Origin of the sequence: Brevundimonas sp. TWP3-1-2b1 (assembly GCF_049896165.1) — a bacterium.
GTDB classification, from domain to species: Bacteria; Pseudomonadota; Alphaproteobacteria; order Caulobacterales; family Caulobacteraceae; genus Brevundimonas; species Brevundimonas subvibrioides_B.
This window is the reverse complement of the sequence record NZ_JAFCTT010000007.1, coordinates 109,092-163,939: the sequence shown is the minus strand read 5'-3', so window position 1 is coordinate 163,939 and position 54,848 is coordinate 109,092. Positions and strand designations below refer to the sequence as shown.

Below are 54,848 nucleotides of genomic sequence, written 5' to 3'. Positions count from 1 at the left end.
CGCGGACCATCAGATAGGCGTCGAAATCGTCGGAGCGCATGACCACCGACAGCGGCTGACCCGCCCGGCCCTGAACCTCGTAGACATCGACGAACTCGCCGGAATCGAGCTGGTCGTCGCCGCGCGACAGGTCGCCCTGGACCGATCCGCCCGGCTGTAGTCGCTGTTGGGCGATCGCCGGTCCCGTCAGCAGCGGGGCGGCCGCCAGCGACAGCGAAAGAGCGGTGGAAAACAGGACGTTGCGCATGACGATTCTAACCCCCGAAAGACCGGCGGACATTGCCCCCTGTCGGCCCCGGTGTCACTGGCTCGCGGAACGAGGGTCAGATTCCGACACGATCTCGCCGCATCACCCTCATTCGGCCTTGATCGGGGACCAAAGGCCCTGCCCCGCGAAATCTCGCCCCTGCTTGATTTCTCGCTGCCTACGAACGCCCCGCGCCGCTCGCCAATTCAGGCCCGGCGCCCTACGGAACCGCCATGCCCTTCCCCGCCAGTCATCCTGCGCTCGACCGCGCCCTGTCCGAACGCGGCTATGCCGAGCCGACCCCGGTGCAATCCGCCGTGCTGGAGGCGTCCCAGGCCGAAGACGGAACCGGACGCGATCTGCTGGTCTCGGCCCAGACCGGCTCGGGCAAGACCGTGGCCTTCGGCCTGGCCCTGGCCCCGACCCTGCTCGGCGACGCCGAGAAGTTCACCGACTTCGGCAATCCGCTGGCCCTCGTCATCGCCCCGACCCGCGAACTGGCCCAGCAGGTCTCCAACGAGCTGCAGTGGCTGTATGCCCAGACCGGGGCGCGCATCGTCTCCTGCGTCGGCGGCATGGATCCCAAGGTCGAGCGTCGGGCGCTGGAGCGCGGCGCTCACATCGTCGTCGGCACGCCCGGCCGTTTGCGCGACCACCTGGAACGCGGCGCCCTCGACCTGTCGGAAGCCCGCGCCGTCGTGCTGGATGAAGCCGACGAGATGCTGGACATGGGCTTCCAGGAAGACCTGACCTTCATTCTCGACGCCGCGCCGCCCGAGCGCCGGACGCTGCTGTTCTCGGCCACCCTCGCCCGCGACATCGTCCAGCTGGCCAAGACCTATCAGCGTGACGCCGTGCGCATCGACACGGTCGCCGGCAACAAGTCGCACGCCGACATCGAGTACAAGGCCATCCGCGTCGCCCCGAACGAGATTGAACTCGGCGTCGTCAATGTGCTGCGCTATTTCGAGGCCCCCGGCGCCCTGGTGTTCGCCAACACCCGCGAGCGGGTGAAGCATCTGACCTCTTCATTGCGCGAACGCGGCTTCTCCGTCGTCGGCCTGTCGGGCGAACTGACCCAGAGCCAGCGCTCCGAAGCCCTGCAGGCCCTGCGTGACGGCCACGCCCGCGTCTGCGTCGCCACCGACGTCGCCGCGCGCGGTCTGGACCTGCCCGACCTGGGCCTGGTCATCCACGCCGAGATCCCGGTCAACAAGGCCGGCCTGCTGCACCGTTCGGGCCGGACAGGCCGCGCGGGCAAGAAGGGCGTTTCCGTCCTGCTGGTCTCCTATACGCGCCGCCGCAAGGTGGAGCTGATGCTGCAATCGGCCTCAATCGTCGCCGAGTGGTCGGGCCCGCCGTCGGCCGAGATGATCCTGGAGAAGGACCGCGAACGCCTGCTGGCTGATCCCGCCCTGACCGCGCCGGTCGAGGACGAGGAAGCCCTGGAGCTGGGTCGTCTGCTGCTCGAGCGCACCACGCCCGAACAGGTCGCCGCCTCCCTGATCCGTCTCTATCGCCAGAAGCTGCCGGCCCCGGAAGAGGTCTATGACGACGAGCGCATGAAGCGCGCCCAGGTCAGCGGCGTGAACGATCGCGGCCAGGCCGACGGCCCGCTTCGCGACTTCGCCCGAGGCGGCGACATGGTCTGGTTCCGCATCAACATCGGTCGCGACAAGAACGCCGATCCGAAATGGCTGTTGCCGACCCTGTGCCGCCTTGGCCACGTGACCAAGGGCGACATCGGCTCGATCAAGATCTTCGACCGCGAGACCAAGTTCGAGATCACCACGGCGGCCGAAGCCAAGTTCCGCGCCGCCATCGCGGCCGGGACCGAGGACGGCGTGACCGTCAACGACGCCGTGGCTCCGGGTCCGAAGGAACGTCCCGCCAGCCGCTGGGACAAGAAGCCCGCCGGCGATGAGGGTGATCGTCCGGAGCGGAAGCCCTGGGCCAACAAGACCGAGGGCGGCGATCGCGCCCCGCGTGCGGACAAGCCGGCGTGGAAGCCCCGCGAGGATGGCGACAAGCCCGCCTGGAAGCCGCGCGAGGACAAGCCGGCCGGCGAGAAGAAGCCCTGGGTCAAGCGCGAGACGGCTCCGGCCGCCGCCGCCGACGGTGAACGGCCCAAATGGGTCAAGCGCACATCGGATGCACCGACGCCCGAGGGCAAGAAGCCGTGGGTGAAGAAGCCCCATGCCGATCGTCCCAAGACCGCCTGGGCGCCCGCCTCCGACGCCGCTCCGGCCGCGCCCGGGGACAAGCCGTGGAAGGGCAAGCCCAAGGGCGGCGACCGTCCCTGGGCCGCCAGGGACGCGCACGGCAAGCCGGCCGGCGAGAAGAAGCCCTTCAAGGGCAAGAAGAAGCCGAACGGGTAAAGGATCTCCCTCCCCCCTCGGGGGAGGGTCGTCGCGCAGCGACGGGGTGGGGGCGGCTCGGCGACGAGCCGCCTTTTCTATGCGGGGTGTGTGGATCGCCCGGCCCGCCCCACCCGGTCTTCGCTACGCTCCGACCACCCTCCCCCGAGTGGGAGGGAGAAAGACGAAAGTGATTGGGCGCCTCGGCGTAACCGCTTACAGTCCTGGCAAGAGACGACCCCGGGGACAGGAAACGCGCATGGCCGACGTCGCACTAAGCGGCATTCGCAAGAGCTTCGGCGCGACGGAGGTTCTGAAGGGTGTCGACCTGACCATCGCCGACGGCGAGTTCGTGGTCTTCGTGGGTCCGTCCGGCTGCGGAAAGTCGACCCTGCTGCGCGTCATCGCCGGTCTGGAAGAGGCCGACGCGGGCGAGGTCTCGATCGGCGGGCGGGGGGTCAACGCCCTGTCGCCGTCCGACCGGGGCATCGCCATGGTGTTCCAGTCCTACGCCCTCTATCCGCACATGAGCGTGCGCCAGAACATGGCCTTCGGTCTCAGCCTGGCGAAGACGGACAAGGCCGAGATCGAGCGCCGGGTCATGGCCGCGGCCGAAACCCTGAACATCGTCGACCTGCTGGACCGCAAGCCCAGGGCCCTGTCCGGCGGCCAGCGCCAGCGCGTCGCCATCGGCCGCGCCATCGTGCGCGAGCCCCAGGTCTTCCTGTTCGACGAGCCGCTGTCCAACCTCGACGCCGCGTTACGCGTGCGCATGCGCTACGAGTTCGCCTCCCTGCACGAGCGGCTCAGGACGACCATGATCTATGTCACCCACGACCAGGTCGAGGCCATGACCCTGGCCGACCGGATCGTGGTCCTGAACGGCGGGGTGATCGAACAGGTCGGCGCGCCGATGGAGCTCTACGAACACCCCCGCACCCGCTTCGTCGCCGAGTTCATCGGCAGCCCGAAGATGAACCTGATCCCGGCCGAGGTGGTCGACGCGTCGGCGGCAGGCGCCGTCGTGCGCACCGTCGCAGGCGAGACCATTCGCGTGAGCGTCGACGGTGCTTCGGCCAGGGCGGGTCAGTCGGTCATGCTGGGCGTGCGACCGGAGCATCTGACGCTGTCAGGCCCCGGCGACGCGATCCGGGTCAAGGCCGCCTTCGTCGAGACCCTGGGCAACGCCACCTATGCCTATGTCTCTCAGGCCGGTGCGCCCGAGACCCTGACGGTGCAACTGTCCGGCGACATCCGTCCTGCGGTCGGCGAGGCATTGACGCTGCACATCGACCCGGCGCGCGCGCACCTGTTCGACGCGAACGGAGCGGCGTTCAGGCGGCTGTGATTCCCTTCTCCCCTTGCGGAAGAAGGAAACCCGCTACTCCTTCAGCCGCCAGGTCGCACCGGTCGGACCGTCCATCACCACGACGTTCAGCGCCGTCAGCCGGTCGCGGATGCGGTCCGCCTCGGGCCAGTTCTTTTCGGCGCGTGCGGTGACCCGTTCGGCCAGCAGCCCCTCGACCTCGGCCTTCAGCGACTCGTCCGCCCCGCCTTCGAACCACTGGTCCGGGCTGGACAGGAGCACGCCCATGATCCGGCCGCAGGCGACCAGTTCGGCCTTGGCGATCCCCACCGCGTGGTGATCCCCCGCCGTCATGGCCCGCTCGATCTCGCTGGACAGGGCGAACATCGTCGCCATGGCGCCGGGCGTGTTGAGGTCGTCGCAGATGGCTTCGAGGAACTCCGGCGACGGCATGTCGCCCAGCGGCGCGATCGCCCCGGCGCGACGCAGGGCCCCGTACAGCCGGTCCAGGTTCTTGCGCGACTGATCCAGCAGCGACTGGTTCCAGTCCAGCGGCTGACGATAGTGGGCCGACAGAAGCGCCCAGCGCACCACCTCGCCCGGGATCGCCTGCACCAGGTCGTGCAGCAACAGGACGTTGCCGACCGATTTGGACATCTTCTCGGCATCGACGGTCAGGAAGCCGTTGTGCATCCAGTAACGGCTGTACTCCTCGTGCGAGGCCTCGCCATGCGCGTGACCGTGGGCGCAGACGCCCTGGGCGATCTCGTTCTCATGGTGGGGGAAGACCAGGTCGATGCCGCCGCCGTGGATGTCGATCGGCAGGCCAAGGGTCTTCTCGATCATGGCCGAGCATTCGATGTGCCAGCCTGGACGCCCCTCGCCCCACGGGCTCGGCCACGAGGGCTCATCGGCCTTGGCTGGCTTCCACAGCACGAAGTCGTGCGGGTTCTTCTTGTAAGGCGCGACCTCGACCCGGGCGCCGGCGATCATGTCGTCCAGGTTCCGCCCCGACAGCGCGCCGTAGGCCGGATAGGAGGACACGTCGAACAGCACATGGCCCTCGGCCGCATAGCCGCAGCCTGCGTCCACGATCTCGCCGATCTGTTTGATGATCGCGTCCATATGGTCGGTAACGTGGGGCGCGATGTCCGGCGGCGACACGTTGAGCAGGGCCATATCGGCCAGATAGGCGGCCTCGTAGCGGGCCGTGACCTCGCCGATCGGCACGCCCTCTTTGGCGGCCTTCTGGTTGATATTGTCGTCCACGTCGGTGACGTTGCGAGCGTAGATTACGCTCTCGGCCCCGTATTCGCGCCGCAGCAGCCGGACGAGGACGTCGAACACCACGGGCGGGCGGGCGTTGCCGATGTGGGCGTAGTCGTAAACCGTCGGACCGCAGACATAGAGAGTCACCCGTTCCGGGTCGCGCGGGACAAAAACCCGCTTCTCGCGTTTGAGGGTATCGTGAAGGAAAAGCGTCATTTTGAAGCGTTGCAGTTCGTTTTCTTGCGGGACGGTGCGCGCGTCCCATATAGCCGACTGGTCCCGGCGAACAGCCGTGGTTACGAATAGGGAGAGCGACGCGCGTCAATCCGGAACCTTCGTTCCGGCGCTACTGGTCGCTTAGAAAACACTTCATGGACGCCAACGCCTCCAGGCCGACCCTCGTCGGCAACGATCATCTGTCCCGCCCGACCCGCGAGGAGGCCCTGGCCGCCGTGCGCACCCTGATCGCATGGTCGGGTGACAATCCGGATCGGGAAGGCCTGCTGGACACGCCCAAACGGGTGGTGGACGCCTATGGCGAATGGTTCGAGGGCTATGCGGCCGATCCGGCCAAGGAGCTGAGCCGCACGTTCGAGGACGTGCAGGGCTATGACGACATGGTGCTGCTGCGCGAGATCGAGGTCGAGAGCCACTGCGAGCACCACATGGCCCCCTTCCTCGGCAAGGCCTATGTCGCCTATCTGCCGACCGAGAAGGTCGTGGGCATCTCAAAGATCGCCCGCGTGGTCGAGATCTTCTCCAAGCGTCTGCAGACGCAGGAGACCCTGACCCAGGAGATCGCCAAGGCGCTTGAGGACAACCTCAATCCCGCCGGCGTCGCTGTCCTGATCGACGCCGAGCACCAGTGCATGACGACCCGCGGCGTGCATCACCGCCATGTCTCGACCATCACAACCCGCTTCACGGGGGCCTTCAAGTCGGACCCGGCCTTGATCGAACGCTTCCTGAAGCTGGCCAAGGGCTGATCGATAAATCCTCCTTCGCCCACGGCGGAGGAGGATTTCTCCCCGTTCGGGCGAAAACCGCGCCCAAGGAACCGACTTCCTTCCGAGACCGCTTTACAAGCCTCGCGGCAGACGCCAAGAAACCGTCCGAACCGTAACGCGTCGCTCGCGCCCCGCTGGCCGAGCCTCCATGGAGAAACAACGCATGGGCTCCAAGCTCGCAGGTCCCGCCGGACAAGGTGGCAAGACCATCTCCCAGAACGCGGACATCAACGTCACGCCGTTCGTCGACATCATGCTGGTGCTGCTGATCATCTTCATGGTCGCCGCACCTCTCGCCACCGTCTCCATCCGCCTCGACCTGCCGCCGGCGACGCCGCCGACCGGCGAAGAGCCCAAGGAACCGGTCTACATTACGATCCAGGACACGGGCTCGATCTTCATCGCCGAGCAGCAGACCACGATCGAAACCCTGGCCGTGGACGTCTGCGCCGCCCTGGGCGGCGGCTCGCCGGCCTGCCAGGAGGAGCGCGTGTTCGTCCGCGCCGAGCCGGAAGTCCGCTACAACGCCTTCATGGAAGTCATGAATGACCTGCAGAAGAACGGCTTCTACAAGGTCGGCCTGCTGAACGAAGACATCGAATAGGCCTAACGCCTTTTCAAACCGATCAGGGCCGCGTCTCGCAAGGGACGCGGCCTTTTTCATCTGCGCCATCTGCGGCTGGGGTCGGAGGACGACAGCGAGGACCATCCCGACATGCTGATGGACGCCGAGCCCGCGACCTTCCACATCACCGACCACGATCGCGGCTATCCCATCGTCCTTGCCCGGCTGACGTCGGTGGATCCGGTCTGGCTCCGCAAGACGCTCGAGGCGCGCCGGCTGAAGATCGTGCCGAAGACCTACGCACACGTCGCTTGACCTGACGCGACGTCACCATGCCAGGTTCGTTTCCAAACAGGACGGACCGGCCGTGGACACCCCCGAATTAGTCACCCGCGATCTGACGGCCGAGGCGGCGGACGGCTATCGGCTGGCGCTCAGGCTGGTCGCGCCGGCGAATCCCTCCCATGCGGTGCTCGTCACCTCGGGCACCGGTTTTCCGATGGGGTTCTACGAACGGTTCGCCCGCCATCTGGCTGGGAGCGGCGCCGCGGTCCTGATCTACGACATGCGGGGGATCGGCGCGTCGCGTCCGGACGATCTCGCGGCCATGCAGATGACCTATGAGGACTGGGGTCGTCTCGACATGCCGGCCGCCCTGGACACGCTGGTCACCGCCTTTCCTGACCTGGCGGTCGCCCATGTCGGCCATAGTGTCGGCGGGCATTTCGCCGGCTTCATGCCGAACCACGCAAAGATCGAGCGCCACGCCTTCGTCGCCGTCGGCTCGGGGTACTGGGTCGACCATTTCCGCAGCTACAATCCGATCGAGATCTTCTTCTGGTGGATCTATGGCCCGTGGAGCCTGGCGCGCCACGGCTACATCAAGGGCGGCAAGCTGTGGCGCGGCGCCGACCTGCCGCGCGGAGTCTTCCTGCCCTGGCGGCGCTGGTGCCATGACCCGCTCTATTTCGCGGATCGGCTCGGCAAGGCGTTGCAGCCCAACCATTTCGCCGAGGTCACGGTGCCGATCCGGTCCTGGATCTTCACCGACGACCCCATCGCCAATCGCAAGACAGCGCCGCGACTGCTGGAGGTCTATCCGAACGCGCCCGGCGAGCTCATCGTTCGCGAACCGGCCGACTATGGCGTTGCCCGCATCGCCCACGAGGGCGCGTTCAGGCGGGGGATGGAGCCGCTTTGGGACGAGATTTCCGACTGGCTGGCCTGCCGATAGCTGGCGCTGGAGCGTCGCCCACCCATATCCAGCCTCCCGCGAACCCTGGCCGGAGCCGCCCGATGTCCGAACAATTGTCCCTGACCGTCGACGGCCACGCCATCCCCCAGCTCGGATTCGGCACCTGGCAGCTCGAGCCCGCCGACGCGCGGCGGATGGTCGCCGAGGCTCTGCGCATCGGCTATCGCCACATCGACACGGCCTGGATCTACAAGAACGAGGCCGCCGTGGGCGACGGCATCCGGGACGCGATCGAAACAGGCGTGGTCGCTCGCGAAGACATCTGGCTGACCACCAAGATCTGGGTCGAGCACTTCGAGCACGACGCCCTGCTGCGCCAGGCCGAAGAATCGGCGAACAGCTTGGGCTTTGCCCCCGACCTGCTGCTGCTCCACTGGCCCAGGACGACGCCGACCTTCGCCGAGACCCTGGGTGCCCTGAACGAGGCCAAGGCGAATGGCCTGACCCGTTCGATCGGTCTGTCGAACTTCCCCTCCGCCGAGTTCCGCCGGGCGCAAGACCTGTCGCAGGCCCGCCTGGTCACCAACCAGGTCGAGTACCATCCCTATCTGTCGCTGAAGACCCTGCGCGCCACGGCCAGCGAGCTCGGCTCCTCCATCACCGCCTGGTCGCCCCTGGCCCAGGGCAAGATCGCCGGTGATCCTGTCATCGGCGAGATCGCGCGCGCCCACGGCAAAACCAACGGCCAGGTCACTCTGCGCTGGCTGATCCAGCAGGGCGTCATCGCCATCCCGCGCACGCTGAAGCCCGAGCGCGCCGCCGAGAATTTCGACATTTGGGATTTCGAGCTCGCCGACGAGGAGATGGCCCGCATCCACGCCCTCGCCCGCCCCGACGGCCGCCTCGGCGACTGGCTCGACAAGGACTTCAAATGGGACAAGGATTGAGCCCGGACACGCCGGCATAGGCGCGCGAGGAGGCGACCCATGGGCTCTGTTCTCGGTTTCCCCGGCATCGATCCGGGTGACGCAGCAATCGGGGCCCGCCTGAAACGCTGGCGCGAACAGCGCGGCGTAGATGTCGATGCCGTCGCCGAGGCCCTGAAGATCACCCCCCAGGAAGAGCGCCGCGCCGAGGCCGGCCGCGCCCATCTGACCTCGCTCCAGATTGCCGCCGCCACCAACCGCCTGCGCTTGCCGATGTGGGCCCTGGTCTCCGACACCCCGGCCTACTGATGCTCCAGGGGATGCACGGCGCGGCGCGTGGCTGGCGCATCCTGTTCGCCCTCGTCGGCTGGGTCGGGCTCCTCGCCCAGTACGCGCTGTCGCTGGACGCGGGGACGCGGTCCGTCTTCGGCTCGACGGTCGTCTTCTTCAGCTATTTCACGGTGCTGACCAATGTGCTGGTCGCCCTGGCCCTGACCGCCCCGGCCCTGTTCCCCGACAGCCGCATCGGCCGCTGGACGGCCAGCGAAGGGGTTCGCGCCGCCGTGGCCATGTATATCGCCGTCGTCGGCCTGATCTATCACACGCTGCTGGACGCAACCTGGAACCCTCAGGGTCTGCTGGTCTACGTCAATCAGGTGCTGCACACCGTCATGCCGATCGCCTTCGTGCTCGACTGGCTGCTGTTCGTGCCCAAGGGGCGGCTCCGCTGGATCGACCCGGTGAAGTGGCTCGCCTACCCCCTGCTCTACGGCCTCTGGACGGTGATCCACGGCCAGTTGGTCGGCTGGTATCCCTACTGGTTCATCGATATCGGCGCGCTCGGCTGGGCTCGGGCGGGCGTGAACTTCACCGCCTTGCTGGCCTTCTTCCTGGTTCTCGGCCTGATCGTCGCGGCGATGGACCGCGGACTGAGCGCGCTTGGCAAGGGTGACAGTTCCGTCACGCCGTCCTAGGCAGGCGCCCTGACCGCCCAGCCGAAAGCGACCGATGGCCTACAAATCCCTGCGCGACTTCATGGCCCAGCTGGAGGCCTGCGGCGAACTGGTCCGCGTGTCCGAGCCGGTCTCGACCGTGCTGGAGATGACCGAGATCCAGACCCGGCTGCTGAGGAACGGCGGCCCGGCCGTCCTGTTCGAAAAGCCGGTCATGCCCGACGGCTCGATCAGCCCCATCCCGGCCCTGGCCAATCTGTTCGGCACGGTGAAACGCGTGGCCATGGGGGTCACGCTGGACAAGAAATCCCGGACCACCGCCGCCGAACTGCGCGAGGTCGGCGAACTGCTGGCCTTCCTCAAGAACCCCACCCCGCCGCGGGGCCTGTCCGACGCCATGGACATGCTGCCGCTGGCCCAGTCGGTGCTCGCCATGCGGCCGAAGGTGGTCAAGTCCGCGCCCGTCCAGGACATCGTCCTCAAGGGCGACCAGATCGACCTCGGCAAGCTGCCGATCCAGACCTGCTGGCCCGGTGAGCCGGCCCCCCTGATCACCTGGGGTCTGGTGGTCACCAAGGGGCCCTCGGACGACCGCGAGGACGACTTCAACCTCGGCATCTACCGCATGCAGGTATTGGGCAAGGACCGCGCCATCATGCGCTGGTTGGCCCACCGCGGCGGGGCGCAGCACTACGCCCGCCACAAAAAGGCCCGCCCGACCGAGCCCCTGCCCTGCGCCGTCGTGCTGGGGGCCGACCCCGGCACCATCCTGGCCGCCGTCACCCCCGTGCCCGACACCCTGTCGGAATACCAGTTCGCCGGCCTGATGCGCGGGGCCAAGGCCGAGCTGGTCGCCTGCAAGACCGTGCCCCTGATGGTCCCGGCCCAGGCCGAGATCGTCCTGGAGGGCCATGTGCTGCTGAACGAGCACGCCCCCGAGGGCCCCTATGGCGACCACACCGGCTACTACAACTCGGTCGAGACCTTCCCGGTGTTCCAGGTCAGCGCCATCACCATGCGCCGCGACCCCATCTATCTGACCACCTTCACCGGCCGCCCGCCGGACGAGCCCAGCGTGCTGGGCGAGGCGCTCAACGAGGTCTTCATTCCCCTGCTGCGGGCCCAGTTCCCGGAGATCACCGACTTCTGGCTGCCGCCCGAGGGCTGCTCCTACCGCATCGCCGTGGTGTCGATGAAGAAGGCCTACCCCGGCCATGCCAAACGGGTGATGCTGGGCGTCTGGAGCTATCTGCGACAGTTCATGTACACAAAATGGGTCATCGTCGTGGACGACGACATCGATGCCCGCGACTGGAAACAGGTCATGTGGGCCATGGCCACCAAGATGGACCCGGCCCGCGACATCACCCTGATCGAGAACACCCCGATCGACTATCTGGACTTCGCCAGCCCGGAGAGCGGCCTGGGCTCCAAGATCGGGCTGGATGCCACCGACAAGTGGCCGCCGGAAACGAAGCGGGAATGGGGCGAGGAAATCCGCATGGACGCCGAGGTCGTGGAGCGGGTCTCGGATATGTGGGACCGGCTCGGATTGCCGGGTGACGGAACGCCGATCTGGAAATAGCCGGGTCCCCGTCGTCGCAGGCGCCGCAATCGCTCAGCCGTTAGCCGTCAGCCGGGCCAAGCCGCCGCCTTTCAGGACCAGGCCGGGCGCCTCCAGCGTCCGGTCCACGGGGGCCTTTCCGTGCTCAAAGCGGACCGGGATCGTCGGACCTGTGATCACCGGTCTGTTCCGCTGACCGTGGCGTCGCTGCGTCACACAGGCTGCGGCTCACCCGAAATGTGTCTGCATTGCGTTTTTCGCATGACAGCGCCGCAATGCTGTGGATAGCGTCGCAGCTTCTCTTCCGGAGCGCCCCATGAAGTTCGCCGCCGTCGCACTCGCCATCGCCTTTGCTGCACCGATCGCCGTCTCCATCCCCGCGACCGCCGAGGCCCAGGTTCTGGCCGGCCGCGGCGGCGACACCCGCCGTCTTCGCGAGGCCCCCCGCCCCGCCCTCACCGCGCGCGAGGAGGACCGGCTGTTCGAGGCCGAGGAAGCCGTCTTCGCGTTGCAGTCGCAGATCGAGACGCTGGAAGCCTTGGCCGCGCCGACCCCGGAACAGATCTCCAGCATGGAAGACCTACGCGAGCGGCTCGAGGACGAACAGGGGACCATCGACCGCCTCACCCGCAAGCGCGACCGTCGCGGCTGATCGTCGAACGGGGGTGACCGCCCCCGTCGCCTTCGCTAGCGTCCCTCCTGCAAAGGTCGGGGGACTCGGTGAGCGCGTTTGAATTCTTCTTCAGCTTCTACGGCCTGCTGCTCGGCCTGTCGGTGGCCGAACTGGTCGGCGGATTCTCGCGCGTGCTGCACGAGCGTCAGCGGGTGCGCTTCGGCTGGCTGACGCCGCTGCTGGCCCTGTTCGTGGCCATGGACGTGGCGACCTTCTGGAGCCAGGCCTGGACCATCTTTCGCGGCGCGCCCTTCAACCTGGCCCTGCTGTTCGTCGGCCTCGTCGTGGCCGCCACCTTCTACGTCGCCGCCAGCGTGACCTTCCCGCGCGTGACGGCCGAAGGGGTCGAGGAGCGGATCGATCTGGACACCCATTTCTGGGCGCATCGGCGCCTGATCTTCACCTGCATCCTCGCGGCCAATCTGATCGTCGTGACCATCTTCATCTGCCTCATGCTGGCGGATGCGGGCTTCGCCTCCCTGTCCTCGCCGCGGTTATGGATCGGCTTCGCTGTCTTCAGCCTGGGGACAGCGACGGCGGCCTTCGCACCCTGGCGTCGCGTCGCCGTCGGCGCCCTGATCGTCCTGGTCGCCTACAGCATGTTCAATGTGGCGCGGTCAGGCGTGGCCCTGATCGCGGCCGGCGGATGGTCGCTGCCGACCGGATGACGGCTTGCCAGAAACGACCTCGGAGCAGATGAAACGACCCATGCGCACCGTCCTCATCCTGACCGCCCTCGCGGTCCTCGCGTCGAGTCCCGCCATGTCCCAGTCACGACCCAATACCGCCCCCTGGGACCAGCCCTTCCTGCCGCCCGCCCTGGCGTGGGACGGCGCCAGCCGGGCGCTGATCGCCGAGGCCTCCAACCCCTGGATCACCGATTTCGAGCGCGATCCGGCGCACAACTTGAGCCCCGGCTACGCAGCCACCCGCGCCTGGTTCGACCGGCTGGACGCGGCGTCCGACCTGATTCGCATCGAACAGTTCGGCGTCTCGCCGGAGGGCCGGCCGATCTACGCCGTGATCGCCTCCAGAGACGGCGCGACCCTCGATCCGTCGAAGCCCGTCCTGCTGGCCCAGGCCGGCATCCATCCCGGAGAGATCGACGGCAAGGACGCGGGCATGATGCTGCTGCGCGACATCGCCTTCGGGGCAAAGGGCGACCTGCTCGACCGCGCCAACCTGGTCCTGATCCCCATCCTGTCGGTCGACGGCCACGAGCGCGCCTCACCCTACAGCCGCCCGAACCAGCGCGGGCCCCGCATCCAGGGCTGGCGCAACACGGGCACCAACCAGAACCTCAACCGCGACTTCCTGAAGCTGGACCAGCCGGAGATGCGGGCCCTGCGGACCTTCATCAACGCGGTGAGACCCGACCTCTATCTCGACATCCACGTCACCGACGGGATGGATTACCAGTACGACGTCACCTACGGGTTCAACGGCGAGTTCGACGCCTTCAGTCGCTCGCCCTCCAGCGCCCGCTGGCTCGACACCGTGTTCAAGCCCGCCATGAACGCCGCGCTCGAGGACCAGGGCCATATCCCCGGCCCGCTGGTCTTCGGCATCGACGACCAGAACCCGCGCGCCGGCCTGAACGACGGCGGTCTGGGCGAACGGTTTTCGAACGGCTGGGGCGACGCGGCCCACGTCCCGACCATCCTGATCGAGAACCACAGTCTGAAGCCTTACGAGCAGCGTGTCCTGGGGACCTACGTCTTCCTCGAGGCCAGCCTGCGCCTGCTCGCCGACAACGTCACGCCCCTGCGGACCGCCATCGCCGCCGACCGCGCGCTGCGTCCCGCCGAGGTCCTGGCGAACTTCGAATCCGACCCGGTTCCGCACCAGACCCGCGCGTTCAAGGGCGTGCTCTACGAAACCTGGGACAGCCCGGCCTCCGGTCGCCAGGAGGTTCGCTGGCTGGGCCGCCCGGACCCCGAGTTGTGGCAGCTGCCCTACTACGGCTCACGCCCCGGCATCCGCCTGCATCGCCCGACGGCCTACTGGGTCCCTGCCTATCGCACCGACCTGATCGAGCGGCTGCGTATCCACGGCCTGACCATGGAGACGCTCAACGCGCCTCGCACCGTATCGGTCGAGATGCTGCACCTCGACAACCCGATCCTCGCGCCCCGACCCAACGAAGGCCATGTCCAGGCGACCGTCACCGAGGTCACGCCCGAGCGTCGCGACTGGACCTTCGCCCCCGGCTCGGTCCGGGTGCCGACGGACCAGCCGCTGGGCGACATCGCCGTCCTGCTGCTGGAGCCCCAGTCGAGCGAGAGCTTCTTCGCCTGGGGCCTCTTCCCGGAAATCCTCAGTCGCGTCGAATATATCGAGGGCTACGCCATCGCGCCCCTGGCCGAGGCCATGATCGCCGCCGATCCGGCGCTGAAGGCAGAGTTCGAGGCCAAGGTCGCCGCCGAGCCCGCCTTCGCCGCCAATGGCGACGCCAGATTGGCGTGGTTCTACGAGCGAACCCCGTTCTATGATGACCGCTACCGACTCTATCCGGTCGGACGGGAGGACTAGAAGCCATGCCTGATATGACCGCCGCACAAGCCGCCGCTCTCTGGAGCGGCCTGATGATCCTGTTGCTCGTGATCCTGTCAGTTCAGGTGATCATGGCGCGTCAGAAGCATCGGGTGGTTCTTGGCGACGGCGGCAATCCGGCTGTAGCCCTCGCCTGCCGGGTCTTCGGCAACGCAGCCGAATACATTCCGGTCGGGATCGGAGCGCTCGCCCTCCTGACACTGCTCGGCCTGCCGGCCTACGCCGTCCACGCCGTTGGCGGAGCCCTGTTCCTGGGCCGACTGCTGCACGCCACGGGCCTTGCCGCCGACAAACCTACACCCGGCCGTCTCGCGGGCATGGTGCTTACCTTCCTGTCCCTGATCACGGCGGCCGGAATGCTGATCGTCCACGCCTTCATTCACGGCCAGCCCTTCTAGGCCCGTTGCGGGGGCGGTCCGGGTTCGCCATATCGGGCCATGCCTGACAGCCTTTCCGCTACCGACCTCCTCCGAGACGTCGTCGCCGCCGCCCTTCGGGCCGGGGCCGACGCCGCCGAGGCCGCCACCGCCGAACGCGCCTCCCTCTCCGTCGGCGTCCGCAACGGCGCCCTCGAGGATGTGGAGCGCGAGGAGAGCCGCGACCTGGGCCTGCGGGTCTTCATCGGCCGGCGTCAGGCGACCGTCTCTGCCTCGGACCTCAGCGCCGCGACTCGCGCCCGCCTGATAGAGCGCGCCGTCGCCATGGCCCGGCTGGCCCCGGAAGACCCCTGGGCCGCCCTTGTCCCCGTCGCCGGACTGGCCCGAGGCCCCTTCCCGGACCTGCAGCTGTCGGATCCGTCAGAGCGCACCGCCGCCGAACTGGAACAGGTCGCCCGTGAAGCCGAGGCCGTCGCCCTCGCCGTCCCCGGCGTCTCCAGGTCCGAAGGCGGCCACGCCAGCACGGCTTCCAGCCGCTGGCGCCTGGTCACCTCCGAAGGTTTCGACGGCGCCTATGCCGCGACCGGTTTCTCGCTCGGCGTCGGTGTCATCGCCGAGAAGGACGGAGCCATGGAGCGCGGCGGCGAGAGCCGTTCCACCCGCTGGCTCGCCGACCTGCCCGGCCCCGACGGCATCGGCGCCGAGGCCGGCCGCCGTGCGGTCGAGAAGATCGGCCCGCGCAAGATCGCCTCGACCACCGCACCGGTGATCTTCGAGCGCCGCGTCGCCGCCCAGGTGTTGTCGCCCCTGCTGGGCGCCATCTCCGGCCCCTCGATCGCGCGCGGCCAGTCCTTCCTGAAGGACCGGATGGGCGAACAGGTTCTGCCCAGGGGCCTCAGCCTGATCGACGACCCGTTCCGCATCCGGGGCATGGCCTCCACCCCGTTCGACGACGAAGGCTCGCCGGTCGAGCGCCGCAACCTGGTCGACGACGGCGTCCTGACCACCTGGCTGCTGAACTCATCGGCAGCCGCCCAACTGGGCCTGAAGACCACCGGTCACGCCTCAAGAGGCCTCGTCGGCCCGGCGGGCGTGCAGACCCACAACCTGCACCTCAGCCCTGGCGACGTCGACCTGCAGGGTCTGATGGGCCAGGCGGGGGCCGGTCTGGTCGTCACCAGCATGTTCGGCCCGTCGCTGAACGCGAATACCGGCGACTGGTCCGCCGGGGTGTCCGGCTACTGGTTCGAGAACGGCGAGCGGGCCTATCCGGTCAGCGAGATCACCGTCGCGGGCAACCTCGCCGACCTCTGGATGCGCCTTGTGCCCGGATCGGACCTGGAGTTCCGCGGCGGATTCAACAGTCCGTCGCTGCTCATCGACGGCGTCGCCATCGCCGGCAAATGATCGATCTCGCCGCCGATCTCGCCCTGATCCTCGACGCCGCGCGCGCCGCCGGCGCCCTTGCCGAGGCCGAGCGCGATCGCGGCCTGAAGATCACCCACAAGGACGGCGGCTCCCCGGTCACCAACGCCGACCTCGCCGTCGATGACATGCTGAAGGCGACCCTTCGGGCCGCCCGCCCTGACTACGGCTGGCTGTCGGAAGAGACCGTCGACACGGCCGACCGCCTGTCGCGCCGCCGCCTGTTCGTCGTCGACCCCATCGACGGTACCGTCGCCTTCATGAAGAACCAGCCCTGGTGGTGCGTGCCCATCGCCGTGGTCGAGGACGGCCGGCCCGTCGCCGCCGTCATCCATGTCCCCGCAACCGGCGAGACCTATGAGGCGACACTGGACAGCGGCGCCCGCCTCAACGGCCGCTCCATCTCGGCCTCCGACGTCGATGCTCTGGACGACGCCGCCGTCCTCGCCGACGCCCGGCTGATGGAGGGCCCGCACTGGCCCGAGCCGTGGCCGCCGATGCGCTACGAGAAGCGAAACGCCCTGGCCTACCGCATGGCTCTGGTCGCCTCCGGGGCCTTCGACGCGGCCATCGCCCTGACGCCCAAATGGGACTGGGACGTCTGCGCCGGGGCCCTCATCGCCGCCGAGGCCGGGGCGAGGGTCTCGGATCACCACGGCCAGCCGTGGCTGTTCAACCGCCCGGACCCGCGCCAGGCCAGCCTCGTCTGCTCCGCGCCGGCCCTGCACCCGTTGATCCTGCGGCGCACAACGCCTATCCCGCTGGCGACCTGATCCCCGCCCCTCCCGGACACGACCCATGACCGACGCCCCCAACGCCGCCGACCCCCAACTGCTTCACCTCGTGATCGGCGGAGAGCTGCGCCACCTCGACGCCCCGGTCTTCCGCGACCTGTCCAAGGTCGAGTTCGTCGGCGCCTTTCCGAACTATGCCGAGGCCAAGGCCGCGTGGAAGGCCCGGGCCCAGGCCACCGTCGACAACGCCCACATGCGCTTCTTCATCCTGCACGCGCACCGCATGATCGACCCGCGCGGCGAGGCCTGATCGTCGCACCGGGAACCGCAGCCGGGACGCGAGCGCTCTAACCGGATAGGTTGGCGTCAACCGAGGAGCGCTCACATGATCCCGACCCTGATCGTTCTGACCCTGCTGGCGCTGGGCGTAGGCATCGTCGCCTTCGCCACGCGTCGTCCGACGACCCGGGAGGACATCGTCGTCGACCAGGACACCGCCTGGAACGATCCCGTCACCCCCGCCAACGCCGTCCCGGTAGAGGCCGATCCATTCGCCAATGCCCCGGCGCCGACGCCGCCCGTGACCGTCGAACCGGCCCCGGCCGACGCCATTCCTGCGGAGCGCCCATCGTGAGCCTGTTCGGCACAACGCTCGACGGGGCCCAGATCGCCGCCCTCGTCGGCCTCCTGGCCACCCTGGCCCTGTGGCTGATCGTGCTCGGCCGTGAGCGCGGCTACGCCCGCTGGTTCCGCCAGTGGGAGTCCGACCGCAAGGCCCGGCTCGACGCGGAAAACGGCGTCACGCCCGAACAGAAGCGCAAGCCGACCGGTCCCTGGGGCTAGGGCGGGGAGGCCGGGGTTACTCCCGCTTCAGCAGCTTTTCGGTCAGCAGGGTGCCCCACCAGTTGGCGCGGAACACCCTGCGCATCGCCGCGGGGTCATAGGCGTCGGACTCGACCCATTCCATGAAACCCACCCCCGTCGGTTCGACCTCGTTCACATAGGCCTCGAGGAAGTGGTCCAGCACGCCGGTCAGCCCCTCGCGGCTGTGCAGGTATTTCTTCGACAGCTCGCTCATCGCCTTCGAGATCGGCTCGCCCAGATGGAAGTGGCGATAGAAGACCGCCATCAGCCCGGCCCGATCCGCCCCGGACTTGCAGTGGATCAGCACCGGGTATTCGATGCTCCGGAACAGGTCCCGCGCGCGGCGGACCCGGTCCTTGCCCGGCGGATCGCGCGAATCGAGCGGCGCATCGATCAGCGTCAGGCCCAGCCGCTCGCACGCCGCCTTCTCCAGCCAGTAGTAGCCCTCGTCCCGCTCGCCGCGCAGGTTGATGACGGTCCTGATCCCCCGCTTCGCCCAGCCCTCCAGCTGGCGAGGCGACGGCTGGTTGGTCCGCACGAGATCGGGCCCCAGCCAGTGAGCGTTCGAAAACGCCAGACGCAGGAAGGCGTGGTCGTTCCAGAAGAAGTCCCGCTCCGCCGCCTTGCGACCGGCCTCCGTGCTCACATCAAATCGGCTCATCGCGTCAGACATAGTGGGGGCGACAGCGCGCGTCATCCCGTGCATCGTTCTGCCGTAGCATCGCCGACCTGGCGTCGCGCCTGATCGGTGAACCCATGATCCTGTCCCGCCTTATCCCGACCCCGCTGGTCGCGCTCGCCCTGATGGCCTGCAGCGCCGAGCCGGCTGCCGAGCCTGCTCCCGCCGCGACGGCCGCCGATGCGGCTGCGCCTGTGGCCGCAGCGGCGGCCGTCCAGGCCTCGCCGGTCACCGACCCGGCGGTGGACCGGGCGGTTCAGGCGGCCGAAGGCGACGGCGAAACCCTGACCTACGTCGCGCGCGGCATCGGCGACGGGGACGACCGCATCACCCTCGTCTATCTGTTCCCCAGCCACTGCGGCAACGCGGGCTGCACCCTGCTGGTCTATGGCGGGGAAGGCGACAACCTGGTTCCGCTCGGCCGCACAACCATCGTGGAGACCCCGATCCGGGTCCTGTCGACCTCCAGCAACGGCCGCCCGGACCTGGGCGTGATGACCGGCGAGGGCGAGGCCCTGCTGGCCTTCGACGGCCAGACCTATCCCGCCAACCCGACCGTGGCGCCCGCCCGGATCGTCACCGACGCTCAGGGCACGGCGATGATCACCGACGCCGACCTGCCGCCGCCCGCCGACTGATCCCTTGACTTGCGCGGCAGGTCGTCCGACCTCGGGCGGATGACTTCGCCCGTTCCGACCGTTCCGCAGGAGGACGCCGCCTCGCGTCCCCTGATCGGCCGCATCTGGCGCGACTACCTGTCTCGCCGCAAAGGCGTGCTGGTGCTGTCGATGATCTGCGCCGCGATCGCGGGCGTCAGCACGCCCATCGTGCTGCAACTGATCCAGCCGGCCATCGACGGCATGTTCCTGGGCCAACCGGTCAAGGTGGCGGGCCTGTTCGTGGTCCCGCCCCAGCACGCCCTGACCGTCATCCCAGCCATCATCATCTGTGTTTCCTTGATCGGAACGGCAGCCTCCCTGGCCCAGGCCGCACTCGTCAATCGCCTGGGGCACGGCATCGTCGGTGACATCCAGGTGCGGCTGTTCGGCTCGATGATCCGCGCCGACCTTGCCCGTCTGCGCAGTCAGCATTCCGGAGCCTTCGTTTCCAGCGTCCTGTTCGACGCCAACCTGGTGCGGGAGGCCTTCACCAGCGGCGTGGTCAACTACACCCAGCACGGCCTGACCCTGATCGCGGTGCTGATCTTCATGGCCTGGTCGGACTGGCGGCTGACGGCCATCGTCCTGCTCGGCGCGCCGCTGATCGCCTTTGTCATCCAGCGTTTCGGCAAGCGGATGCGCAAGGCCACGACCGGTGCCATGGTCGAGACCGAGAACCTCTCCACCGCCCTGATGGAGAACCTCGACGGCGTCCGTCTGATCAAGATCGAGAACCGCGAGGCGGCCGAGGAGGCGCGGGTGGCCGAGGTCGTCGGCCGTCGTCAGCGCCACGTCATCAAGTCCGCCGATGCCAGAGCCTTCGCCGGCCCCTTCTCCAACCTCGTCGCCATGTTGGTCGTCGCCGCCGTCATGGCCTACGCCGGCTGGCAGGCGCGCAACGACCAGATGACGGTCGGCGCCTTCGCGGCCTATGTCGGCCTCCTCATGGCGGCCGGCCAATCCCTGCGTCAGGTGACCAATCTGCAGACCGTTGTCGCCGAAGGCCTGACCGCCGCGCGTCGCCTGTTCGGCGCCCTGGACATCGCCCCGGAGATCCGCGAGGCCGCTTCGCCCAAGGCCCTGCCGCCCGGCCCCGCGACGATCGCCTTCGACGAGGTGTCGTTCAGCTACGGCGCCGCCTCGCCCACCATCACGGAGGTCTCCCTGATCGTCGCGCCGGGAGAGACCGTCGCCCTGGTCGGTCCGTCCGGCGGCGGCAAGTCGACCCTGCTCAGCCTGCTGCCGCGCTTCTATGACGTGACCTCGGGCAAGGTGACGATCAACGGCGCCGACCTGCGCGCGCTCAGCCTGCCGGACCTGCGCGCCCGCATCGCCCTGGTGACCCAGGAACCCTTCCTGTTCGACGACACGATCGCCGCCAACATCGCCTACGCGCGGCCCGACGCCACGCCTGACCAGATCGCAGAGGCCGCCAGGTCCGCCGCCGCCCACGACTTCATCACCGCCCTGCCCCAAGGATACCAGACCCGCGCCGGCGAAGGCGGCATGCGGCTGTCGGGCGGCCAGCGTCAGCGCATCGCCATCGCCCGCGCCTTCCTCAAGGACGCGCCCATCCTGTTGCTCGACGAAGCCACCTCGGCCCTCGACACCGAGAGCGAAGCCCTGGTTCAGGCTGCGCTGGAACGGCTCATGGCAGGGCGATCAACATTGATGATCGCTCACAGACTGTCCACGGTCCGGCATGCGACGCGCATCGTGGTGCTGGAGGCCGGTCGCATCGTCGAGAGCGGCACCCACGCGAGCCTCGTCAGGAAGGGCGGACTCTACAGCCGGCTGGCGAAACAGCAGTCGCTCGACGGGACCCCTGCCGTCGCCACGGTCGCGTGACGTGAGGCCGCTCCGCAATCCCCTCATCCAGACCATCCTGTCGTTCGTGCTCGCCGGCTGGATGAAGTTCTGCTTCGCCACGATCCGCTGGACCTGGGAGGGCCGCGAACATGCCGAAAAGGTCTGGGCCGACGGCGGCGGCGTCATCTGCGTCTTCTGGCATTCGCGCATTGGTCTCAGTCCGGCGTGCTGGCCGCTCGACCTGGCTCAACCCGCCAAGGCCCTGATTTCACTCAGCCCGGACGGCCAGTTCATCGCCAAGGCCGTGGCCTTGCAAGGCTTCCCGGCGGTGCGCGGCTCCTCCGCCAACAAGGACAAGGCTGACGCGGCCAAGGGTGGCTCCCGCGCGCTCCGCGACGGCCTGAAACAGCTCAAGGTCGGCGCTCTGGCCATCACTCCCGACGGCCCGCGCGGCCCGGTCCGGGTCATGGCCGAGGGCCTGCCCCTGATGGCGCGGATGTCCGGCGCCCCAGCCCTGTTCATCGGCATGAGCTGCAATCCGGCCATCCGCCTGAACAGCTGGGATCGCGCCATCCTGCCCCTGCCCTTCGGTCGCGGCGCCATCGTCTATGACATTGCCCGTTACCCCGAGGGCGCCGAACTCTCTGACGTCACCGGTCCCTGGGCGGAAAGGCTGACCGCCGTAGAGGCCCGCGCCGACGCCATCACCGGGCTGGAGCGGCTGTGACCCTCGCTCTGCTCGCCTACCGCCTGCTGACCCGCATGCTGGAACCCCTGGCCCCGCGCCTGCTCGACGCCCGCGTCAAACAGGGCAAGGAAGACGCCGTCCGCGTCGACGAACGCCTCGGCGTTCCTGGCGTATCCCGCCCCGACGGCGACCTGGTCTGGCTGCACGGCGTCAGCGTCGGCGAGACCCTGTCGCTGTTGCCCGTCGTCGAGCGGATCGTGAAGGCCCGCCCCGACCTGACCGTCCTCGTCACCTCCGGCACGGTGACCTCGGCGGAGTTGCTGGCCCGCCGCCTGCCTCCCGGCGTGATCCACCAGTTCGCGCCCGTGGACGTCCCCGGCGGGGTCGCCGCCTTCCTCGACCACTGGCGGCCCTCAGTTGGCGTCTTGGTCGAGTCCGAGCTCTGGCCCAACCTGATCCTCGCCGCCCGCGACCGGAAGATTTCGCTGGTCCTCGTCAGCGCCCGCATCACCGAAAAGACCGCCGCCGGCTGGGCCCGTTTCCCGAAATCGGCTCACGCGCTCCTGTCCGCCTTCTCCCTCGTCATGCCCCAGGACGATGTTTCCGCCGCCCGGTTGCACAGCCTGGGCGCCCGCGTCGACGGCCAGGTGAATCTGAAGCTTTCCGGCGCCGCCCTGCCCCATGACGCCTCGGCCTTCACCGCGCTCAGCGCCGCCATCGGCGACCGGCCCGTGATCGTCGCCGCCTCGACCCACGAGGGCGAGGAGATCGCCATCGTTCGCGCCATCGACCACATCGCCGAGCGCCTGTGCCTGATCCTCGTACCCCGCCACCCCGAGCGCGGACCCGAGATCGCCACCGCCCTGACCCGCGACGGCTACCGCTTCGCCCTGCGATCGCGGGGCGCCCAGCCGAACGCCGAGACGGACATCTATGTCGCCGACACCCTGGGCGAGCTCGGCCTGTTCCTGCGCCTCGCCGATGTCGTGGTCATGGGCGGTTCATTCGGCTCCTTTCTCGGGCGCGAGCCCTGGGGCGGGCACAATCCGCTGGAGCCCGCGCGTCTGGCCAAGGCCTCGGTCGCCGGTCCCGACGCCTCCAACTGGCAGGCCGTCACCGCCGATCTCGTCGCCGCCCGAGGCCTTGAACTCGTCGCCACGCCCGGTGACCTGCCCGGCGTCGTCGCGCCCTTGCTGAACGATCCCGCCGCCGCCCGGGCCATGGGTGAGCGCGCGCGCCGGGCCGCCGCCGATGTCGGCGCCGGTCTCGACCGCCTTTGGGAGGCGCTTCAGCCGCTTCTGCCGCCATCGTCCCGGCCGCGCCGATGAAGCTTTCCACCCCTCGCTGGTGGTATCAGCGCCACGGCCGCCACGGCCGCGTCGCCCGCACCCTGCTGAAGCCCGTTTCGTGGGTATGGGCCGCAGCCACCGCCCGCCGCATCGCCCGCGCCACGCCCGTCGATGCCGGCGTCCCCGTCATCTCGATCGGCAACCTCACCGTCGGCGGCTCCGGCAAGACCCCGGTCGCCCGCGAAGTCCTGCGCCTGGTTCGTCGGCAGGGCGTCGACGCCCACGCCCTGTCACGCGGCTATGGCGGCAAGCTGGCCGGCCCGCTCCGCGTTGATCCCGCGACCCACACCGCCGCCGACGTCGGCGACGAGCCCCTGATGCTGTCCGGCGACGCCCCCGCCTGGATCTCCGCCGACCGCGTCACCGGCGCCCGCGCGGCGGTCGCGGCCGGCGCCCGGGCCCTCGTCCTCGACGATGCTCACCAGAACCCGACCCTGAAGAAGACCCTCAGCCTGATCGTCGTCGACGGCGAAACGCGCGAGGACGAGTGGCCCTTCGGCGATGGCTCGGTCTTCCCCTCAGGTCCGATGCGGGAACCGCTGGCCGCCGGTCTCGCCCGCGCCGACGCGGTCGTCGTCCTGCTGCCCGCAGACAGCCCGCCCGCCGATCCTGAACTGCTGGCCGTGTTCGGAGCCCTGCCGACCTTCATCGCCCGGCTTGAGCCCGGCTGTGCGCCGCCACCCGGCCCCCAGGTCGGGTTTGCGGGCATCGCCAAGCCGTGGAAGGTCGAACGCGCCCTGATCGCCGCCGGGTGCGAGCTCGTCGACTTCGCGCCGTTCCCGGACCATGCGGAATACCGGCCGGAAGATCTCGCCTTCCTCGCCGACCGCGCCGCCGTCTTCGACGCCGGTCTGGTCACGACCGAAAAAGACTGGGTCCGCCTGCCTCCCGACTGGCGGACCCGTGTGGTCTCATGGCCTGTCGCCGCCCGGTTCGAGGACGAGGCGGCGTTCTCGGGGTTCCTGAGCGAACATTCCTCCCCCTATGGGGGAGGGGGACCACAAAGTGGTGGAGGGGGTTAGCCCCGGACGCCGTGTTTGCGGCGGCCCCCCTCCGTCACGGCGCGAAGAGGCGCCACGCCACCTCCCCCTTCGGGGGAGGATTTACTCGTCGCGGTAAACCACCCCGCCCTTCATCACGAAGGCCATATGCTCCAGCGTCGTGACGTCGGTCAGGGGATCACCCTCGACCGCCACGATGTCCGCCGGACGGCCCGGCGCGATCAGCCCGGCCTGGTCGGCGATCCTCAGATGCTCGGCCGCCACCACCGTCGCCGCCTGGATGGCTTCCAGCGGTGTCATCCCCGCCTGCACCAGAAGCGCGAACTCCTGCGCATTGTCTCCATGCGCCGAAACCCCCGTGTCGGTGCCGAAGGCGATGCGGACGCCGCCGTCATGCGCGCGCCGCGCCATGTCCAGCATCTTCGGCCCGGCCTCCAGCGCTTTCGCCGTCTGGGCCGGGGTGAAGAAGTTGGTCGGACTCGCCGCCACCCGCGCCACGAAGTCGCCGGCCAGCAGCGTCGGCACCAGATAGACGCCTTCGCGTCGGAACAGCCGGATCGACTCGTCGTCCAGATAGGTGCCGTGCTCGATCGAATCGCCCCCGGCGCGCAGGAAGGCGTTGATCCCGTCCGCACCGTGCGCGTGCGCCGTCACCTGGCGCCCCATCCGGTGCGCCACCTCGACGATGGCGGCCAGTTCTGCGTCGGTGAACTGCTGGGCCAGACCCGCCGCCGTGTTGGACAGAACCCCGCCGGTGGCGGTGATCTTGATGATATCGGCGCCCGACCGCACCTGGGTCCGCACGGCCCTCATGCAGTCCTCCGGTCCCGAGCAGACGCTCTCGGACGACAGCAGGTGCATGATGTCGTCGCGATAGCCGTTGATGTCGCCATGGCCGCCGTGGATCGACACCGACGACCCGGAGGCGATGACTCGCGGTCCCGGCACGTCGCCGCGCCGGATTCCGTCCCTCAACGCGAAGACCGCGTCGTTGTCGCCGCCCAGATCCGCCACGGTGGTGAACCCGGCCATCAGGGTCTTCCGCGCGAAGCCCGCCCCGATCATGGCGCTGTCCGCCGCGTCGCGCGTCACCGCGTCCAGCCGCCCGGTCGGGCTCTGCTGAGAGGTCAGGTGCACATGGCTGTCGATCAGGCCCGGCAGGACGAAGGAATCGCGCAGATTGACGACGTTCGGACCCTCGCCGACGAAGCCGTCGCGGATTTCCGTGATCTGGTTCCCTACGATCACGAGAGTTTTATCGCGCAGCACAACACCGCTCTCGGGGTCCGCCAGGAGCCGCCCCGCCTCGACGAACGTCGTTTCCCCGTTCGCGGGAAAAGCCTGTGAGGCGGGGCTCTGCTGCGCCTGCGAAGGCCCTGCGAGCGCAAAAACGGCGGCGACCGCCAGTGCGACGAACTTCATAAACCTCTCCCTGATACTGTGCGTCACCATACGCGTCGGTGGATTTCGGCCAAGGCTCAGGTTGAACCCGGCGGCGTATTTGTGAAACAAGCCATGACTTCGGCATAACCGCTACGAAGGGCGTCGCATGCGGCTATCGAGACGGGGATTGATTCTGGGTGGTTCGGCGATGCTCGCCGGCTGCGCCACCGCACCCGTCGCGCAGATGCCGATCGTCCTGGCCGCCGCCCCGCCGCCGCCGCCCCTCCCGCCCATTCCGCAGATCACCCCGCCGCCGCTGGATCCCGGTCGTCTGGTCCGCCCCGAGTTGATGAGCCGGGCCATGGCCGCCCTGGACGTGCATAGCCACAGGATCACCCTGCGCGACCGCATGTATCTGGTCGACTTCCAGAAATTCTCCGGCGACGCTCGCATGTTCGAGGTCGATCTGATCGGCGGCCGCGTCACCGCCTTCCGCACCTGCCACGGCCGCGGCTCGGACCCTGAGCACTCCGGCTTCGCCCGGACCTTCTCCAACACGCCGGAAAGCTACATGTCCTCGGTCGGCGCCTACGCCACCGCCGGCGCGGGTTGGGGCGCCCAGCAGGGCCCGAACGTCCTGCTCGACGGGCTTGAGTATTCGAACAACATGGCCCGCGACCGCGCCATCATCGTTCACGGCGCCGACTATGCGGATCCGGAGTTCCTGGCCCGCGAAGGCAAGCTGGGCCGCAGCTACGGCTGCTTCTCCACCGCCCACACCGACCTGCCGATGCTGCGCGAGCGCATGGGCGAGGGCCGACTGCTGTTCGCCTACGCCTAGAGGCTACTCGCGCTCCAGCGCACGCCAGCCGATGTCGGTCCTGCAGAACCCGCCCGGCCAGTCGATCCTGCGCACCGCCGCATAGGCCCGCTCGCGCGCTTCGGCGATGTCGTCGCCCTCGGCGCAGACGCTCAGCACGCGCCCGCCGGACGCCACCAGGGTGCCGTCCTCGCGACGCAGGGTGCCCGCGTGGAAGACCTGCACGTGGGGGCCGAAGTCCTGTTCCGCGCCCCGGATGATCGAGCCCTCCAGAGGGCTGTCGGGATAGCCCTTGGCGGCCATGACCACGCAGATCACGGTCTGCGGCTTGAACTCCGGCTCCGGCAGGCGCGACACGTCACCGCGCGCGCAGGCCAGCAGATAGGGGACGATGTCCCCCGCCATCCGCATCATCAGGACCTGGCATTCCGGGTCGCCGAAGCGGGCGTTGAACTCGACAACCTTGGGACCTTCATCGGTCGACATCAGCCCGACATAGAGCACGCCCTTGTAGGGCGCGCCCTCGGCCGCCATGGCGTTCAGCGTCGGCTGCACGATCCGGCGGTCGGCGGTCATCACCATCGCCTCGTCGAACACCGGCGCCGGCGAATAGGCGCCCATGCCGCCCGTGTTGGGCCCCAGATCCCCGTCGAAGGCCCGCTTGTGATCCTGGGCCCCGCCGAACAGGACGGCGCGCTTGCCGTCGCACAGGGCGAACAGGGATCCCTCCTCGCCCTCCATGAACTCCTCGATCACGACGCGAGACCCGGCCGAGCCGAATCGCCCGCCCAGCATCCGCTCGATCTCCGCCTCGGCGTCGCGGCGGTCGGGGCTGATCGCCACCCCCTTGCCCGCGGCCAGGCCGTCCGCCTTGATGACATAGGGGGGTTTGAACACCGACAACGCAGCCTTGGCGTCCTTGACCCGGTCATAGACGCCGTAATGCGCCGTCGGGATCTCGTGCCGCTCAAGGAAGGCCTTGGAGAAGGCCTTGGAGGTCTCCAGCTGCGCCGCCTTGGCGCTGGGTCCGAAGCAGGGGATGCCGGCCGCGTTCAGCAGGTCCGCGAGACCGGCCGCGAGGGCGACTTCCGGCCCGACGACCACAAGACCGACCTTCAGCTCACGCGCCAGCCGGGCCAGGCCCTCGGCGTCGTCGGCGCGGATGTCCGGCACGCATTCGGCGACCTTGCCGATGCCGGGATTTCCGGGTGCGCAGAACAGGCGGTCGACCAGCGGCGATTGCCGCATTTTCCAGGCCAGGGCGTGCTCGCGCCCTCCCGATCCGACCAGCAGGATATCCATGCGCGCGGAATGGCCGCGCGGGCCCCTCTGGTCAAGGCCGCAGACTGTCAGAGCAGGGCGGAAACCACATAGACCACGGCGGCGAGCATGAAGATCAACGCCAGGATCACCCAGACGCTGACCGCCGAATCGCCGCTGCGGCGCGAAAGCTCGCGCTCGTTCGGGTTCTCCTCGTCGCGAGGGGGAATGCGATCCTGGCCGTTCATCCCTCGATATAGGCAGAATGCAGCGGTTTCCGCACCCCCCCGGCGACGCTACAGTCACCCGATGACCGACGACTACGTCTTCGCAGGCCCCGCCGACGCCGAGCCGGCCGCCGCCCAAAGCCAAGGCGTGGGCGACAACAATCCGCCCCTGTCGATTTCCGAGCTGTCCTTCGCCCTGAAGCGCACGCTGGAGGACCGGTTCGGCCACGTCCGGCTGCGAGGCGAGGTGTCCAAGGTCAATCGCCACGCCTCCGGCCACATCTATCTGACGCTGAAGGACGACAGGTCGGCCATCGACGGCGTGGTATGGAAAGGCTCTGCGCGCGGCCTCGGCGTCCAGCCTGAGACAGGCCTCGAGGTCATCGTCACCGGCAAGATCACCTCCTACCCGGCGCGGTCTTCGTACCAGATCGTGATCGAGTCGATGGAGGCGGCCGGCGCCGGCGCCCTCCTGGCCCAACTCGAACGGCTGAAGGTCAAACTGTCGGGCGAGGGCCTGTTCGATCCGGCCCGCAAGACGCCCATCCCCCTCTATCCGCGCACGATCGGCGTGATCACCAGCCCGACCGGCGCCGTCATTCGCGACATCCTGCATCGGATCGCCGAGCGCTGGCCCTGCCGGGTCATCGTCTGGCCAGTCGTGGTCCAGGGCGACGCCGCCTGTGGCCAGGTCGGGAACGCCATTCGCGGCTTCGACGCCATGACCAGGGACGGCGCCATCCCCCGCCCCGACCTGCTGATCGTGGCGCGCGGCGGCGGCTCGGTCGAGGATCTGTGGTGCTTCAACGACGAGGGCCTGGCGCGCATCGTGGCGGCGGCGACCATCCCGATCATCTCGGCCGTGGGGCACGAGACGGACACCACCCTCATAGACTTCGTCTCGGATCGTCGCGCCCCGACCCCGACGGGCGCCGCCGAACTGGCCACGCCGGTGCTGGCCGACCTGCGCGCCTTCGTCACCGATCTGGAGCGCCGTCTGGCTCGTTCCGGCGCCCGGCTGCTGGAGGACCGCCGCATTCGCCTGCGCTCCGTGGCGCGCGGCCTGCCCGCCCGGCCGGAGGAGCTCGTGGCCCTGGCCCAGCAGCGTCTCGACCACGCGTCCAGCCGCCTCGCCTCGGGCCTCGGCCGCAACACCGAACTGCATCACCGCCGCCTTGTCACGATCGGCAGCCGTTTCGCGCCGGCGCTTCTGAAACGCGCTATCGAGCAACGGGAGGCGCGGCTTGAGGGGCAAGCCGCCCGTCTGATTTCAGGACTGCGCGCCAACACCTCCGGCCATGAACGTCGCCTGCTGCTTGTCTCGGGTCGATTGAATCCAGAGGCGATCGTCAACCGGCAGAAGCGTCGCGAGCTCGGTATGCAGAACCTGGCGTCACGCTTTGATCGGGTCCGACCGCAGGCTATCGAGCGCGCCGAGACCCGCCTCGCCGCCCTCGCCCGCGCCCTGGCCAGCCTCGATCCGAGGCGCCCCAAACCCGGCTTCGCTCGCGTCGACGACGAGACCGGCGCGATGGTCTCGTCCGCCGCCGCCCTGTCGCCGGGGCAGGCCGTGACGCTGGTCTTCCCCGATGGCTCCAAGGGGGCGCATATCGAGGGCGACGGCGCGGTGAGGCCGAAGCCGGTTCCGAAGTCCAAAGCGGCCCCGGCGAGCCAGGGCGACCTCTTCTGACAACAGCCTCCTCCCTGTTCGCCGCCTGGCGAATGGAGCGGTGGATGCGAGCCCTTCGCGAGCAGACGGAGCGCTTCTGGATGTCGCCGAGCCCCCTCCGTGTCCACCACTTTGCTACGGATCCACCTGCCCATCGCTGCGCGACGGGGAGGAGACGACGGAGGGATCTCCCGCTATCCTGTCATCATGACCTCCGTCCCCTCCCCCGCGACCCTCCACTACGGCGACGGCGAGTTCGCCGTGCTCAAGCCCGGCCCCTTCGTCCTGTGCGCCGTCTCCGGCCGTCCGATCCCGCTCGAGATCCTGCGCTACTGGTCCGTCGAGAATCAGGAACCCTACTTCAGTCCGGCCGAAGCCCTGTCCCGGATGGTCGATCAGTGACGCCTTCGCGGCGCGGCCTGATCCTGGGCGCCGGCGCCGCCACTCTCTCGGGGCCCGCCTTCGCCGAGCCGACCGACGGTCTCGCCCTGAACGGCCGTTTCGTCCAGGGCGGGTTCGCCATGGGGCGGGCGGAGCCGCGGGCCATGGTCTTCATTGACGGAGAAGCCCTGACCACCGCTTCTGCGGCCGGCCTGTTCATCGTCGGCTTCGACCGCGACGCCCCGCCGTCGGTCCAGCTGGAGGTGCGCGGCCAGGGCCGCGTCGCACGTCGCACCCTGTCCATCGCGCCCGGGACCTTCCCCTCGACCCGCATTGACGGCCTGCCCCCATCGACGGTCGAGCCGTCGGACCCGGCGCTGCTCGCCCGGATCCAGGACGAGATCGTGCTGAAGACCGAGGGCTTCGGCAGCCGCGCCGACGCCGACAACTTCCGTTCCGGCTTCACCTGGCCGCTGGACAGCTATCGGGTGACCAGCCTGTGGGGTTCCCAGCGCGTTCTGAACGGCACGCCCGCCCGGCCGCACTACGGCATAGACCTGGCCGCACCCGCCGGTTCTCCGATCCGGGCGCCGGCGGACGGCGTCGTCACCTTCGCCCGCGCCGGCATGCATTTCGAAGGCGGCCTGACCCTGATCGACCACGGTCAGGGCTTGATCACGGCCTACCTGCACCAGTCGCGCATCGACGTCCTGCCGACCCAGCGAATCACCCGCGGCGACGTCATCGGACGGGTCGGAATGACGGGCCGCGCTACCGGGCCGCATCTGTGCTGGCGCATGAAATGGCGCGATCGGAACTGCGATCCGTCTCTGATGATCGGCGAATCGGCTCCGGAAACCGCTTACAGCAACGGCTAAGCTTTCGTTCCGCGTGGACCTTGCCGATCTTTGCCCGTAGAATCGGCCTTTAGTCCGCCGTCGGGGCGGCCTCGGCCCGATCACCAAATGTCCGCCCTTCAATCGCTCAACATCCTGCTGGTAGACGACAACCAGCACATGCGAGCCATCACGTCCGCCATCCTGCAATCGGCGGGCATCCGCAACATCCGCGAGGTGTCAGACGGCGCCATGGCGCTCGAGGTTGTGCGCGATCATCAGATCGATCTCGCCATCGTCGACTTCAACATGTTCCCTCTGGACGGGGTGGAGTTCACTCGCCTGGTCCGCAACAGCCCCGACAGCGCCAACCCCTATCTGCCGATCATCATGATGACCGGCCATTCGGAGAAGCATCGCGTGGTTGAGGCCCGCGACGCCGGGGTGACGGAGTTCGTGGTCAAGCCGATCACCGCCAAGGCGGTGTTCGACCGCATCCAAGCCGTCATCCTGCGCCCACGCCCCTATGTGAAGACCGACGACTATTTCGGCCCGGACCGTCGGCGGACCTCGAGTGTCGCAAGCTACAAGGGTCCGCGCCGTCGTTCGACCGACGTTGCGGAAGACGCCTCCACGAACACGGACGGTTCCGGCAAGGCCTGACGCCTCGGTTCGGGGCGCTGTCGCGTTTCAGTTCCGCGACCTTGCGAGGCTCTTTGCGTCTTAGCCGATATTCAAAAAGCCAAATAAACCGAAGTGGCGCGATACGCAAACAACTCGCCAATATTCTCGAGCATCTCGAAATCGTACCGCCGGAAGTAGTTCATCCGTCCGACCGTCGCTCTTGAATTAAGCTTGGCCCTGCCGCCCCAAAGCTATTCGGTCGAACCCGCATCAAGACGTCAGCGCACTGTTACTCGGCGTCTTCCAGCTCCCGGTAGACCCGGTCCGGCCACCGCTTGTGGACCCAGAACCAGTCCACCGGATGCTCTCGCACCCGCTCCTCGACGAAGCGCGTGATCGCCTGCACCCCCCGCGCGATGTCGCCCGTCCGGTCGCCGGTCCTGGCCAGTTCGATCGGCGCGTGCGCCGTGACCCGGAACCGTACGCCCGGCAGCCGCACCACCGACATCGGCTGCAGCACCGTGCCGAACCGCAGCGCCAGCCGACTCGGCCCCGGCGCCGCGTTCACCGGCTGGCCGAAGAAGGTCACTTCCGGCCCTTCCGAAAATTTCTGGTCATTCATCAGGGCGACGCTCTCGCCGCGCGCCATCCCGGCCAGCAGCTCACGCGCCCCGTCCCCGCCCTTGGGGGCGAACAGCTTCACCCCGTACCGGGCCCGCGCCGCGATGATCTGGGCGTCGACATAGGGGTTGTTGGCCGCCCGATAGGTCACCTGCACCGGCACGCCAGAGGCCACCAGAACCGCGGCCATCGTCTCGATATTCGCCATGTGCCCGGACACGAAGACCACCGGCTTGCCCGAGGCCCGGATCGCCTCGAGCCGTTCGGCCCCGACGATGTCGATCCGCCCCGACGCCGGGGTCAGCCGGTCCATCACCGCCGTCTCGGCGAAGGTGCGCCCCGTCTGTTCCCACTGTTCCAGGGCCAGCCGTCGCCGCTCCTCCTCGCCCATCCCGGGGAAGGCGATCCGCAGGTTCCGCAGCACCGTCTTCTGCGTCCCCGTGACGGGGCCGAGCGTCCGCAGCGCCCAGCCGCCGAAGTTCGATGCCGCTTCCAGGCCGATCAGCCGCATCAGGCCGATGAAGCCTGCGAACAGCGCCGCCTCCAGCCGCCAGATCAGATCCTGACGAAGACCCGGGCCTCCGGCGCCCCGGCCCTTGCTGACCTCACCAGGCAATCGTCAGCCCGCCGTCCACCACCAGGGTCTGGCCATTCACGTATGAGCCGGCCTTCGAGCACAGATATACGGCCGTGCCCGCGATCTCGTCCGGCTGGCCGATGCGCTTCATCGGGTTCGGTTCGACCGTCACCTTCAGGACCTCCTCGTTTTCCCACAGATAGCGGGCGAAGTCGGTCTGGATCAGGCCGGGCGCGATACAGTTGACCCGCACGTTCGACGGCCCCCACTCGACGGCCAGGTTCCGCGCCAGCTGCATGTCCGCCGCTTTCGACACATTGTAGGCGCCGATCAGGGCGTTGCCCCGCAGGCCGCCGATGGACGAGATGATCACGATCGCCCCGTCCTTTCGCTCCAGCATCTGCGGCGCGACCATCTGGGTCAGCCAGTGGTTGGCCAGCACATTGTTGTGGAAGATCTTCTCGAACTGCTCGTCGGCGATCCCGGCCATCGGCCCGGCATAGGGGTTGGACGCCGCGTTGCAGACCAGGATGTCGATCTTGCCCCAGGCGGCGGTTGTCTCGTCGACCAGCCGCTGCAGGTCTTCCTTGGAGGCGATATTGGCCGGGATCGCCATCGCACGGCCCTCCCCGTACCTGCCGTTGATCTCCTGCACGACCTCTTCGCAGGGGCCGGCCTTGCGCGACGAGATGACCACCCTGGCCCCGTGCTCGGCCATCCGCTCGGCGATCGCCTTGCCGATGCCCTTGGACGAGCCGGTGATGACGGCGACCTTCCCGGTCAGATCGAACAGTTCCATGCATATCCCCTGTTGCGGCGTGGTTTCTTTGGTCCACACCCTAGCTGTTTCGTCCTGATACCCCGATACTCGGGCGATTCCATCCGGGAAGTCGGACTTCACCGTTCCCATGCGCGCACTGACCAACGGCTTCCTGTTCTTCGGCTACGTCTTCCTGGCGATGACGGTCGGCGCCTTCCTGTGGCGCGCCGGCCTCGGCATCGGCCCGGGCGTGGCCGCGACGCTCGGCGTGCTGGGGGTCCTGACAGCGGTCCACGCCCTCTTCACCGGCATCGGCGAACGCAAGGCCCTGCGCGCCGAGATCGGCCATGTCCGGGAAGCCCACCGTTTGCTCGCCGACGCGATGGAGCAGACCCAGACCGCGCTTGGAGACCTCGCCACCGCCATCGAGGCCGGCGCCCTGTCGCGCACCGATGAACTCACCGGCGAAGTCCGCATGCTGGAAGACCTCATCCAGCAGATGAGCGTCTCCATCGACCAGCGCCTGTCGGTCACCCCCATGGTCGCTCCCGACAGTGTCGAGGCTCGCCGTCACCACCAGTCGAACCTGCTGCTCAAGACCGTCCACGACGCCCTCAGCGAGAACCGCGTCGACCTCTATCTCCAGCCCGTCGTCACCCTGCCCCAGCGCCGCACGGTCTTCTACGAGAGCTTCACCCGCCTGCGCGATTCGACCGACCGGGTCATGATGCCGGCCGAGTACCTGTCCATCGCCGAGGGCGAGGGTCTGGTCCCCGCCATCGACAACCTGCTGCTGTTCCGCTGCGCCCAGATCGTCCGCCGCCTGGCCCGTCAGGACCGCAAGGTTGGCGTCTTCTGCAATGTCGCCCTGTCGTCCCTGGGCGATGAGACCTTCTTCCCGCAGTTCCTGGAGTTCCTCAGCGAGAACCGCGACCTGAACCAGGCCCTGATCTTCGAACTGGGTCAGGCGACCTTCGACGCACGCGGCGCGGTCGAGGCCCGCAACATGGCCAAGCTGGCCGACCTGGGCTTCCGCTTCTCGATCGACAAGGTTCAGACCCTGGACCTCGACTTCAACGACCTGCAGCGCTCCGACGTCCGCTTCGTCAAGGTGGCCGCCGACCTGCTGATCGAACAGCTTCTGGACCTCGACGGCGGCTCGCCGATCCCGTCGCTGCGCGACATCCAGGCCGCCGACTTCGCCCAGCTGACCCGCCGCTACGGCATCGAGGTCATTGCCGAAAAGTGCGAGTCGGAACGCCAGATCGTGGACATCCTCGAGCTCGACATCTCCATTGGCCAGGGCCACCTGTTCGGCGAACCGCGCGCCATCAAGGAAGCGGTTCTGGCCGAAACCGACCCGCCCGCCGACTTCGTCCGATCGACCCTGATCAGCGCAGAGAAGCGTCGGCGGTACGCCTGACCTTGGTCCGGTGAGGGGACGTTTCGTCGCACCTCGGGAGCCATGGCAAGCGCCGCTACGAACGTGCAGTGTGCGAGCCGAAACGGGGGTCGAACGCCGATCTCCCGACGCCCGGATGCACCATGACACCGATCAGAAATCTGGCCCACATTCCTGCCGTGCTGGCGATGCTAGGCGCATGCTCTGCGCCCGAGCCCACACCCCCCGTTGAAGAGGCGACCGTCGCCGCCCCCAGCACCGTTCGGGTGCGCGGCACGGTCCAGTCCCTGGCGGGCGATACGATGACGGTTCAAACCTGGGACGGCCGGACGGTCTCCGTACCCGTCGCGGCTGACACGCGGTTTGTCTGGGTCGTATCGTCCAGCCTCTCGACCCTCCAGGACGGCGATTTCGTCGGCACGGCAACAACGGGTCCGAAGACGGCCCTTCGAGCGGTCGAACTGGTGATCTTCCCCGAATCGATGCGCGGAGCCGGCGAGGGTCACTATGCCTGGGACACGCCGGGCGTTGTCGCGGCAAAGGGTGGCGCCCCGGCCGCGTCCAGCGCCATGACCAACGGCACGGTCGCAAGCCAGAGCGCCATGACCAACGGTACCGTCGAAAGCCAGAGCATGATGACCAACGGGACGGTCTCCAGCAGCGAGTCTTCGTCCGGCGGCCGCACGCTGACCATCGCTTATGAGGGCGGCACGGCCAACGTCACCATTCCCGAAGGGACGCCGATCGTGCGTTTCGAGCCGACGGAAAGGCCGTCACTGGCGGCTGGACAGAAGGTCTATGCCGTCATACCTGCGGGTGCGACCACGGCCGGGTTCCTGGCGATGGGCAAGGACGGCGTCGTTCCGCCGATGTAGCCCGCCATCAGTGCTGTTCAGGTCGGCGACGACTGTGGTCCGGGCTGGCTACTTCGTCTCCATCACCAGACAGGTGGAGGTCGCGGTCGCATAGAGTTTGCCGTCCACGCCCTTCAGGTCCGCCTCGGCGAAGCCTGCGCGCCGTCCGATCTGCACGATCCGCCCCTCGGCCTTCACCGGCACGCCCTCGGTCAGGGCGCGGTGGAAGACGGTCTTGAGCTCCAGCGTCGTATAGATCTGTCCCGGCCGCAGCATCGAATGCACCGCGCAGGCGCAGGCCGAGTCCAGCAGGGTCGCCATCCAGCCGCCGTGCACCGTGCCGATGGGGTTGTAGACGGCCCGCGTCGGCGTCCCCTCAAACACCACCCGGCCTTCCTCGACCTCGATCAGCCGGTAGTCGAGGGTCTTCGCGATCGGCGCGGCGTTCTCGTCGGCCTGGAACCCGAGCCGCAGTTGTTCGACCCCGGACAGGTGGCTCAGTGAGCGAAGATCAGTCATGCGAAGGGTCCCGGGGAGAAGTCCGTCTGCAATAAGGACTGTCCAGCGGATGACGCAAGCCAATCCTCCCCCGCTGGGGGAGGTGGCGCGGCGCATCTTCGCGCCGTGACGGAGGGGGTCGGCCACACATGCCGGCGTCAGGGTCAGCCCCCTCCACCGCGAAGACGCGGTCCCCCTCCCCCTCGGGGGAGGAATAACCCTACAGACCCGGCAGCTTGAACCCGCCCGAGCGGCGCGGCGCGATCACGATCGAGTTCTGCGTGCCCGTCAGCGCCTGCAGGCGTGCGTTCTCGCTGGCGGCGTCGATGGTCACCGCCCCCTGGGCTGTCTGGGTCTGGGTCGGGGCCTGGGAGGCCGAGTCGTCGCGGCGCCAGAACAGGATGCGGTTGGCGAAGCTCTCTTCCTTGTGCGCCAGGTCGCCGAACTCGTCGTCGATGACATAGCGGGCCAGCGGGTCGGCGCGGTCGGCGCCGGCGGCGACCACCAGGGCCTGTTCGCCCGAGGTGCGCGTGATCGCCTGACGCTGGCCCAGCAGGATCTGGCGGGCGGCGCTTTCAGGGGCCAGTTCCTGCGGGCGCGGCTGGCCCGGCGCAGGCGGACGCAGCCCGTATTCCGGCGGCACGGTCAGCGGGGCCGAGGCCACGGTCAGGAACTCGTCCGGCACGACCTTGGTCAGGCCGATGGACTGGCGCAGGCCGCCACAGGCGGTCAGGGCGACGGCCGAGACGGCGATGGCGGATACGGTCAGGATACGGGCAGTTCGCATGGGTCGGTTCGGCTCCGGCGCAAAACCTGCGCTCTGGACAGCAGGAAAGAGCGGGTGATTACGCCTTTTCGTGGGCCACGCCAACGGCCTGCTTCCGCTCCGACATCACACTGTCGATAATCAGCAGGAGAACGCCGATGGTGATGGCGCTGTCGGCGATGTTGAAAACCCACGGAAACACGCCGGTCCCCGAGAAGTCGATGAAGTCCACGACATAGCCGTACTGGATCCGGTCGATGGCGTTGCCGATCGCCCCGCCAATCACCAGGCCGATGGCTGAGACCAGGGTGCGCCGCTCCGCCTTGAGCGCCCACCACGCCAGCGCGCCCGCCACGACGATCGAGAAGACGCTCAACGCCCAGCGCGCTTCACCGCCTCCGAACAGGCCGAAGCTCACACCGGTGTTGCGGACCATGGTGAGGTTCAGGATGCCCGGGATCACCTCGGCGAACAGATAGCCGGAGGGGATCATGGCCGGGTCAGACACATCGGCGGATCCGAGAACCCACGCCTTGGTCAACTGGTCCATCACGATGACGAACAGGGCGAAGCCATAGGCGGCCCAGGCGATGCGAGGGATTTTCATGCGCGTCCGGTTAGCAGGACATGGACGCGCCGCCAAACCCTCGCTTCACCCTTTCGACCTGACGCGTTAGTCACGCGCCATGACCCAGCCCCACGCCCTCCCCAGCCTCAGCGCCGTCGCCGCCGACTACGACATCCTGCTGTGCGACGTCTGGGGCGTGATCCACAACGGCCGCGAAAGCTGGCCCGAGGCCTGCGAGGCCCTGACGAAGTTCAATGACCAGGGCGGCCACGTCGTGCTGATCTCCAACTCGCCGCGCCCGGCCTCCGACGTCATCGCCCAGCTCGACGCCCTCGGCGTGCCCCGCGACAGCTGGAAGGCCTTCGTGACCTCGGGCGACGCCACCCGGATGGAGCTGGCCCGCCGCGCGCCCGGCCCGGCCCTGATCATCGGTCCGGCCCGCGACGACATCCTCTACGAAGGCCTCGACCTGCAGCGCGCGACCAGCGTCGCCGACGCCGCCTTCCTGTCGGTCACCGGCATGATCGACGACGAGACCGAGACGCCCCAGCACTATGTCGAACAGCTGTCCGAGGCCGCCGCCCGCGATCTGGAGCTGATCTGCGCCAACCCCGATCGAATCGTCCAGCGCGGCGACAGGATCATCTACTGCGGCGGCGCCCTCGCCGATGTCTACGCATCGCTCGGCGGCCGGGTCACCATGGCCGGCAAACCCTACGGCCCGATCTACGCCCTGTCCCTCGCCGAGGCGGAAACCCTCATGGGTCGCCCGGTCGACCGCTCCCGCGTCCTCTGCATCGGCGACGGCGTCATCACCGACGTTCTCGGCGCCAACCAGCAGGCGCTCGACTGCCTGTTCATCGCCCAGGGCATCCATGGCGACACCGCGCGCGGCGACGACGGCCTTATCGATCCGGTCCGGGCTCAGGCCCTGCTGACCGCCGAAACCGCCTACGCGCGCTACGCCGCTCTGGACCTGAAGTGGTAGTTCTCGCCAAATCGGCGAAGCGCGTCTAACACCGCCACATGATTACCGGACCTCACCCCTCGGGCGGCTACATCCTCGAAGAACTCGAGCCCGGCATGGTGGCGGTCAAGGACGTGACAATCACGGAGGACCGCATCCAGCAGTTCGCCGAGGCCTCGGACGATTTCAACCCGGTCCATATGGACGAGGCCTTCGCTTCGAAGACGGCCTATCGCGGGCGGATCGCCCACGGTCTGCTTTCGGCCTCGTTCGGTTCGGCCGTCGTGGGCACTATCCTGCCCGGGGCCGGCGCGATCTACCTGTCCCAGAACCTCGCCTTCCACAAACCGGTCCGGATCGGCGACGTCGTGACCGCCAAGATCACCGTCGCCGCCGTCGATCCCGAATCGGCCCGCGTCACCCTGCTGACTGAAGGCTATGTCGGGGACGAGCTGATCATGGGCGGCGAGGCCGTCGTGCGCGTCCCCCGCCGCCGTCGCGCGGCCAAGGACTAACCGGGCCGACCGTGACGATCGACATCATCCGCGACTGGCGCGACCTGCCCGTCTCGCAGAGAGGCGCCGCCGCCGCGCTCGGCGCCTTCGATGGCGTCCATAGGGGCCATCAGGCCGTTATCGCCTCGGCCCGCATCGCGGCCGACCGCCTCGGCGTCCCCCTGGCCGTCGTCAGTTTCGACCCGCATCCGCGGCGCTGGTTCCAGCCCGACGCCGCCCCCTTCCGCCTGATGACGCCGGGCCAGATGGCCCGTGCGCTGGAGCCTCTGGGGGTGAGCCGCCTCTACCTCCTGCCCTTTGATGCCGGCATGGCCGCCATGTCGGACGAGGCCTTCGCCGTCGACGTGCTCGCCGGCCGGCCTCAGGCAGCGCAAGGCGCGGCAGGCCGCAAGGATGGCCTGGGCCTGGCCCACGCCTCGGTCGGCTTCGACTTCACCTACGGCAAGGGCCGCACCGGTTCTCCCGACGCGCTGGCCCGCATCGGCCGCCAGTTGGGCTTCTCGGTCGCGGTCACCGAACGGATCGACGACATCGGCGGCCTGAAACTGTCGTCCAGCGCCGTGCGCGAGGCCCTGAACGCCGGCGACATGGCCCGCGCCGCCGCGATCCTGAGCAGGCCCTTCGCCATCGAGGGCGAGGTCGTCCACGGCGACAAGCGCGGCCGCACCATCGGCGTCCCGACCGCCAACGTCCGCCTCGGCGACTACATGCGCCCCGCCTACGGGGTCTACGCCACCCGCACCCGCCTGCCTGATGGCCGCGTCATCGACGGTGTCGCCAACCTCGGCGTCCGCCCCATGTTCGAGATCGCCGAGCCCCTGCTGGAAGTCTGGCTGTTCGACTTCGCGGAGGACCTCTACGGCGAGACGGTCGAGACCGAACTCGTCGCCCTGCTGCGCGGCGAAATGAATTTCGACGGCCTCGACGCGCTCAAGACCCAGATCGACGCAGATGCGGCGGCGGCGCGGACGGTGCTCGCCGCCAAGGCCTAGCGCGGGGCGTAGATCTCGCCGGTCCACACCTGTTGCGCGCCGGTCAGTTCATCTGCCGACACCGGATCACCGTAAACTGCAACAATTGGCCATCCGCGTGATGCCCGCTCCGTGGTCGCCATCAAGGCGTAGCCTTCGGCCTGAAGTATCGGATCGACGCGAGACGGATCGCCATCGAAAAGGGTCAGGACTGATCCCCGGCCGAAGACATAGAGGGTGGTCAGCCTCTCCGGCCGCCCGTCGCCGTTGAGATCAATCCGACCGGAGCATTCCCTGTCATCCGTTGTCGGTCTGGTTCCGGTCCCAGGCTTGAGGATGCAACCACTCGGGTCGAGCCGAACCCAGCCCGGCTGTTGCGCGGACACAGCCACATCACTGACCAATTCGAGGCGCGAATGTGAGGCCCCGGTCGTTGCGCAGGCCCCCAATGCGGCCGCGAAGATCAGGACGCTGCCCGGCGCCCTGCCCATCCTCACCCCGCAGCCTCGGCCACCGCCATCAGCGTGTCGTGCAGCGAATCCGTCCCGTCCACGATGTCGTCGACCTTCCAGTTCGGCCCTTCGCGGACCAGCTTGAGCTTGAGGGTCTTCGGCTCTCCCATATTGGTAAAGGCGACATTGGCTTCGGCGGTGTTGGGGTCCGCCTGGGCCACCGCCGTGGCTGTGACGACGAAGTCACCCTGGTCCTGGCAGATGCAGAAGGGGTCGTAGTTCAGGGTCGGAACCTCGCCGTTCGCGGCCCGGAAATCGGCGCCGATCAGGGCGTTCATCGTGCGCGAGAACATCGGGTCCTGCCCCGGCGCCGGCTGCTCGCCTTGCGGCCCGCCGTTGACGTACTGGGCGTAGATCATCCGAACGAGGGCCTCGGGCCCCTCGCCGGCGGCCGCATAGACCTGGTCGCGCGACACCGGTCCAGTCGCAGCCGTCGCACCGGCCGTTGCGGAGGCCGACGCCGTCTCCGGCGCCTTGGCCTCGTCGCCTTGCGAACAGGCCGCCAGCGTCATCGCGCCGACCGAGACAAGGATCAGAGTCCGGATCATCACTTCGCTCCTGCTGCGTTTTCGGCCCGCCGTTCGGCGATCCAGCCCGTCATGTCCTGAAGCAGCGGGGGCTGCGGGAACTCCGTGGTCTGGTCGCGCTGGATGTCGTCGATCTTCCAGGCGCCGCCCTCGTTGACGAGTTTGTAGGTCTGCGTCCGGGTCTCGACCGGCTCGGCCATCGTCCAGGTCATGAGGACGGTGACGTCGGCGCGGTCGCCGCTCACGGCCCCGGGCGTGACGCTGGTCAGCACCATGCCGCCGTCGTCCTGGCAGTCGCAGATCGGGTCGGCTTCGAAATAGGCGTACTCGCCCGGGTTCCCCAGCGCCTCGGTCTCGGCGATCAGGGCCGCCGTCCGCGCGGACCAGATCTCCGGCGCCTCGGCCTCCGGCGCGTCAGGGGCCGAGGCGGGCGCTGCGGTTCCGCCGGCCTCGGCGGAATACAGAGACCTCACGAAGGCCTCCGGGGTCAGGGCGGCTTGCGTCGCCGCGGCCGTCGCCGGCGCGGGCTCGACCTTGTCCGCCGGCGGGCTGCAGGCGGTCAGGGCCAGACCGGCGGCCGTCATCATCAGGATCGTGCGCATCGGTGGTTTCGTCCCTTCGGCGCGTCATCGCGCCGTTCGAAAGCGACGTTACCGCAAGCCCGCGCTTTTCCCAGCCCCCGCGCCCTGATAGGAACCGCCGATGGACGCGCGCCGGATCATTCCGATCGAGATTAGCCGCCCGGCGTAGCGCCGACGGGGCTTCACCGCCTCCGCGCCCGCCGGGATCGCCAGCCGACCTCACCCCGACGCCCACACGCTTGCCCGAGACTGATCCCATGGCCGACGACGCCCAGACCCCCGATTCTCCGACCGCCCGCGACTACCGCGAGACCGTCTTCCTGCCGGAGACGCCCTTCCCCATGCGCGGCGGCCTTCCGCAAAAGGAGCCGCTGATCCTGGAACAGTGGGGCGACCTCTATTCGACCCTGCGCGCCCGGCGTCAGGCCGAGAAGGCGCCGCTCTACGTCCTCCATGACGGCCCGCCCTACGCCAACGGCGACATCCACATCGGCCACGCCCTGAACAAGACGCTGAAGGACTTTGTGGTCCGTTCGCGCTTCCTGCTCGGCTACGACGTCGACTTCGTCCCCGGCTGGGACTGCCACGGCCTGCCGATCGAGTGGAAGATCGAGGAACAGTACCGCGCCAGGGGTCGCCGCAAGGACGAGGTCTCCAAGGCCGAGTTCCGCGCCGCCTGCCGCGAATACGCCGCCGGCTGGATCGAGGTGCAGAAGGCCCAGTTCCTGCGCCTCGGCATCACCGGCGACTTCGAGAACCGCTACGCCACGATGGACTATTCGGCCGAGGCCGCCATCGTGAAGGAATTCCACAAGTTCAAGAACTCCGGCCAGCTCTATCGCGGCTCCAAGCCCGTCATGTGGTCGCCCGTCGAGCGCACCGCCCTGGCCGACGCCGAGATCGAATACCACGACCACGTCTCGCCCACGATCTGGGTCAGGTTCCCGGTCATCGCAGCGACCGACGACCACCCCGACGACCTGCTGGCCTTCCGCCACCAGACGCCGTCGATCGTCATCTGGACCACCACCCCCTGGACCATCCCGGCCAACCGCGCGATCAGCTACGGCCCCGAGATCGCCTATGGCCTGTATGAGGTCCAGTCGATGGAGACGGGCCTGGAGTTCGAGCCCTGGGCCAGGCCGGGCGACCGTCTGATCCTGGCCGACAAGCTGGCCGAAGAGGTCTTCAAGGCCGCGAAGATCGCGACCTGGACGCGTCTCGACGACACCAATCCGTCGGGCCTCGTCTGCGCCCACCCGCTGGCGGAGCTCGACGACGGCTACCGCTTCAACGTGCCCCTGCTCGACGGCGACCACGTCACCGACGACGCGGGCACGGGCTTCGTCCATACGGCGCCCGGCCACGGCGCCGACGACTTCGAGGTCTGGAAGGCCCACGGCCATCACGAGGTGCCCGACACCGTCGATCCCGACGGCGCCTACTACCCGTCCGTCCCCCTGTTCGCGGGCCTGAAGGTGCTCGAGACCGAGGGCAAGAAGACCGGCAAGTTCGGCAGCGCCAACCCCGCCGTCATGGACAGGCTGATCGAGGCCGGAACCCTGCTGGCGCGCGGCCGTCTCGAACACTCCTACCCCCACTCCTGGCGCTCCAAGGCCCCGGTCATCTTCCGCAACACGCCCCAGTGGTTCATCCGCATGGACCAGGCGCTGGACCACGCCGACGGGGCGACCCTGCGCGAGACCGCGCTCGCCTCCATCGACCAGACCGACTTCCACCCGGCCGCCGGCAAGAACCGCATCCGCTCGATGGTCGAGGGTCGCCCCGACTGGCTGATCAGCCGCCAGCGCGCCTGGGGCACGCCGCTGGCCATGTTCGTCGACAAACACACGGGCAAACCTCTGCATGATCCCGCGGTCGACGCCCGCATCGTCGCCGCGATCGAGGCAGGCGGCGCCGACGCCTGGTACACCCGCTCCGACAGCGATTTCCTCGGCCTGCACGACCCGGCCAACTACGAGAAGATCGAGGACATCCTCGACGTCTGGTTCGATTCCGGCTGCACCCACGCCTTCACGCTGGAGACCCGCGACCCGGCCCACGGCTACACCGGCGACCGCCCCAGCCACTGGCCCGCGAATCTCTATCTCGAAGGCTCGGACCAGCATCGCGGCTGGTTCCAGTCCAACCTGCTCGAAGGCTCCGGCACCCGCGGCCGCGCCCCCTATGACGCCGTCCTGACCCACGGCTTCACCCAGGACGAGAACGGGGAGAAGATGTCCAAGTCCAGGGGCAACACGACCGATCCCGCCGTCATCATCAAGGAATCCGGCGCCGACATCCTGCGCCTGTGGGTCGCCCTGGTGGACTATGCCGAGGACCAGCGGATCGGGAAGCAGATCCTCCAGACCACGGTCGACGCCTATCGCAAGCTTCGGAACACCGTCCGCTACCTGCTGGGCGCCCTGGCCGATTTCGACGAGGCCGAACGCGTCGACTACGCCGACATGCCGCCGCTGGAACGGTTCGTCCTGCACCGGCTTTGGGAGCTCGACCTCCAGGTCCGCGGCGCCTACGAGACCTATCGTTTCCAGGACGTCGTCCGCCCGGTGCTGGAATTCTGCGCCGGCGACCTCTCGGCCCTGTATTTCGACATCCGCAAGGACAGCCTCTACTGCGACCGCCCCGACGCGATCCGTCGTCGCGCGGCGCGCACGGTGATGCACGAGGTGTTCGTGCGCCTGACCGCATGGCTGGCCCCTCTGACGCCCTTCACCATGGAAGAGGCCTGGACGACGCTCTATCCGGACGCGGGGACGAACTGCGCGCGGGTGATCCCGCAGACGCCGGATCAGTGGCGGAATGTTGAGGAGGCCCAGCGCTGGACCAACATCGACACCGTCGTAGCGCGGGTGAACGACGCGCTCGAAGCCGCGCGCAAAGAGAAGCTCATCGGCGGCGCTCTGGACGCTTGGCCGGATATTCAGTTGTCCCAACCGCTTCTCGACTTGTTCGAAGGCAGGTTGTCTGACGGGACCATGCTGACGCCGGTCGATCCGGCGGAGGTTTTCCGCACTTCTGGAGCAAACGTCAGCCTTGGCGTCGGGCCTGCGACAGTCATTGTGGCGCTCGCCAATCATCCGAAGTGCGCCCGCTCCTGGCGCCGCGTCCCCGACGTCGGCTCCGACCCGCAGTATCCTGACCTCTCCGCCCGCGACGCCGACGCTGTGCGGTGGTGGGACGCGAAGCAGGGCTGACGGCGCCCCTCTCCCGGCGGGAGAGGGCTTGAGCGTCCAGGAGCGCAGCGATTGGAAACGCGAAAGGGTGAGGGGTTGGCGCCAACTGGTGAGGGCTGCCCCTCACCCTTTCGGCTGGCGCATCGCCAACGCTCTGCGAGCCTCAATCCCTCTCCCACCGGGAGAGGGAGTTCCAATTTCGGGCGTGGCGCAGCGAAGACCCGGAATGACGAAAGACTGGGATCTGGCGGAGACTGAACCAACTTTCCGTGCATACCCGCGAAAGCGGGGACCCAGGTTTTAGCTGCATGACCGTGTGTGGGATCGCTCTCTAGCGCGCTCGGTATCGCGCATCGCCCAAAGCACTGGGTCCCCGCCTTCGCGGGGATGCACGGATTCGAGTTGAGGCGGGCCCATACCCATCAACGGACGCCCGAATTCGCCCAAAGATTTCAACGCGCGGCTCTAACGAAAGGCCTTTTACCCATCACGGTCCGAAACGGCCGTAAACTGTCGCGCTCATTCAAGGAGGCGCACAGCACACCCCCAACCCGCGCGACTCTGTCGACTCTGTCGAGTCTATTCTGGAGTCGCGCAGCCCTCAGGCCGCCTCGGCCATCTCCATCGCGGCCTTGCGTTGTTCCGCCCACGGAATCAGCGTCGATTTCGGCCAGGCCACCAGCCACGAGCTCGGCGTGTATTCGCCGCTCTCGATCAGCGCCTTGCGCGTCGGCGACGAGGCCGAGGCCCGTTCCGAATGGATCGGCGCCGGCCCCTGGTGGATGATGAAGGCCCCGCCCTTGAGCGGGTTCAACCGCAGATAGGCCAATCGCGGGCTGATGGTCTCCAGCGGCGGATCGTAGAACCAGCTCGAGCCGATCATCCCGGCCAGCTCGGGCCGTGTCTTGCAGAGGGCCGCGGCCGTGGCCCAGGCCCGGTCCCAGCCGGCCTCGTTGAAATCGGCCAGCTGGCGGCTCTCGGTGTGGACCTCCAGCCAGGGCTTCTTCCAGCCCTGGGCCCGCACATAGGAGACCAGCTGCGACCAGCCATGGCCCCCGCGCCCGTTCCGCACCACCTGGCCGGGCCCCATGGGCGACGACAGGTCGATGGTCTGGGTCAGGGCCCCGGGCACGCTCAGGACCAGGGCCATGCGCACGTCCTTGGCCCAGTGGTCCGGGTCATAGGCCGCATTCGTATCGGCGGCCGCCGTCAGGAACTCGGCCATCCTGTCCATCCAGTAGGGATAGAGCTCCAAGACCTCGCCCGGCAGCGCCGCCTGTTTCGCCCGCCCCGGCAGTTCCAGGGCCCAGGTCGCGACCAGGGCGCGGCGCATGGCGTCCGTGGCGTCGGAGCCCAGGGCCTTGTCAGCGGCATGGGCCGGCAGGTCGAAATTCCAGTGGGAGGCCGAGGCCACCGCCGGATTCACGGCCTCGACCGAGGCGATATCGACCCGCGTCCGCTCTTCGGCGGTCAGTCGGGCCCGGATGGCCTTGAAGGCCTCGATCAGGGTTTGGGTCAGCGTTTCCATGGCCCGATACTGGCACACGCCGGTTGGCGAAGACTTAAAGCCCCCAGTCTCCTCCCCATTCGCCGCTTGGCGAATGGGGAGGTGGATGCGAGCTCTTCGCGAGCAGACGGAGGGGTTCTGGACAGCGGCAAGAACCCCTCCGTCTCTCCGCTGCGCTCCGAGCCACCTCCCCATCGCTACGCGACAGGGAGGAGACGTGAAGTCCGACAGCAGCTAAACCCCGCGCAACACCTATATGGAGCCCAAGATGTCCATCAACGCCCGCCTCGCCGAACTCGCTATCGCCCTGCCCCAGCCCGCTGCGGCGGTGGCCAACTACGTCCCGTTCGTGCGCACCGGCAACCTGGTCCACATCTCGGGCCAGTTGTCGAACGACGCCTCGGGCGGACTCAAGGGCACGGTCGGCGAGGACGTCACCCCGGAACAGGCCAACGCCGGCGCCCGCCTGTGCGGCATCAACCTTCTGGCCCAGCTGAACGCCGCGCTCGACGGCGACCTCGACCGCGTCGTCCGCGTCGTCAAACTGGGCGGCTTCGTCCAGGCCGGCCCCGGTTTCACCGCCATCCCGGCCGTCATCAACGGCTGCTCGGACCTGATGGTCGAGGTGTTCGGCGACGCCGGCCGCCACGCCCGCTCGGCCGTCGGCGTCTACCAGCTGCCCCTCGGCTTCGCCGTTGAGGTGGACGCCATCGTCGAGGTGCGGTGAGCCCGCAGCCTGAGTTCACGCTTCAGGTCCATGACAGCCTCGCGGCCATCGGTCGCGAGGCGTGGGACGCCTGCGCCGCCCCGACCGGCGATCCCTTCGTCTCGTTCGACTTTCTGAACGCCTGCGAGGCCTCCGGCAGCGCCGTCGCCAGTCAAGGCTGGGGGCCGCGGCACCTGACCCTGATGGGGCCCGACGACACCGTCCTCGGCTGCATGCCCCTCTATCTGAAAGGCCACAGCCAGGGCGAATACGTCTTCGACCACGCCTGGGCCGACGCCTACCAGCGCGCCGGCGGCCGCTACTATCCCAAGCTGCTCGGCGCCGTCCCCTTCACCCCCGCCACCGGCCCCCGCTTCCTGCACGCTCCGGGCACGGACGAGGCGACTGTCCGCGCCGCCCTGATCCAGGGCGCCCTGACCCTGACCGAGCGGCTCGGCGTGTCGTCCCTGCATGTGAACTTCCCGACACAGCCCGAATGGTCGGCCATGGGCGAGGCCGGGATGCTGCGTCGCCAGGACATGCAGTTCATCTGGAGGAACGCGGGCTACCAGACCTTCGACGACTTCCTCGCCGCCCTGTCCTCCAACCGCCGCAAGACCATCCGCCGCGAGCGCCGCGACGCCCGGGCCGGCCTCGACATCCGCGTCCTGACCGGCGCCGACCTCACGGAGGCCCACTGGGACGCCTTCTTCGACTTCTACCAGGACACGGGCGAGCGCAAATGGGGCCGCCCCTATCTGACCCGCGCCTTCTTCTCGATGATCGGCCAGACGATGCCCGACCGCATCGCCCTGGTAATGGCCTTCCGCGACGGCGCGCCCATCGCCGGCGCCCTGAACTTCATCGGCCGCGACGCTCTCTACGGCCGCCAGTGGGGCGCGCTGGAAGAGGTCCCCTTCCTGCATTTCGAGCTCTGCTACTATCAGGCGATCGAGTTCGCGATCGCCCACGGCCTGTCCCGCGTCGAGGCAGGGGCCCAGGGAGAACACAAGATGGCGCGCGGCTACCTGCCCTCCCCCGTCTACTCCGCCCACTATATCGCCGACCCGGCCCTGCGCAGTCCCGTGGCCCAGTATCTTGTGCAGGAAAGCGCGGGGGTGGAGGCCGAGATCGAGGCGATGACGGCGGAATACTCGCCCTATCGGACCGCCTGATTGCCACGGGTCGCCTTGGCTGCTCATATCCCGAAACCTCGATTTCTCCCGGAGCGCCCATGTCCCGTCTGCTGATCCTGCTGGCCTCGGCCGCCCTCGCCGCGCCGCTCGCCGCCGCTCCGGCCTCGGCCCAGTCCGTCGATCGCGTCGCCGTCAACGGCATCCTCGACCAGGGGCTGAACCATTCGCAGGTGATGCAGACCGCCGCCCACCTGACCGACAACATCGGCGGCCGCCTGACCAACTCGCCGGCCATGCGCGAGGCCGAGACCTGGACCCAGCAGCAGTTCCGCGACTGGGGCCTGTCCAACGTCCGCACCGAGGGCTTCGAGTTCGGCCGCGGCTGGTCGATCGTCCGCTCCAGCGCCCGGATGACCGAGCCGCGCGTCATCGACCTGCGCGCCATTCCCATCGCCTGGACGCCCGGCACCAATGGAACGATCAGCGCCGGTGTCGTCGTCGCCCCGATGACGAGGGTCGCCGACTTCGAACGCTTCCGGGGTCAGCTGCGCGGCAAGATCGTCATGGTCACCCAGCCCAACACCGGTTCGGAGCCCGCCGAGGCGCCCTTCCGCCGCCTGACCGACGAACAGCTCCGCAGCGGCAACGTCTATGTCCAGCCCCAGTATTCCCCTGCCGCCATCGAACGTCAGCTGGACGCCCCGAACTTCGCCGTCGCCCTGGACGACTTCCTCGCAGGGGAAGGCGCCCTCGCCCTGGTCCGCATGTCCGCCCGCGACGGCGGTCTGCTGCACGGGACCGGCTCAGGCTTCCGCGTCGGCCAGACGCCCAGGGTTCCCGGCATGGAACTGGCCGCCGAGGACTATCGCCGCCTCGCCCGCCTCGCCCGGACCGACACCCCGCCGACGCTGGAGCTGATGAGCGAGGTCGAGTTCCACGATGAGGACGTCAATGCCTACAACGTACTGGCCGATATTCCGGGTACGGACCGCTCCGGTGAATACGTTATGGCCGGTGCCCACCTCGACAGCTGGGTCGCCTCCGACGGCGCCAGCGACAACGCCGCCGGCAGCGCCGTGGTCATGGAGGCCGCCCGAATCCTGATGCAGCTGGGCGTCCGTCCGAAACGCACCATCCGCTTCGCCCTGTGGAACGGCGAGGAGCAGGGCCTGTGGGGCTCTCTGGCCTATGTCGATCAGCATCTGGCGACGCGCGCCCCCTCGACCGACCCAAGGCTGGCCGGTCAACCGAACAACCGCACCTGGCGTAACCGTTGGCCGATCCAGCCGCGCGAGGGCCATGGCGACCTGACCGCCTATTTCAACATCGACAACGGGTCGGGCCGGATCCGCGGCATCAATGCCGAGGGCAATGTCGCGGCCGCGCCCATCTTCCAGGAGTGGCTGGCCCCGTTCGCCAGCCTGGGCGCCTCGACCGTCTCCCTGCGCACCTCGGGCGGCACCGACCACGTCTACATGCAGAGCGTCGGCATCCCGGGCTACCAGTTCATCCAGGACCCGCTCGACTACGACAGCCGCATCCACCACACCTCGGTCGACAGCTATGACCACCTGAAGCCGGACGACCTGCGTCAGGCGGCGGTCATCCTGGCCAGCTTCCTGCTGAACGCCGCCAACCGCGACCAGCCCCTGCCCCGGATGCCGGTCCCGACCCGGCCGACGCCGAGCGATCCGTTCGAATACCTGCCGGCGGAGTGATCTTGATGAGGCGAAGGTTTCGGCTTCCGCCTCAGCCCAGCATCCGAATGATCTCGGCCTGTTGCGCCTTCATGACTGGCGCGCCGCTCCCGCCCCGACCGGTGGCCTTGATCGCCAGCATCATAGGCGTCGAGCCCTTCCCGTTCCGGCGCAGGGGGTCAGCTCCGCTCGCCAACAGCGCCTCGACAGCCGCAGCGCAGCGCTTCCTGACAGCCCGGTGCAGCGGCGTGACCCCTGACTTGTCGATCGCGTCGGGATCCGCCCCTGAGGACACCAGGCTGGCGATCACCGCCGCCTGCGCCGCCGGGTTCCAGTTGTCCGACCCGGGCATTCCGTCCGCCGCATAGTGCAGGGGTTGCGCGCCACGTCGGTTGGCGGCCGCGACGTGGGCGCCGAACCCGATCAACTGGCGCACGGTCTCTAGCTGATAGGCCGCCGCCGCGATGTGGAGCGCCGTATCCCCGGCATAAACATGGTGCTGGATTTCCGGCAGAAAGACATCCGGCTCCCCTCGCGACGCGCCCTTTGTCACTACCGCTCGCGAGATCGCGGGACAGGCGGCCAGGATCTCGTCCACTGTCAGCGCGTCCGCCGCGACGATCGCCTTCAGCAGGCACCAGAGTGGCTCATCTTCGGTCATGTAGGGATCGGTCCCGCCTGCCTGCCTGCGCCCAAGCTAGCCCCGCTCGGCCGCCGCCGCGAACAACCGTGCAATCTCGCCGTCCACGGCTGCGGGATCGTTCAGCTCGACCACGGCCCTGAGCCGTTCAGACCAGCTTTCCTTCTTCATCGGGGCCGACAGCCGCGCCGAGGCTTCCGGTTCCAGCTTCAACCCCAGCAAGGCCCGCCCGCCCTTCAGCGGACGCATGGCCGCGAACTGCACCTTGCGGCTGAACGCGGTGTAGCCCTTCCGTTGGCCGGAAATGACGCCCTCAACCCCGGAGGCGACAGCCTCGACGGCCTCGAGGAGGGCCAGAGACCCGGCCGCCTTCCACAGAGCCGCACGCAGTTCCGCAGGCTCATCCCAGCCGGGCCCGCCGCACGGGTTGAAGGCGTCGAGAATTTGGGAGCCGTGGTTCTGGCCCACCCCATGTTCGGCCTTCAGCCACGCCAACTGGGCGCGCAGAGCCGTCTCGGGGCAGGTCTTCATGATCTCGAGCCAGGCCTCCAGCGTTCGGCCGCTCCGGGTCTCGAAATTCGCCTTCACCGTGGCAAACCATTTCGCCTGACGCTCGGTCAACTGGGGTCCCGGCTTCATGGTTCGTCTCGCAATTGGAAACGGCCGGGACTTTCGCCCCGGCCGTCGCCTACAGTCAGTTTCAGCCGCCGTCGTTGAGGTTCAGCGACTCACCGTTGATGGCGCAGAAGTCGACGCCCATGACAATCAGGTCGGGGGTGTCGTCATCGAACACGACCTTGATGTCGTATTCGCAGTCTTCGAGGCCGTCATCGATCGTGACCTGGACGCTGTCGCCGCTGCCGACGACCTGGTCGCCCAGAATGTCTTCTTCCCAGTCGTTGGTCGACGGGACGGAGATGAACAGCTGGACGACGACTTCGCTGGTGCCGTTGTTCAGGGTGAAGTCCAGCGGGCCGGTCTGGGCCGAGGCGCTGGAGGCGACGCAGGTGAAGGCGAGCGCAGCGGCCGCCGACAGGAGTTTGATGGTCATGAACAGGTCGCCCCAGGCCCGATGCGGACCCTGGCACCTATGGCTACACTGGTTTTCGCAGCGAGCAAGCCACGCAACCTGACGACCTCGCGCGCATTCAGCGCTAGGATCGCGAATCCCATGCCCATCCGCCGCCTCCCGCCCGAGACCGTCAATCGCATCGCCGCCGGCGAGGTGGTCGAACGGCCGTCCAGCGCCATCAAGGAGCTGGTCGAAAATGCGCTCGACGCCGGGGCGACCCGGATCGAGATCCAGGCCGACGGCGGCGGCCTGTCGCGCATCCTGATCGCCGACGACGGCCACGGCATGGCCCCGGACCAGCTGGCCCTCGCCGTCGAACGCCATGCGACGTCCAAGCTGGAGCCCGACGACGCGGGCGACGTCGACCTGTTGCGTATCTCGACCCTGGGCTTCCGCGGCGAGGCCCTGCCCTCGATCGGCTCGGTCGCCCGCCTGACCATCACCAGCCGCGCGAAAGACGGCGACGCCCACCAGATCACAGTCGAAGGCGGCGACCAGCGTCCGGTCGCGCCCGCCGGCTTCCCCGGCCCCCACGGCGCCCGGGTCGAGGTCCGCGACCTGTTCTACGCCACCCCGGCCCGGCTCAAATTCATGAAGTCCGAGCGCTCCGAGGCCATGGCCATCTTGGAAGAGATCAAGCGCCAGGCCATGGCGCATGAGGGCGTCGCCTTCACCCTCGACCTCGACGGCAAGACCACCCTGCGCCTGCCCGCCGAACATCCCGGCGACGAGGGCCGGCTGAAGCGGCTCGCCGCCCTGCTGGGCCGTGACTTCGAGGCCAATGCCCTGCTGATCGACCAGTCGCGCGAGGGCATACGGCTTTCAGGCTATGCCGGCCTGCCGACCTATTCGCGCGGCAACGGCGGGCACCAGTATCTGTTCGTCAACGGCCGCCCGGTGCGCGACCGGCTGCTGCAGGGGGCCTTGCGGGGCGCCTATGCCGACTTCCTGGCGCGGGACCGGCATCCGGCGGCGGTGCTGTTCCTCGAGATCGACCCCCTGTTCGTCGATGTAAACGTCCACCCGGCCAAGGCGGAGGTCCGGTTCCGCGATCCGGCCCTGGTGCGCGGTCTGATCGTCGGGGCGTTGAGGCACGCCCTCCACGCCGCCGGCCACCGCGCCTCGACGACCGTGGCCGACAATGTGCTGGCCGGGTTCACGGCGCACACGGGCCCGGCCTGGAGTCCGTCGTCTCCAACCGCCCGGGGCTTCAGCGGCTGGACCGGCTGGGAGCGGCCTGTCGCCGCCAATCAGGACATCCCGGGCCTGTCGGAGATGTCCGTCCGTGTCGAGGCCCCGCCCGCCGACTTCCAGCACTGGCCCGAACAGTCCGGCGCGCCCAACCCCGCCGATCCGATCGACCAGCCGCTGGGGGCCGCCCGGGCCCAGGTCCATGGGACCTATATCGTCGCCCAGACCCGCGACGGCATCGTCGTGGTCGACCAGCACGCGGCCCACGAACGGCTCGTCTACGAACGGATGAAGACCCAGATGGCCGAGGGCTCGGTCCTCCGCCAGGCCCTGCTGACGCCCGAGGTTGTGGAGCTGGACCCCGCCGAGGCCGACCGCGTCATCGCCCGCGCCGACGAACTGGCCCAGCTCGGCCTGATCGTCGAACCCTTCGGCGGCGGGGCCGTGCTGGTGCGCGAGACGCCGGCCCTCCTCGGCGACACCGACGTCCAGGGGCTGATCCGCGACATCGCCGACGACCTGGCCGAACACGGCGCGGCCCTGGCCCTGTCGGAACGTCTGGGCGAGGTCTGCGGCACCATGGCCTGCCACGGCTCCGTCCGCGCCGGGCGGGTGCTGTCGGCGCCCGAGATGAACGCCCTGCTGCGCCAGATGGAGGCCACGCCCCACTCCGGTCAGTGCAACCACGGCCGCCCGACCTATGTGGAGCTGAAGCTCAACGACCTTGAGAAGTTGTTCGGAAGACGTTGAAAACGCTTGCCCGGCCCTCGGCGGGTTGGACGTTGGACTCCAAAAAACACAGTCCAAAGAGTCCAATGAGTCCATTAAGTCCGATGCGCCCGCCGGCGCTGGCGATGGTCGGTCCTTTCCGGGTTGCCTCACGACACACCAGTATGAGGCCGTTTCGGAGGGTGATGAGTAAAAGGCCTCTCGTTAGAGCCGGGCGTTGATTTCAAGGGTGGATTCGGACGATCCGTTGATGGGTATGCGCAAGATCCGTGCATCCCCGCGAAGGCGGAAACCAGGCTTTGGCCCACTCGGGATGTGCGCCATCGCCCAGATTTGATCCTGACTGTCTGACGTACGGCTTACGCTTGGGTCCCCGCCTCCGCGGGGATGCACGGAGCAGAACCCAGATGGCGTCATAGTGGTGCAGCGTCCGGACCGAGGTCCCCGACAGCCTGACCAGCTGGCTGACGGTATGGATCGTGTGGCGCGCGTCGTTCCGCATGGACAGACCTATGGGGCCTCATGCGGCGTGAGGGTCAAGGGGTGACGAACGACGCCGACCGACGTATTCTGGCGCGTCGGATCATCCGACCTGGAATGCCTATGTCCGAGATTGCGCAAAAGGCCTGAGGCCCGGCGCTGACTGTCGAAGCCTCTGATCACCCGTCGGCGTGAATGCGCCGGCGCGAGCCTTCACGACATCACGGACATTATCAAATGAACATCTCCCGTGCGCAGCAGCGGACGCTGCACGCCCTGGCGCAAGGCGGCGCGATCGTGCTCGAGCGCGATCCCGACGGCCGTATCCTCAAGGCCGACTGCTTCACCCGCGACGGCTTCCAGCTGACCGACTGCACCCTCTCGGTGTGGAAGAAGCTGAAGACCAAGGGGCTGATCCAGTCGCTCGACGGCGGGCCCTATCGGGTCAACCGCGAGGGGCTGGCGCGCATGCGCAGCCAGCTCGACAACCGCGTCTCAAGTCGCGGCTGGTGAGCGCCTGAGGAAGAGGACGCGCGCGGCGCCGTAGTCGCGCGCGTCCAGCCTGTCATAGCCGGGCGTGTCGATGTCCGGCTCGTCCGAGCCGCGCTCGAACACGACGATGGCGCCGGATTTCAGCCAGCCGCCGTCCAGCAGCCGGTGCAGCGACTGTTCACCCAGCCCCTTGCCGTAGGGCGGATCGAGGAAGGCGAAGTCGAAGGCCTCGCCGTCCGATCCCGGCCGCACGCCCATTTCGATCGCGCTGCGTCGATGCACGCGCGTCGCGCCCATGATGCCGTAGGCGTCGGCGTTCTCGCGGATGGCCCCGCGCGCCTCGTCGTTGATCTCGACGAAGACGCAGAAGGCCGCGCCCCGGCTCATCGCCTCGAAGCCCAGGGCCCCCGATCCGGCGAACAGGTCCATGACCCGTGCACCCTGCAGCGGCTCGGCCCACGCTGCATGTTCGAGCACATTGA

At 68.5% G+C, this 54,848-nt stretch carries 59 protein-coding genes (2 of these 59 cut by a window edge); 40 read left to right on the top strand and 19 right to left on the bottom strand.

The features are described 5' to 3' along the window. Nucleotides 1–247: the 5' portion of a caspase family protein gene (locus tag ACP7AB_RS08900; RefSeq protein WP_426046132.1), read on the bottom strand. It extends 2,138 nt beyond the left edge of the window; the window shows 247 of its 2,385 coding nt (coding positions 1–247); it begins with the start codon at nt 245–247; its stop codon lies off the left edge, out of view. 233 nt (nt 248–480) lie between these two features. Here ACP7AB_RS08900 and ACP7AB_RS08895 point away from each other — a divergent pair, with 233 nt between their 5' ends. Together ACP7AB_RS08895 and ACP7AB_RS08890 are read left to right on the top strand one after the other, a co-directional pair. Then, nucleotides 481–2,625 (top strand): DEAD/DEAH box helicase, encoded by a 2,145-nt coding sequence (locus ACP7AB_RS08895; protein ID WP_425990067.1) that lies wholly within the window; start codon nt 481–483, stop codon nt 2,623–2,625. Between the two features lie 238 nt (nt 2,626–2,863). Further along, a complete protein-coding gene (locus tag ACP7AB_RS08890) occupies nt 2,864–3,952 on the top strand; it encodes an ABC transporter ATP-binding protein (RefSeq protein WP_425990065.1) in 1,089 nt (362 codons plus the stop codon). 33 nt (nt 3,953–3,985) lie between these two features. Here the strand turns inward: ACP7AB_RS08890 and cysS are convergent, their stop codons facing one another. After that, a complete protein-coding gene (gene cysS, locus ACP7AB_RS08885) occupies nt 3,986–5,395 on the bottom strand; it encodes a cysteine--tRNA ligase (protein WP_425990063.1) in 1,410 nt (469 codons plus the stop codon). A 155-nt stretch (nt 5,396–5,550) separates the two neighbouring features. On the opposite strand from cysS, the gene folE reads away from it, so the two are divergent. The 17 genes from folE (at nt 5,551) to ACP7AB_RS08800 (ending at nt 17,994) form a co-directional block, all read left to right on the top strand. Next, nucleotides 5,551–6,165: a GTP cyclohydrolase I FolE gene (gene folE, locus ACP7AB_RS08880; protein ID WP_303694410.1), complete on the top strand. Its 615-nt coding sequence runs from the start codon at nt 5,551–5,553 to the stop codon at nt 6,163–6,165. A gap of 184 nt (nt 6,166–6,349) precedes the next feature. Next, the gene (locus tag ACP7AB_RS08875) at nt 6,350–6,790 is read left to right on the top strand and encodes a biopolymer transporter ExbD (RefSeq protein ID WP_425990061.1); all 441 of its coding nucleotides are present in this window, start codon (nt 6,350–6,352) and stop codon (nt 6,788–6,790) included. Nucleotides 6,791–6,901: 111 nt separating this feature from the next. Further along, entirely contained in the window at nt 6,902–7,066 is a 165-nt protein-coding gene (locus tag ACP7AB_RS08870) for a hypothetical protein (RefSeq protein WP_425990059.1), read from the top strand. Between the two features lie 52 nt (nt 7,067–7,118). Continuing rightward, nucleotides 7,119–7,985 carry an alpha/beta fold hydrolase gene (locus tag ACP7AB_RS08865; protein ID WP_425990058.1) on the top strand — a complete coding sequence of 289 codons (867 nt, stop codon included), beginning with the start codon at nt 7,119–7,121 and terminating at the stop codon, nt 7,983–7,985. Nucleotides 7,986–8,047: 62 nt separating this feature from the next. Further along, nucleotides 8,048–8,893, top strand: a complete 846-nt coding sequence (locus ACP7AB_RS08860; protein WP_425990056.1) for an aldo/keto reductase — start codon at nt 8,048–8,050, stop codon at nt 8,891–8,893. Between the two features lie 39 nt (nt 8,894–8,932). Next, nucleotides 8,933–9,181 carry a helix-turn-helix domain-containing protein gene (locus tag ACP7AB_RS08855; RefSeq protein WP_425990055.1) on the top strand — a complete coding sequence of 83 codons (249 nt, stop codon included), beginning with the start codon at nt 8,933–8,935 and terminating at the stop codon, nt 9,179–9,181. After that, complete coding sequence (locus tag ACP7AB_RS08850; RefSeq protein WP_425990054.1) at nt 9,181–9,846, top strand: Pr6Pr family membrane protein; 666 nt, start codon at nt 9,181–9,183, stop codon at nt 9,844–9,846. The genes ACP7AB_RS08855 and ACP7AB_RS08850 overlap by 1 nt, the downstream gene beginning before the upstream one ends. A 34-nt stretch (nt 9,847–9,880) precedes the next feature. Beyond that, nucleotides 9,881–11,410: a UbiD family decarboxylase gene (locus ACP7AB_RS08845; protein WP_425990053.1), complete on the top strand. Its 1,530-nt coding sequence runs from the start codon at nt 9,881–9,883 to the stop codon at nt 11,408–11,410. A gap of 295 nt (nt 11,411–11,705) precedes the next feature. After that, a complete protein-coding gene (locus ACP7AB_RS08840) occupies nt 11,706–12,041 on the top strand; it encodes a hypothetical protein (protein WP_425990052.1) in 336 nt (111 codons plus the stop codon). A gap of 68 nt (nt 12,042–12,109) precedes the next feature. Continuing rightward, the gene (locus ACP7AB_RS08835; RefSeq protein ID WP_425990051.1) at nt 12,110–12,730 is read left to right on the top strand and encodes a hypothetical protein; all 621 of its coding nucleotides are present in this window, start codon (nt 12,110–12,112) and stop codon (nt 12,728–12,730) included. A gap of 40 nt (nt 12,731–12,770) precedes the next feature. Beyond that, nucleotides 12,771–14,594, top strand: coding sequence for a M14 family metallopeptidase (locus tag ACP7AB_RS08830; protein ID WP_425990050.1), 1,824 nt, complete (start codon nt 12,771–12,773; stop codon nt 14,592–14,594). A gap of 5 nt (nt 14,595–14,599) precedes the next feature. Further along, the gene (locus ACP7AB_RS08825; RefSeq protein WP_425990049.1) at nt 14,600–15,013 is read left to right on the top strand and encodes an MAPEG family protein; all 414 of its coding nucleotides are present in this window, start codon (nt 14,600–14,602) and stop codon (nt 15,011–15,013) included. Nucleotides 15,014–15,052: 39 nt separating this feature from the next. Next, nucleotides 15,053–16,399 (top strand): TldD/PmbA family protein, encoded by a 1,347-nt coding sequence (locus ACP7AB_RS08820; protein ID WP_425990048.1) that lies wholly within the window; start codon nt 15,053–15,055, stop codon nt 16,397–16,399. Beyond that, a complete protein-coding gene (locus ACP7AB_RS08815; RefSeq protein ID WP_425990047.1) occupies nt 16,396–17,190 on the top strand; it encodes a 3'(2'),5'-bisphosphate nucleotidase CysQ in 795 nt (264 codons plus the stop codon). Before ACP7AB_RS08820 ends, ACP7AB_RS08815 begins: the two co-directional genes overlap by 4 nt. A gap of 25 nt (nt 17,191–17,215) precedes the next feature. Beyond that, nucleotides 17,216–17,461, top strand: coding sequence for a DUF4170 domain-containing protein (locus ACP7AB_RS08810; protein WP_425990045.1), 246 nt, complete (start codon nt 17,216–17,218; stop codon nt 17,459–17,461). A gap of 75 nt (nt 17,462–17,536) precedes the next feature. Beyond that, nucleotides 17,537–17,785 (top strand): hypothetical protein, encoded by a 249-nt coding sequence (locus ACP7AB_RS08805; protein ID WP_425990043.1) that lies wholly within the window; start codon nt 17,537–17,539, stop codon nt 17,783–17,785. Beyond that, a complete protein-coding gene (locus tag ACP7AB_RS08800) occupies nt 17,782–17,994 on the top strand; it encodes a hypothetical protein (protein WP_425990041.1) in 213 nt (70 codons plus the stop codon). The genes ACP7AB_RS08805 and ACP7AB_RS08800 overlap by 4 nt, the downstream gene beginning before the upstream one ends. A 16-nt stretch (nt 17,995–18,010) precedes the next feature. On the opposite strand, the gene ACP7AB_RS08795 is transcribed toward ACP7AB_RS08800, so the two are convergent. Next, complete coding sequence (locus tag ACP7AB_RS08795) at nt 18,011–18,676, bottom strand: fused DSP-PTPase phosphatase/NAD kinase-like protein (protein ID WP_425990039.1); 666 nt, start codon at nt 18,674–18,676, stop codon at nt 18,011–18,013. A 95-nt stretch (nt 18,677–18,771) separates the two neighbouring features. On the opposite strand from ACP7AB_RS08795, the gene ACP7AB_RS08790 reads away from it, so the two are divergent. The 5 genes from ACP7AB_RS08790 to lpxK are packed head-to-tail and all read left to right on the top strand — an operon-like array spanning nt 18,772 to nt 24,221. Continuing rightward, nucleotides 18,772–19,332 (top strand): hypothetical protein, encoded by a 561-nt coding sequence (locus ACP7AB_RS08790; protein WP_425990038.1) that lies wholly within the window; start codon nt 18,772–18,774, stop codon nt 19,330–19,332. 39 nt (nt 19,333–19,371) lie between these two features. Next, nucleotides 19,372–21,201: an ABC transporter ATP-binding protein gene (locus ACP7AB_RS08785; protein WP_425990036.1), complete on the top strand. Its 1,830-nt coding sequence runs from the start codon at nt 19,372–19,374 to the stop codon at nt 21,199–21,201. A 1-nt stretch (nt 21,202) separates the two neighbouring features. After that, a complete protein-coding gene (locus ACP7AB_RS08780; RefSeq protein ID WP_425990034.1) occupies nt 21,203–21,889 on the top strand; it encodes a lysophospholipid acyltransferase family protein in 687 nt (228 codons plus the stop codon). Next, nucleotides 21,886–23,178, top strand: a complete 1,293-nt coding sequence (locus tag ACP7AB_RS08775; RefSeq protein ID WP_425990032.1) for a 3-deoxy-D-manno-octulosonic acid transferase — start codon at nt 21,886–21,888, stop codon at nt 23,176–23,178. Before ACP7AB_RS08780 ends, ACP7AB_RS08775 begins: the two co-directional genes overlap by 4 nt. Further along, complete coding sequence (gene lpxK, locus ACP7AB_RS08770) at nt 23,175–24,221, top strand: tetraacyldisaccharide 4'-kinase (protein WP_425990030.1); 1,047 nt, start codon at nt 23,175–23,177, stop codon at nt 24,219–24,221. The genes ACP7AB_RS08775 and lpxK overlap by 4 nt, the downstream gene beginning before the upstream one ends. An 81-nt stretch (nt 24,222–24,302) precedes the next feature. On the opposite strand, the gene ACP7AB_RS08765 is transcribed toward lpxK, so the two are convergent. Continuing rightward, complete coding sequence (locus tag ACP7AB_RS08765; protein WP_425990028.1) at nt 24,303–25,622, bottom strand: amidohydrolase family protein; 1,320 nt, start codon at nt 25,620–25,622, stop codon at nt 24,303–24,305. A 127-nt stretch (nt 25,623–25,749) separates the two neighbouring features. On the opposite strand from ACP7AB_RS08765, the gene ACP7AB_RS08760 reads away from it, so the two are divergent. Further along, the gene (locus ACP7AB_RS08760; protein ID WP_425990026.1) at nt 25,750–26,424 is read left to right on the top strand and encodes a murein L,D-transpeptidase catalytic domain-containing protein; all 675 of its coding nucleotides are present in this window, start codon (nt 25,750–25,752) and stop codon (nt 26,422–26,424) included. 3 nt (nt 26,425–26,427) lie between these two features. Here ACP7AB_RS08760 and purD read toward each other — a convergent pair whose 3' ends face one another. Together purD and ACP7AB_RS08750 are read right to left on the bottom strand one after the other, a co-directional pair. After that, nucleotides 26,428–27,705, bottom strand: a complete 1,278-nt coding sequence (gene purD, locus ACP7AB_RS08755; RefSeq protein WP_425990024.1) for a phosphoribosylamine--glycine ligase — start codon at nt 27,703–27,705, stop codon at nt 26,428–26,430. Nucleotides 27,706–27,752: 47 nt separating this feature from the next. Continuing rightward, nucleotides 27,753–27,911, bottom strand: coding sequence for a hypothetical protein (locus ACP7AB_RS08750; RefSeq protein WP_425990023.1), 159 nt, complete (start codon nt 27,909–27,911; stop codon nt 27,753–27,755). 61 nt (nt 27,912–27,972) lie between these two features. Here ACP7AB_RS08750 and xseA point away from each other — a divergent pair, with 61 nt between their 5' ends. The 4 genes from xseA to ACP7AB_RS08730 all read left to right on the top strand — a co-directional run bounded on the left by xseA (nt 27,973) and on the right by ACP7AB_RS08730 (nt 31,439). Beyond that, entirely contained in the window at nt 27,973–29,580 is a 1,608-nt protein-coding gene (xseA, locus tag ACP7AB_RS08745) for an exodeoxyribonuclease VII large subunit (RefSeq protein WP_425990021.1), read from the top strand. Nucleotides 29,581–29,766: 186 nt separating this feature from the next. Beyond that, complete coding sequence (locus ACP7AB_RS08740) at nt 29,767–29,961, top strand: DUF2093 domain-containing protein (protein WP_425990019.1); 195 nt, start codon at nt 29,767–29,769, stop codon at nt 29,959–29,961. Beyond that, nucleotides 29,958–30,818 carry a M23 family metallopeptidase gene (locus tag ACP7AB_RS08735; protein WP_425990017.1) on the top strand — a complete coding sequence of 287 codons (861 nt, stop codon included), beginning with the start codon at nt 29,958–29,960 and terminating at the stop codon, nt 30,816–30,818. Before ACP7AB_RS08740 ends, ACP7AB_RS08735 begins: the two co-directional genes overlap by 4 nt. 87 nt (nt 30,819–30,905) lie before the next feature. After that, complete coding sequence (locus tag ACP7AB_RS08730) at nt 30,906–31,439, top strand: response regulator (protein ID WP_425990015.1); 534 nt, start codon at nt 30,906–30,908, stop codon at nt 31,437–31,439. Nucleotides 31,440–31,689: 250 nt separating this feature from the next. On the opposite strand, the gene ACP7AB_RS08725 is transcribed toward ACP7AB_RS08730, so the two are convergent. Both ACP7AB_RS08725 and ACP7AB_RS08720 read right to left on the bottom strand, forming a co-directional pair. After that, on the bottom strand, nt 31,690–32,637 hold the full coding sequence (locus ACP7AB_RS08725; RefSeq protein ID WP_425990013.1) for a lysophospholipid acyltransferase family protein: 948 nt from the start codon (nt 32,635–32,637) through the stop codon (nt 31,690–31,692). Further along, on the bottom strand, nt 32,627–33,397 hold the full coding sequence (locus tag ACP7AB_RS08720; RefSeq protein ID WP_425990011.1) for an SDR family NAD(P)-dependent oxidoreductase: 771 nt from the start codon (nt 33,395–33,397) through the stop codon (nt 32,627–32,629). The genes ACP7AB_RS08725 and ACP7AB_RS08720 overlap by 11 nt, the downstream gene beginning before the upstream one ends. A gap of 109 nt (nt 33,398–33,506) precedes the next feature. Here ACP7AB_RS08720 and ACP7AB_RS08715 point away from each other — a divergent pair, with 109 nt between their 5' ends. Both ACP7AB_RS08715 and ACP7AB_RS08710 read left to right on the top strand, forming a co-directional pair. After that, on the top strand, nt 33,507–34,781 hold the full coding sequence (locus tag ACP7AB_RS08715) for an EAL domain-containing protein (protein WP_425990009.1): 1,275 nt from the start codon (nt 33,507–33,509) through the stop codon (nt 34,779–34,781). A gap of 122 nt (nt 34,782–34,903) precedes the next feature. Beyond that, a complete protein-coding gene (locus tag ACP7AB_RS08710) occupies nt 34,904–35,635 on the top strand; it encodes a hypothetical protein (protein WP_425990007.1) in 732 nt (243 codons plus the stop codon). A 48-nt stretch (nt 35,636–35,683) separates the two neighbouring features. Here the strand turns inward: ACP7AB_RS08710 and ACP7AB_RS08705 are convergent, their stop codons facing one another. The 3 genes from ACP7AB_RS08705 to lspA form a co-directional block, all read right to left on the bottom strand. Then, nucleotides 35,684–36,133 carry a PaaI family thioesterase gene (locus ACP7AB_RS08705; protein ID WP_425990005.1) on the bottom strand — a complete coding sequence of 150 codons (450 nt, stop codon included), beginning with the start codon at nt 36,131–36,133 and terminating at the stop codon, nt 35,684–35,686. 199 nt (nt 36,134–36,332) lie between these two features. Further along, nucleotides 36,333–36,899 (bottom strand): DUF3035 domain-containing protein, encoded by a 567-nt coding sequence (locus tag ACP7AB_RS08700; protein ID WP_425990004.1) that lies wholly within the window; start codon nt 36,897–36,899, stop codon nt 36,333–36,335. Nucleotides 36,900–36,957: 58 nt separating this feature from the next. Further along, nucleotides 36,958–37,485, bottom strand: coding sequence for a signal peptidase II (gene lspA / locus ACP7AB_RS08695; RefSeq protein ID WP_425990002.1), 528 nt, complete (start codon nt 37,483–37,485; stop codon nt 36,958–36,960). A 79-nt stretch (nt 37,486–37,564) separates the two neighbouring features. On the opposite strand from lspA, the gene ACP7AB_RS08690 reads away from it, so the two are divergent. From ACP7AB_RS08690 to ribF, 3 genes are read left to right on the top strand one after another with little or no spacing between them, the layout of a single operon-like run. Then, a complete protein-coding gene (locus ACP7AB_RS08690) occupies nt 37,565–38,434 on the top strand; it encodes a TIGR01459 family HAD-type hydrolase (RefSeq protein ID WP_425990000.1) in 870 nt (289 codons plus the stop codon). Between the two features lie 41 nt (nt 38,435–38,475). Further along, nucleotides 38,476–38,928: a MaoC family dehydratase gene (locus tag ACP7AB_RS08685; protein ID WP_425990143.1), complete on the top strand. Its 453-nt coding sequence runs from the start codon at nt 38,476–38,478 to the stop codon at nt 38,926–38,928. 11 nt (nt 38,929–38,939) lie between these two features. After that, complete coding sequence (ribF, locus tag ACP7AB_RS08680) at nt 38,940–39,920, top strand: riboflavin biosynthesis protein RibF (RefSeq protein ID WP_425989998.1); 981 nt, start codon at nt 38,940–38,942, stop codon at nt 39,918–39,920. Here the strand turns inward: ribF and ACP7AB_RS08675 are convergent. Genes ACP7AB_RS08675 through ACP7AB_RS08665 form a run of 3 tightly spaced genes read right to left on the bottom strand, consistent with a single transcriptional unit; the run spans nt 39,917 to nt 41,540 of the window. Then, on the bottom strand, nt 39,917–40,390 hold the full coding sequence (locus ACP7AB_RS08675) for a hypothetical protein (RefSeq protein WP_425989996.1): 474 nt from the start codon (nt 40,388–40,390) through the stop codon (nt 39,917–39,919). The two genes, ribF and ACP7AB_RS08675, sit on opposite strands and share 4 nt — an antisense overlap. Before the next feature lie 2 nt (nt 40,391–40,392). Then, nucleotides 40,393–40,959 carry a DUF3828 domain-containing protein gene (locus tag ACP7AB_RS08670; protein WP_425989994.1) on the bottom strand — a complete coding sequence of 189 codons (567 nt, stop codon included), beginning with the start codon at nt 40,957–40,959 and terminating at the stop codon, nt 40,393–40,395. Further along, entirely contained in the window at nt 40,959–41,540 is a 582-nt protein-coding gene (locus tag ACP7AB_RS08665) for a DUF3828 domain-containing protein (RefSeq protein WP_425989992.1), read from the bottom strand. Before ACP7AB_RS08665 ends, ACP7AB_RS08670 begins: the two co-directional genes overlap by 1 nt. Before the next feature lie 236 nt (nt 41,541–41,776). Here ACP7AB_RS08665 and ileS point away from each other — a divergent pair, with 236 nt between their 5' ends. Next, on the top strand, nt 41,777–44,737 hold the full coding sequence (gene ileS, locus ACP7AB_RS08660) for an isoleucine--tRNA ligase (RefSeq protein WP_425989991.1): 2,961 nt from the start codon (nt 41,777–41,779) through the stop codon (nt 44,735–44,737). 580 nt (nt 44,738–45,317) lie between these two features. Here the strand turns inward: ileS and ACP7AB_RS08655 are convergent. After that, a complete protein-coding gene (locus tag ACP7AB_RS08655; protein ID WP_425989989.1) occupies nt 45,318–46,244 on the bottom strand; it encodes a hypothetical protein in 927 nt (308 codons plus the stop codon). A gap of 247 nt (nt 46,245–46,491) precedes the next feature. Here ACP7AB_RS08655 and ACP7AB_RS08650 point away from each other — a divergent pair, with 247 nt between their 5' ends. The 3 genes from ACP7AB_RS08650 to ACP7AB_RS08640 are packed head-to-tail and all read left to right on the top strand — an operon-like array spanning nt 46,492 to nt 49,783. Further along, nucleotides 46,492–46,950 carry a RidA family protein gene (locus ACP7AB_RS08650; protein ID WP_425989988.1) on the top strand — a complete coding sequence of 153 codons (459 nt, stop codon included), beginning with the start codon at nt 46,492–46,494 and terminating at the stop codon, nt 46,948–46,950. Beyond that, nucleotides 46,947–48,104 (top strand): GNAT family N-acetyltransferase, encoded by a 1,158-nt coding sequence (locus tag ACP7AB_RS08645; protein ID WP_425989986.1) that lies wholly within the window; start codon nt 46,947–46,949, stop codon nt 48,102–48,104. Before ACP7AB_RS08650 ends, ACP7AB_RS08645 begins: the two co-directional genes overlap by 4 nt. A gap of 59 nt (nt 48,105–48,163) precedes the next feature. Next, nucleotides 48,164–49,783: a M20/M25/M40 family metallo-hydrolase gene (locus ACP7AB_RS08640; RefSeq protein WP_425989984.1), complete on the top strand. Its 1,620-nt coding sequence runs from the start codon at nt 48,164–48,166 to the stop codon at nt 49,781–49,783. Between the two features lie 31 nt (nt 49,784–49,814). Here the strand turns inward: ACP7AB_RS08640 and ACP7AB_RS08635 are convergent, their stop codons facing one another. The 3 genes from ACP7AB_RS08635 to ACP7AB_RS08625 all read right to left on the bottom strand — a co-directional run bounded on the left by ACP7AB_RS08635 (nt 49,815) and on the right by ACP7AB_RS08625 (nt 51,453). Then, entirely contained in the window at nt 49,815–50,423 is a 609-nt protein-coding gene (locus ACP7AB_RS08635; RefSeq protein ID WP_425989982.1) for an ankyrin repeat domain-containing protein, read from the bottom strand. A 36-nt stretch (nt 50,424–50,459) separates the two neighbouring features. Further along, nucleotides 50,460–51,041 carry a DUF4287 domain-containing protein gene (locus ACP7AB_RS08630; RefSeq protein ID WP_425989981.1) on the bottom strand — a complete coding sequence of 194 codons (582 nt, stop codon included), beginning with the start codon at nt 51,039–51,041 and terminating at the stop codon, nt 50,460–50,462. Between the two features lie 61 nt (nt 51,042–51,102). After that, complete coding sequence (locus tag ACP7AB_RS08625; protein ID WP_425989979.1) at nt 51,103–51,453, bottom strand: hypothetical protein; 351 nt, start codon at nt 51,451–51,453, stop codon at nt 51,103–51,105. Nucleotides 51,454–51,573: 120 nt separating this feature from the next. Here ACP7AB_RS08625 and mutL point away from each other — a divergent pair, with 120 nt between their 5' ends. Together mutL and ACP7AB_RS08615 are read left to right on the top strand one after the other, a co-directional pair. After that, nucleotides 51,574–53,415 (top strand): DNA mismatch repair endonuclease MutL, encoded by a 1,842-nt coding sequence (mutL, locus tag ACP7AB_RS08620; RefSeq protein WP_425989978.1) that lies wholly within the window; start codon nt 51,574–51,576, stop codon nt 53,413–53,415. Between the two features lie 696 nt (nt 53,416–54,111). Further along, entirely contained in the window at nt 54,112–54,387 is a 276-nt protein-coding gene (locus ACP7AB_RS08615) for a YjhX family toxin (RefSeq protein ID WP_425989976.1), read from the top strand. Here the strand turns inward: ACP7AB_RS08615 and rsmD are convergent. Beyond that, on the bottom strand, nt 54,370–54,848 hold the 3' portion of the coding sequence (gene rsmD, locus ACP7AB_RS08610) for a 16S rRNA (guanine(966)-N(2))-methyltransferase RsmD (RefSeq protein WP_425989974.1). Its footprint extends 97 nt past the window's final position; only the last 479 of its 576 coding nucleotides appear in the window; the start codon falls outside the window, past its right edge — the gene reads right to left on this strand; it ends in the stop codon at nt 54,370–54,372. The genes ACP7AB_RS08615 and rsmD overlap by 18 nt on opposite strands.

Coding starts and splice junctions, on each gene's coding strand:
- ACP7AB_RS08720 (WP_425990011.1), bottom strand. CDS start 33,397: ATGGAACTGTTCGATCTGACCGGGAAGGTCGCCGTCATCACCGGCTCG.
- ACP7AB_RS08740 (WP_425990019.1), top strand. CDS start 29,767: ATGACCTCCGTCCCCTCCCCCGCGACCCTCCACTACGGCGACGGCGAG.
- lpxK (WP_425990030.1), top strand. CDS start 23,175: ATGAAGCTTTCCACCCCTCGCTGGTGGTATCAGCGCCACGGCCGCCAC.
- ACP7AB_RS08615 (WP_425989976.1), top strand. CDS start 54,112: ATGAACATCTCCCGTGCGCAGCAGCGGACGCTGCACGCCCTGGCGCAA.
- ACP7AB_RS08785 (WP_425990036.1), top strand. CDS start 19,372: ATGACTTCGCCCGTTCCGACCGTTCCGCAGGAGGACGCCGCCTCGCGT.
- ACP7AB_RS08830 (WP_425990050.1), top strand. CDS start 12,771: ATGCGCACCGTCCTCATCCTGACCGCCCTCGCGGTCCTCGCGTCGAGT.
- ACP7AB_RS08705 (WP_425990005.1), bottom strand. CDS start 36,133: ATGACTGATCTTCGCTCACTGAGCCACCTGTCCGGGGTCGAACAACTG.
- ACP7AB_RS08690 (WP_425990000.1), top strand. CDS start 37,565: ATGACCCAGCCCCACGCCCTCCCCAGCCTCAGCGCCGTCGCCGCCGAC.
- ACP7AB_RS08860 (WP_425990056.1), top strand. CDS start 8,048: ATGTCCGAACAATTGTCCCTGACCGTCGACGGCCACGCCATCCCCCAG.
- mutL (WP_425989978.1), top strand. CDS start 51,574: ATGCCCATCCGCCGCCTCCCGCCCGAGACCGTCAATCGCATCGCCGCC.
- xseA (WP_425990021.1), top strand. CDS start 27,973: ATGACCGACGACTACGTCTTCGCAGGCCCCGCCGACGCCGAGCCGGCC.
- ACP7AB_RS08895 (WP_425990067.1), top strand. CDS start 481: ATGCCCTTCCCCGCCAGTCATCCTGCGCTCGACCGCGCCCTGTCCGAA.
- lspA (WP_425990002.1), bottom strand. CDS start 37,485: ATGAAAATCCCTCGCATCGCCTGGGCCGCCTATGGCTTCGCCCTGTTC.
- ACP7AB_RS08810 (WP_425990045.1), top strand. CDS start 17,216: ATGACCGACGCCCCCAACGCCGCCGACCCCCAACTGCTTCACCTCGTG.
- ACP7AB_RS08825 (WP_425990049.1), top strand. CDS start 14,600: ATGCCTGATATGACCGCCGCACAAGCCGCCGCTCTCTGGAGCGGCCTG.
- ACP7AB_RS08840 (WP_425990052.1), top strand. CDS start 11,706: ATGAAGTTCGCCGCCGTCGCACTCGCCATCGCCTTTGCTGCACCGATC.
- ACP7AB_RS08795 (WP_425990039.1), bottom strand. CDS start 18,676: ATGAGCCGATTTGATGTGAGCACGGAGGCCGGTCGCAAGGCGGCGGAG.
- ACP7AB_RS08760 (WP_425990026.1), top strand. CDS start 25,750: ATGCGGCTATCGAGACGGGGATTGATTCTGGGTGGTTCGGCGATGCTC.
- ACP7AB_RS08630 (WP_425989981.1), bottom strand. CDS start 51,041: ATGAAGCCGGGACCCCAGTTGACCGAGCGTCAGGCGAAATGGTTTGCC.
- ACP7AB_RS08675 (WP_425989996.1), bottom strand. CDS start 40,390: ATGGGCAGGGCGCCGGGCAGCGTCCTGATCTTCGCGGCCGCATTGGGG.
- ACP7AB_RS08700 (WP_425990004.1), bottom strand. CDS start 36,899: ATGCGAACTGCCCGTATCCTGACCGTATCCGCCATCGCCGTCTCGGCC.
- ACP7AB_RS08890 (WP_425990065.1), top strand. CDS start 2,864: ATGGCCGACGTCGCACTAAGCGGCATTCGCAAGAGCTTCGGCGCGACG.
- ACP7AB_RS08655 (WP_425989989.1), bottom strand. CDS start 46,244: ATGGAAACGCTGACCCAAACCCTGATCGAGGCCTTCAAGGCCATCCGG.
- ACP7AB_RS08670 (WP_425989994.1), bottom strand. CDS start 40,959: ATGATCCGGACTCTGATCCTTGTCTCGGTCGGCGCGATGACGCTGGCG.
- ACP7AB_RS08805 (WP_425990043.1), top strand. CDS start 17,537: ATGATCCCGACCCTGATCGTTCTGACCCTGCTGGCGCTGGGCGTAGGC.
- ACP7AB_RS08820 (WP_425990048.1), top strand. CDS start 15,053: ATGCCTGACAGCCTTTCCGCTACCGACCTCCTCCGAGACGTCGTCGCC.
- ACP7AB_RS08650 (WP_425989988.1), top strand. CDS start 46,492: ATGTCCATCAACGCCCGCCTCGCCGAACTCGCTATCGCCCTGCCCCAG.
- ACP7AB_RS08715 (WP_425990009.1), top strand. CDS start 33,507: ATGCGCGCACTGACCAACGGCTTCCTGTTCTTCGGCTACGTCTTCCTG.
- ACP7AB_RS08870 (WP_425990059.1), top strand. CDS start 6,902: ATGCTGATGGACGCCGAGCCCGCGACCTTCCACATCACCGACCACGAT.
- ACP7AB_RS08855 (WP_425990055.1), top strand. CDS start 8,933: ATGGGCTCTGTTCTCGGTTTCCCCGGCATCGATCCGGGTGACGCAGCA.
- ACP7AB_RS08730 (WP_425990015.1), top strand. CDS start 30,906: ATGTCCGCCCTTCAATCGCTCAACATCCTGCTGGTAGACGACAACCAG.
- cysS (WP_425990063.1), bottom strand. CDS start 5,395: ATGACGCTTTTCCTTCACGATACCCTCAAACGCGAGAAGCGGGTTTTT.
- purD (WP_425990024.1), bottom strand. CDS start 27,705: ATGGATATCCTGCTGGTCGGATCGGGAGGGCGCGAGCACGCCCTGGCC.
- ACP7AB_RS08850 (WP_425990054.1), top strand. CDS start 9,181: ATGCTCCAGGGGATGCACGGCGCGGCGCGTGGCTGGCGCATCCTGTTC.
- ACP7AB_RS08635 (WP_425989982.1), bottom strand. CDS start 50,423: ATGACCGAAGATGAGCCACTCTGGTGCCTGCTGAAGGCGATCGTCGCG.
- ACP7AB_RS08710 (WP_425990007.1), top strand. CDS start 34,904: ATGACACCGATCAGAAATCTGGCCCACATTCCTGCCGTGCTGGCGATG.
- ACP7AB_RS08765 (WP_425990028.1), bottom strand. CDS start 25,622: ATGAAGTTCGTCGCACTGGCGGTCGCCGCCGTTTTTGCGCTCGCAGGG.
- ileS (WP_425989991.1), top strand. CDS start 41,777: ATGGCCGACGACGCCCAGACCCCCGATTCTCCGACCGCCCGCGACTAC.
- ACP7AB_RS08875 (WP_425990061.1), top strand. CDS start 6,350: ATGGGCTCCAAGCTCGCAGGTCCCGCCGGACAAGGTGGCAAGACCATC.
- ACP7AB_RS08750 (WP_425990023.1), bottom strand. CDS start 27,911: ATGAACGGCCAGGATCGCATTCCCCCTCGCGACGAGGAGAACCCGAAC.
- ACP7AB_RS08640 (WP_425989984.1), top strand. CDS start 48,164: ATGTCCCGTCTGCTGATCCTGCTGGCCTCGGCCGCCCTCGCCGCGCCG.
- ACP7AB_RS08815 (WP_425990047.1), top strand. CDS start 16,396: ATGATCGATCTCGCCGCCGATCTCGCCCTGATCCTCGACGCCGCGCGC.
- ACP7AB_RS08665 (WP_425989992.1), bottom strand. CDS start 41,540: ATGCGCACGATCCTGATGATGACGGCCGCCGGTCTGGCCCTGACCGCC.
- folE (WP_303694410.1), top strand. CDS start 5,551: ATGGACGCCAACGCCTCCAGGCCGACCCTCGTCGGCAACGATCATCTG.
- ACP7AB_RS08845 (WP_425990053.1), top strand. CDS start 9,881: ATGGCCTACAAATCCCTGCGCGACTTCATGGCCCAGCTGGAGGCCTGC.
- ACP7AB_RS08790 (WP_425990038.1), top strand. CDS start 18,772: ATGATCCTGTCCCGCCTTATCCCGACCCCGCTGGTCGCGCTCGCCCTG.
- ACP7AB_RS08625 (WP_425989979.1), bottom strand. CDS start 51,453: ATGACCATCAAACTCCTGTCGGCGGCCGCTGCGCTCGCCTTCACCTGC.